This window comes from Ruegeria haliotis, from assembly GCF_013377785.1.
Taxonomy (GTDB): Bacteria; Pseudomonadota; Alphaproteobacteria; order Rhodobacterales; family Rhodobacteraceae; genus Ruegeria; species Ruegeria haliotis.
Window position 1 is genome coordinate 57,672 of sequence record NZ_JABXWT010000006.1, and the last position, 57,671, is coordinate 115,342.

Here is a 57,671-nt window from a genome sequence, read left to right on the forward strand (position 1 = left end):
AATCACCAACAGAGGATAACAATGAGACACGCAACATCACTTCTTACTGCTCTTGCCGTCGGCACGCTGACTGCGACGGTAGCAGCATCAGAAACAGAACTGACTGTTTACACCGCAGTCGAGGCGGAAGATCTGGCCCGATACGCCGAAACGTTCAACCAAAGCAACCCTGACATCAAGATTAACTGGGTTCGCGACTCGACCGGGATCATCACCGCCAAATTGCTGGCAGAACGGGACAACCCTCAGGCAGACGTCGTCTGGGGTCTGGCGGCCACGTCGCTGCTTTTGCTCAAGTCGGAGGGTATGCTGGAACCTTACGCGCCGGCTGGCGTTGAAGAACTGGATGTGAAGTTTGTTGATGGCGACAATCCTCCGGCCTGGGTTGGCATGGATGCCTGGGTTGCTTCGGTTTGCTACAACACAGTCGAGGCCGAAAAGGCCGGGCTGACACCGCCGACATCCTGGAAGGACCTCACCGACCCGATGTATAAGGATCAGGTCATCATGCCGAACCCGAATTCATCAGGGACCGGCTTCCTTGATGTTTCAAGCTGGCTTCAGATGTTCGGCGAAGATGGCGGTTGGGATTATATGGATGCACTGCATGAGAACATCGCGCGGTACACCCATTCAGGTTCTAAACCCTGCAAACTGGCGGCCGCAGGCGAGATTCCAATTGGCATTTCCTTTGCCTTCCGTGGGGCCAAGTCCAAAGCGGACGGAGCACCTCTTGAGGTCATCGTACCTTCTGAGGGCGTAGGGTGGGACATGGAAGCAACCGCAATTGTTGCTGGTACCGCAAATCTCGAGGCCGCGCAGAAGCTGGTTGATTTCACGGTCACCAAAGAGGCCAACGAAATGTATAATACCGGTTATGCAGTCGTGGCCTATCCGGGTGTTGCAAAACCAGTTGAGCACTTCCCCGAGGGTCTTCTGGATGCAATGATCGAAAATGACTTTGAGTTTGCTGCCAACAATCGCGCGGCAATATTGAAGGAATGGCAGTCTCGCTATGACGGAAAGTCGGAAGCGAAGTAATCCGATTAGCAGGAGGGGCTTTTGTGCCCCTCCTGCACACCATGCTCTTGTTCCCCAACAAACAACTTACTCACCCGGATCAGACTGGCCAGTTTCGGCCGTGCCCGAGGTGCAGATGTGAGGACCTCTCCCGTGCTTCAGAAAACACCACCCGGTGAACTGTATCTCAGCATCCAGAATTTGTGGAAAGCGTTCGGCAGCTTTCTAGCGCTCAAGGATATCTCCCTTGAAATCAACGAAGGCGAATTCATTTGTTTCCTCGGTCCGTCCGGCTGTGGGAAAACCACTCTTCTGCGTGCAATCGCCGGATTGGATTTGCAGACCAAAGGTACGGTCATGCAAGATGGCAAAGACGTCTCCAATCTGCCCCCGTCCGAGCGTGATTTCGGGATTGTGTTTCAATCCTATGCGCTGTTTCCAAATCTGACGATTGAAAAGAACATCGCCTTCGGCCTTGAAAACACGGGCCGCAGCAAGTCGGATATCGCGGTTCGTGTAAACGAACTCTTGAATCTGGTTGGACTGCCGGACCAGGGCAAGAAATACCCTGCGCAGTTGTCAGGAGGTCAGCAGCAAAGGATTGCATTGGCCCGTGCCATCGCAACCAACCCCGGCCTGTTGCTGCTGGACGAACCCCTGTCGGCACTGGACGCCAAAGTGCGTGTTCACCTGCGGCATGAGATCAAGGAGTTACAGCGCAAACTGGGCGTAACCACCGTGATGGTGACACATGATCAGGAAGAAGCTCTGGCCATGGCGGACCGGATCATTGTCATGAATCATGGGGTTATTGAACAAGTGGGATCACCCACAGAAATCTACCGCGAGCCTGCTAACTTGTTCGTGGCGGACTTCATCGGAGAAATGAACCAGATCCAATCACAGGTCACCAAAGGTGGTCGACTGAGCGTCGGCGAAAAGACCTTTGCGTGCCTTGGCCACAATTTCAACGACGGTATGCCGGCGATTGCAGCAATCCGGCCGGAAGATATCATTCCGCATGAGGCTGGTTATCTCGATACCGGCGGCAACAGGAATTGCATTGACGTCACTCTTGATGAAATGGAATTCCTCGGTTCGTTCTGGCGCTGCCGCTTAAGTAACGAGCGATTTGGATCTTCGGAGCTGATCGCGGATTTTTCGATCAATGCCGTGCGCCGTCTAGAACTGGAAGAGGGTCGGACCATGGTGATTGAGCTACCCGAAAACCGGCTGATGGCCTTTGATGTTCCGGAGACAGCAGCATGAGCGAGATTTCAATCAACCCGGGTACCCTTCCAGCCGGGCCTGACATCAAACCCAAGCTCAGCAGGGATGACATCCTGATGCGCGGCAGCATGATCGTGATCGCGCTCTATCTGGTCGCGACGTTGGTCCTGCCGCTTTACACGATGCTCTCTAAATCCTTCTCCACCTATCGGATGGAGTTGTCGCAATACGAGTTCCAAGTCAGTGATGACGCAGGCCAGTTCGACGGAACCATTCTGTCGGGCGACGCACTGAACGAACAAATCGGGGCTTTTTCCGGCACCGAACTGTCTACCGGCTCAGACGGGCGGCTATCAGTAACCGAGCTTTTTCCCGATTTCAGCTTTCGCAGTCCGGTCATGTACCAAATCCGTAACACGAGCGACACCGGGCGGTTTCTTGTCGGTTCTACGCTGCAGGACAATACGGATTGGGTCACGCTCGATTCCAATCAGTTCCGGCGGGTTCAACTGAGGCCAGTTCAATCGCGAGGCTTGGAAAATTTCGTCAACTACTTCTCAACCCCGGCACTGTTCAATTCTATCAAGAACTCCCTTTGGATTTCTGTAATTAGCACCATTGTCACAGTAACTTTGGCGTTCTGGTTCGCTTATGCGCTGAACCGGAGTTGCATGCGGTTCAAGGGTGTGTTTCGTCTGATTGCGATGGCTCCGATCCTGGTGCCTTCGCTGTTGCCCGGGATCGCGCTGGTCTATCTGTTCGGCAATCAGGGCATGATAAAAGAGTTGCTGTTCGGCGCCAGTATCTATGGTCCGATTGGCATCGTAATAGGCTCGGTGTTCTTCACCTTCCCGCACGCCTTCCTGATCATTTCAACGGCGCTGGCGATCTCTGATGCACGACTATACGAAGCTGCAGTCAGCCTGCGTTCGACGCCGTGGCGTACTTTTTGGACGGTCACCGTTCCTGGCGCGCGATATGGTCTGATCTCTGCCGCTTTCGTCGTATTTAATCTGGTCATAACTGATTTTGGTCTGCCAAAAGTTATTGGAGGTCAGTTCAACGTTCTGGCCGTTGATATCTACAAGCAGGTGATCGGCCAGCAGAACTTTGAAATGGGTGCCGTAGTCTCGGTCGTTCTGGTGATCCCGGCAATCCTGGCCTTCGCGATCGACCGCATGGTGCAATCAAAGCAGGTTGCCTTATTGTCGGCCCGGTCGGTCCCGTACCAGCCAACCCCAAATCGAAAGGCAGATCGGTTCTTTCTAGTCTATTGCTGTCTGATCGGTTTGTTCATCGTTGGGCTGCTGGCTGTGTGCCAATTCGCAGCGCTAATCAAGTTTTGGCCCTACGACCTGAGCCTGAGCCTGAAGAACTACGATTTCAACAAGATGGATGGTGGCGGTTGGGGCTCCTACATTAACTCGATCAAGCTGGCGCTTTTGACGGCGGTGATCGGTACTTCAGTCGTCTTCTTTGGTGCATATCTGGTTGAAAAGTCGAACGGGTTCAGAACAGGTCGATCAATCTTTCAGATGTTCGCGATGCTGCCTATGGCAATCCCGGGCATGGTGCTAGGCCTTTCCTACATCTTCTTTTTTAACAGCCCGTCCAATCCCCTGAACGGGATCTACGGAACGATGGCGATTTTGGTGATCTGTACGGTGACTCACTTTTATACGGTGTCACACCTAACGGCTGTGACCGCGTTAAAGCAGATGGACAGAGAATTTGAGTCGGTATCATCCTCGCTCAAGCAGCCAACAATGAAGCTATTTGCCCGAGTGACAGTTCCGGTATGTCTTCCAGCTGTTCTGGACATATCAATCTATTTGTTTGTCAATGCGATGACGACCGTTTCGGCGGTCGTGTTCCTCTACTCACCTAAAACGACGCTGGCATCTATCGCGGTGCTGAACATGGATGATGCCGGAGATATCGCACCGGCTGCGGCGATGGGCATGATGATCTTTTACACCAACGCAACGGCGCGGATTATTCACCTGATTGCGTCCAAAGGAATTCTAAAACGCACTCAAGGCTGGCGAAGTCGCTAGCTGCCACCATTGATACCAAGCCCCGCCAATCAATCGTTGGCGGGGTTTTCTTCCAAGGTACGCTGCGCAAAATCTGTGAAGGCGCGGATGATCTTCACTTCGCGCCTCTGCGACAGCGATATGATGCTCTCGCCCATCTGCAGGTTGATGCCTTTAAGCTTGATTTGCCGGAGACGGTCATCATGGCCATATTCCGCCTGCGAGACAAAACCGATACCTGCGCCGGAGGCCACAAGTTCCCTTATCGCCTCGCGCCCTTCCGCTACAATCGCTGGTTTCAGCGTGATCCCGTGTTTTTTGGCCTCATCTTCCAGTTTCTGGCGCGTTTTCGACCCTGTTTCGCGGAATATAAGCGGTAGATTTGACAACTCTTCTAGCGACAGCGTCGGTTTCGATGCCAAAAGAACACCCTGTGCGGCAAAGGCCACGATCTCAGTAGAACCAAGACTCAAGACATCCATATCCTTGCCCGGAGAAAGGCTGCCTACTACGCCAATTTCCGCGTTATACGCCCTGAGCTCTTCCAGAATCTCCTCGCTATTCCCCGAGCGCACGGTGATCGTGACATTTGGGTTTTTTTTCTGAAAGGGACCCAGAAAGGCCGTCATGTGGTGCGCGGAGTCGGCGATGATGCGTAACTCTCCATCGACCACAGCCTTGGTCTCAGAGAGGTAGTCCTCGATCTGACCTTCGATCTCAAAATATTGCTTGGTATATCGGTAAAGCTGCTCACCGTCGGGGGTCAAGGTCACACGTTTGCGCTCGCGCTGGAACAACAACAAATCGTGATCCTGTTCCAGTTTTCGCACCTGCTCCGAAATTGCAGGCTGCGTCAGAAAAAGAGCCTCTGCAGCACGCGAAAATCCCCCATGCTTGGCTACATAGTGAAAGGCTTTGAGCTGGCTGTGTCGCATGGCGCTCCTCCGAAGTCAGATCATAGGCTGTGCTTATAATTAGATTGATATTTGCAATTTCACATATAGCAACATTTGCTGCAATTGTGTTCTTGAAAATACTTTTCTGGAGCCTGGTTATGACGCCTTCCAATCCCAAAATCGAACAACCGCGCCTCGGTGAACCTTACCTTCTGACGCCCGGTCCTTTGACGACATCCTATGCCGTAAAAGAGGCCATGTTAAAGGATTGGGGCAGTTGGGATGACGATTTTCGCGCCATGACGCAAGAGGTGCGATCCAGCCTGCTGGCTTTGCTTGGCGAGGGAGCTGATGATTTCGACTGTGTCCCGATGCAGGGCAGTGGTTCGTTTTCGGTCGAAGCGATGCTTGCATCATTCATTCCGCGCGATGGCAGGGCGCTGGTATTAGCAAATGGTGCCTATGGGCAACGCTCCGCAAAGACCCTGGAATACCTGGATCGCGCGCATGTAGTTCTGGACAAGGGCGATTACCTGCCGCCGCGCGGCGACGAAGTTGCCCGCATTCTTGCCGATGACCCCGACATCACGCATGTGGTTGCGATTCACTGTGAAACCAGTTCGGGCATTCTGAACCCCGTCGAAGAGATTTCCGAGGTCACCTATGCCGCCGGGCGCAAGCTATTAGTCGACTCGATGTCGGCCTTCGGCGCCGTCGAGCTGAAACCGAGCGAGATCCGGTACGAGGCCATGGTATCCTCGGCCAATAAATGCATCGAGGGCGTGCCCGGTTTCGGTTTTATCGTCGCCCGAAAATCCGAGCTTGGGGCCGCGGAGGGCAACAGCCATTCGCTGAGCCTGGACGTGCACGCGCAATGGGCGCATATGAACAAGACCGGTCAATGGCGGTTCACCCCTCCCACCCATGTGGTGGCGGCATTCATCGAGGCACTCAGGGCGCATTCCGCCGAAGGAGGTGTTCCGGGCCGCGGCGGTAGGTACACCCGCAACCGTGATGTCATGGTTGAGGGAATGCGCGAGCTGGGCTTTGAGACATTGCTGGACAATCGCTGGCTCAGTCCAATTATTGTCACCTTTTTCTGCCCGGCGGACGAAAATTTCGTGTTCGACCAGTTCTATGCCCTGATGAAGTCCAAGGGTTTCATCATCTACCCGGGCAAGCTGACGGTGGTCGACAGTTTCCGTGTCGGATGTATCGGCCAAATGGACGAGCACGTCATGCGCAAAGTTGTAAACGCAGCAAAAGAATCATTGGAGGAGATGGGTGTCACAAGCGCTGCACCCCCCCTCCGGGCATTGAAAGAACGCGCCAAACTGGCAGCTTAACTACCAAGGAACATAATAAGATGACTATCCAAACTCCTGTTGAAGCAAACGAGCGCGTCTATCCGACGCCAAAAGTGCCCGCAATCGCCATCTGCCTGGATGGGTGCGAGCCGGAATATCTGGAAGTTGCAATTGCAAAGGGTCTGATGCCCAACCTTAAGCGGATGCGAGAAGAAGGCACTGATCGGCTGGCACATTCCGTGATCCCGTCCTTCACCAATCCCAACAACCTGTCGATCGCAACCGGCCGGCCGCCCATCGTGCATGGTATCTGCGGTAATTATCTGATCGACCCCGACAGCGGTGAAGAGGTCATGATGAACGACGTGCGCTTCTTGCGCGCGCCGACCATTTTCTCGCAGTTCTACGATGCTGGCTTCCGCGTTGCCATGGTTACCGCCAAGGACAAGCTGCGCGCCTTGCTCGGTGCCGGGTTGAAATTTGACGAAGGACGCGCCGTTGCCTTTTCTTCGGAACGCTCGGGCGAGACGACTATGGCCGAGCACGGCATCGACAATGCAAGCAAATGGCTGGGCATGGACGTCCCTGAGGTCTATTCGGCCGAACTGTCCGAGTTTGTATTCGCCGCCGGCGTCAAGCTGCTGAAAGAGTTCAAACCCGACGTGATGTATCTGTCGACCACCGACTATATTCAGCACAAGTTCGCCCCCGAACAGCAGGGTGCACTTGATTTCTATGCCATGTTTGACCGCTATCTGGGCGAGCTTGACGAGCTGGGTGCCGCCATCGTTGTGACCGCCGATCATGGCATGAAGCCGAAGCATCTGGCTGATGGGTCCCCCGCCGTTGTCTACGCACAGGATCTGATGGACGAATGGCTTGGTAAGGACGCAGCGCGGGTCATCTTGCCGATTACCGACCCATACGTGGTGCATCACGGCGCGTTGGGCTCGTTCGCCACTGCCTATCTGCCCGAAGGTTCGGATCAGGACGATATCATCGCCAAACTCAGAGCGACCGAGGGGATTACCCATGTTCTGACCAAGGCCGAAGCCATCGAGCAATTCGAACTGCCTGGCGACCGGATTGGCGACATCGTGATGGTCTCCGGCGAAAACATCTGCATCGGCACATCCGAGCATCGTCATGATCTGGCGGCCCTGAAAGAGCCACTGCGCAGCCATGGCGGTTTGACCGAGCAAGAGGTGCCCTTCATCGTAAACCGCGTCATCGATTTGCCGAACCAGCCGGTGTTGCGCAACTTCGATGCCTTTTTCTATGCAACCACAGCAGCGGCACAGTAAATCATGAAAGATCAAACCATGTCGAATACCGAAATACGAAACGAAGGGATGCGGATCGGAGGTGAAATTGTCTTTACCGACGAAACCGTTCCGGTGCTCTACCCCTATACCAACGAGGTAGTGGGTCATGTCCCGGCCGGAACTGCTGAACATGCACGCAAGGCCTTCGAGATTGCGGCGAACTACAAGCCGAAACTCACCCGGTATGAACGCAGCCAGATCCTGCAGCGCGCGGGTGAGCTGATCGGGGAAAAGCGTGATTACCTTGCCAAATGGCTGACGCTGGAACTGGGCATTTGCCATCAGCACGCAATCTATGAAACTAAACGCGCGCAGGATGTTTACCAGTTCGCCGCCGCCGAGGCGCTGAAGGATGATGGTGAGATTTTTTCTTGCGATCTGACCCATAACGGCAAGGCACGCAAAATTTTCACGACGCGAGAGCCGGTGAAGGCGATTAGTGCGATTACCCCGTTCAACCACCCACTGAACATGGTCAGCCACAAAATTGCTCCATCTATTGCGACTAACAACTGCATGGTCTGCAAACCGACAGAACTCACTCCACTGACGGCGCTGACCTTAGCCGACATTCTTTATGAAGCGGGATTGCCGCCCGAGATGTTCCAGGTTGTCACCGGCTGGCCTGGCGACATCGGCGATGAAATGATCACCAACGAGCATATTGACATCATCACCTTCACCGGCGGTGTGCCGGTCGGCAAGATGATTGCCGAAAAGGGAGTTTACAAACGCCAGGCGCTGGAACTCGGCGGCAACGACCCCCTAATTATTCTCAATGACCTCAGCGACTCTGATCTGGAGAAGGCGGCAACAATTGCGGTTGCGGGCGCGACCGGCAACTCAGGTCAACGCTGTACGGCGGTCAAGCGTATTCTGGTGCAGGAAAGCGTGGCGGATAAATTTGTGCCGCTGGTGCTGGAGAAGGCACAGAAGATCAAGTTTGGCGATCCGCAGGATCCTGAAACCGAACTTGGCTGTGTGATCCACGACAAGGCGGCGGAAGTTTTTGAAAACCGCGTCTATCAGGCCGAGAAGGAAGGTGCGGAAATCCTCTATCACCCTGGTCGTCAGGGCGCGCTGCTGCCACCCATCGTGATCGACAAAGTACCGCATAGCAGCGAACTGGTAATGGAAGAAACCTTTGGCCCGATCGTCCCCATCGTGCGTGTTCCCGACAATGATGAAGAGGTGATGGCCATTTCGAACTCGACGGAATTTGGCCTGTCCTCGGGTGTGTGTACAAACGATCTGAATCGCGCAATTTCCTATATCAACGGGTTGGATGTGGGCACCTGCAACATTTGGGAACAACCGGGTTACCGGATCGAAATGTCGCCCTTTGGCGGCATCAAGGACAGCGGCAACGGCGTTAAGGAAGGCGTCATCGAAGCGATGAAGTTCTTTACCAACGTCAAAACTTATTCACTGCCCTGGCCCGGCTGACATTCCTGCCCTTCCCGTTAGCGGGCGGGGCTTCAAAATTCCTCCCCCTACTGGCGGACCTTTCAGGGTCCGCATCTTTTACGAAGCGACAGCGAGGACCGGATATGCCACAGATTGTCCATACCGAAGGGGAATCGAATACTTCGGAAGCCCGCAGTACTTGGCTGAAGAAGTCTATCGGACCCAAATCGTCGCCACTGCTAAAACGCGACGCGGATGTGTTTCTGCATCAATCCTTGTCCAGCCCCTGCGTCAGCACGATTGCCAATGCAGAAGGGATCTGGATCGAGGATCTGGATGGCCGCCGCTATATGGATTTCCACGGAAATTCAGTCCATCACATCGGCTATGGCCATCCCCGGCTGGTGCAGGCGATCAAGGATCAACTGGACGACCTGCCCTTTGCTCCGCGCCGGTTCACCAATGACCCGGCTGTGGAACTGGCCGAAAAGCTGGTCGCCATCACCCCCGGCGATCTGGGCAAGGTGCTGTTCACAACCGGCGGTTCGGACGCCAACGAAGTGGCCTTGAAAATCGCCCGTGCCGCGACAGGCCGCTTCAAGACGCTCAGTTTTTGGGACGCCTTCCATGGTGCAGGTTTTGGCGCGGCGAGTATTGGCGGCGAGGCCACGTTCCGCAGCCATATCGCCGGTCCGCTTTTGCCGGGTACTGAACATGTGGCTCCGTTCCACCCCACCCGTTGCCCCTATGGGCACACAACGCTCGAAGCTAGCGCCGAAGCCTGCGCAAACATGATCGACTATGTTCTCGAACGAGAAGGCGACATCTGTGCCGTGGTGGCCGAGGCGATGCGTGCTGTGCCCATCGTGCCGCCGCCAGGTTTCTGGAATCGGGTGCGCGATATCTGCGACCGCCATGGAGCGTTGCTGATCCTGGACGAGATTCCGACCGGGCTGGGCAAGACTGGGCAAATGTTCTCGTTCCAGCATGACGAGATTGTTCCTGATATTGTCACCATCGGCAAATCACTGGGCGGAGGTATCCTCCCCATCGCCGCCTGTATCGCCCGCAAGAATCTGGATGTTTGCGGCGATTTTGCTATCGGACATTACACGCACGAAAAGAACCCCGTTACCGCTCGCGCTGCATTGACGACGCTGCAGATTATCGAGGATGAGGGATTGGTCGAGCGTGCGTCAAAATTGGGCGAACACGCGATGAGCCGCCTAATGGATGCGCTCCAGAATGTTCCGATCATCGGCGACATCCGCGGTCGTGGCCTTATGTTCGGGATCGAGATTGTCGAGGACCGCGTCACCAAGACACCGGGGAATGGCCGCGCGGAACGGATTTATTATGCCTGTCTCGAAGCGGGGCTGAGCTACAAGATCAGTCAGGGATGCGTGTTGACCCTGTCGCCACCGCTTACAATTTCCCAAGTGGAGTTGGACCGGGCCATCGACATCGTTGTTGCTGCAATCGAGGACGAAATTTGACCCGCCGAGCCGCATCCGCCGCGCAATGTCGGACAATGCGGAAATGCGCCGCCCTCACGGATCGGTGCCTTACTGAAAGGAGTGTTGCAAAATCGACTGGAAAACACGGTGAACTGAGCCAAGTTTGAAATTGGAGTGAAGTATGGCAATTGTCACCTTCCTGATCAGTCTGGCCGGAGCAACCATGCTGCTGCTGTACGCGGTCCGCATGGTGCGTACCGGGATAGAACGCAGCTACGGCGCGTCGTTCCAGCGGGTGATGACGCAGCAGCGCAGTTACTTGCATTCTTCGCTGGTGGGCGTGATGATGGCGATTGTGTTGCAAAGCTCGGCTGCGGTGGCACTGTTGACCTCGGGTTTTGCCGCCAGCGGGATACTGAATTTTTCGGTCGGTCTGGCGATTGTGCTGGGCGGCGATCTGGGCTCCGCGTTGATCATTCAGATCCTGTCCTTCCGGCTGGACTGGCTTGTGCCGCTGCTACTGGCAATTGGCGGCTATCTGTTCGTAAAAACCGAAGCCAAGAAAGCACGCCAGCTTGGGCGCATCCTGATGGGCGTGGCCTTTATCCTGATCTCGCTCAGGTTCCTACGCGAGGCGATGGACCCCATCCGCGACAGCGCATTTCTGCCCGCCGTAGCCGACTATCTGGCCCGCGACTATATAACCGCCTTCCTTGTCGGCGGTGCGCTGGCCTTTGTCATGCATTCTTCGGTCGCGGCCATCCTTATGTGCGTGACGCTTGTGCAGATTGGCGCAATCCCGTTTGCCGCCGGTATGTCATTGGTCTTTGGCGCGAATTTCGGCTCGGCCTTCATTCCGGTCTGGCTGACGCGAGGGATGCCCGTTACTGCGCGGCGCATACCATACGCCAATCTGGCGCTGCGTGGCAGTTGGGCTTTGATGACCCTGTTTGCAGCAAACCTTGCTTTACGGACCGGGCTATTGGGCGACCCGCAAGGAGGCCAGATGCTGGTTAATGTGCATCTTGCGTTCAACCTGTCACTGCTGGTTCTGGCCCTTCCATTTTGCGGGCGGTTGCAGGGAATTTTCGAAGGACTACTGCCGGATCAGAAGAAAGAACAGAACTCGCAGCCTGCGCGACCAGTCAGCGCACTGGACTTGGAAAATGTTTCAAACCCCAGCCAGGCCCTACCAAGCCTCAAGCGTGAGCTGCTGCGGATGAGCGACCTTATTGAGACCATGTTCCGCCCTGCCTTGGAACTGTACCGCAGCGGCGACAAGGATCAGATTCGCGCGATTCAGGCCATTGATGAGGACGTTAACCGATGCCTGTCGGGCATACGCGCATTTGTTGCTGCTATACCCACAGAACGATATGAAAAGCAGGATGCAAAGACCGCACGTGACCTTATGGAGTTTGCGATCCGGCTTGAAACGGCGGGCGATGTGGTCGCCAAACGCCTGGCTGTGTTGGCAGGTGAAATGCGCGCAAAGGGATCAAGTTTCTCTCAGGAAGGTTGGTCGGAACTTGTTCAGATGCACGAAGGTATTCTGGCTAACATGAAGCTGGCATCAAATGTGCTGATTTCAGACGACCTGGAAAGCGCGCGGCTTCTGAGTCTGGAAAAGACCGAAATCAAACGTGTGGAACGGGACAGCCGCAAGCGGCACCTGCGCCGTTTGCAACACGGGACAACGGAAAGCTTCGAGACCAGCGATATTCATCTGGAAACATTGCGGGCATTCCGGGAATTCAACAGTCACATTGCATCCATTGCCTACCCCGTCCTGTACAGGAACGGTCAGTTGCTTGAGACACGGTTGGTCAACGAAATCGCTGACTAACGAGCTGTCAAAAGAAGCACTTTTTAAGCACCAGAACAACGAAACGGTGTTACTATCGGGAAGGCGGTCTGACACAGGAGCCAGTCTCAATGAGAAAAATCAAAACAGAAGACGCAAAAGAGGACGTAAGCGCAAGTAACTACGTTCGTACGCACCAGTTTGTTTTAGGATTGTTTGGCTTTCTTAAAAACCTTGGTCACAGGCGGTCCCAGTCAAATAAATTCTATACAGAAAAACCTCTCAATCGCACCGTTGAACCCAGTTCTTCTGACGCTTCTTCAAAACATCCAAAGCAAAGTAAGCCAACTCTCAGCAATGAAGTTGGAACCGAAAGTCGAACGGCTGAAAGGGCCACAACATTTTATTTACCTTAGTAACGTTTTTGGCATTGCAGAATTGATGGCCAGGTATATTCAGGGCGATCTCGCTCACCGATGGCAACAGCGATAGGGTTTCCGACTGCGCCAAAGTCTTCCTTCCAGCAATCGTATTCGCAACAGCAGTCATTTACTGGCTGCGATTCCTGATTCTAATCTCTTCAATAGATCCCTCCATTCAGTTTGTTTGCAGATCCTTGTTGGCACACCGAGGCCAGCGGGAGTGTCTTCACCTTCATAACTGACCCGCGAAAATTACATTTCAGCACAGTGCTCGTCTGTTGGCATGAGAATAGTGCGCGTGCTTTCTGTGAATGCATCCATCGACAGGTCCCATAACGCGCCGGGCGGTTTTGTCGCAAACTCGTACTCAGCGCAAAAATATCCTAACGACTAGACACGGTTATCCAGCGAGAGCCGCAAACTGCGCGAAGCCGTCGCCCTCCAGTTCAAATTGTTTCTTCCGGATCATTTGAGCAACTTCGATGCCATCGAGCGTCGCTGCCGCTGACGTGAAGGATTTGAATCCAAGCATCGGACGCGTTCGCCGTTTGATAAAGCGATGGTCTTGCTCAATTCGATTGTTCAGGTACTTGGATCTCACTGTGGTGATCTTGGTTGGGCAACCAAATCGCTTGAGGATTTTGTTTACTTCATTGATTCCGGCAGCATTTGCTCCGCTCTTGTCGATCACGATCCGCAATGGAATGCCGTTGTTGGCCAATGCCTTCGAAAAAAACTTCTTGGCCGCTGCAGTGTCCCGACGTTCAGATAGCATGAAATCAAGGGTTTTCCCGTCACGATCAATCGCACGATAGAGATACATCCACTGGCCGCGCACTTTGAGATAGGTTTCATCCATGCGCCAGGAAGCGGCGCCGGACTTCTTTCGCTTATGCGCCTCGATCGCGACCAAGGGCGAGAATTTAACCACCCATCTGCTGAGCGTTGCATGATCAACAGTGACACCGCGCTCGGCCAGGATCTCCTCCAGATCTCGCAAGGACACCGAGTACCGCAGGTAGAAATCGACTGCATGAAGAATGGCCTGCTTGGGAAAATGGCAACCTTTGAACGAGATCATGTCGGGCACCTGCTCCACAAATTTGCCCGTACATTATGTCGGTTGGGGGAACTCCAAGCAATCATGCAAAAAGTTTGCGACAAAGCCGGGCTTTAAGCTCGTGCAATGGCGTTTCTGCATAGCCATCCCATTTTGTTATTTCCTGTATGGCGTTCTCAAAGTCCGCGCGCGACAAAGTTGTTAGATGAGCATCACCTGCTGCGGGTTGAAAGCTCGTGTGACTGAGATTGGCAGCGGTAAATGATTCAAACATTCGGAGTTTCCTTTAGTGGTAAACGCTCGGCTACCAGCCGTGCCCAGAAGGCGGCACCGATTGGCAGAGCCTCATCATTGAAATCATAATCAGAAGCATGAAGGGGCTGGGCGTGGGCTCCTTCGGTTCCATTGCCCATGAGGATGAAGCAGCCGGGAATTGCCGTGCTCAAACGCCCGAAATCCTCGGAAAAGGACATTGGTGCGCGGTTTGGTTCTGTCTCGCATCCCAGACCTGAAGCGACCTGGACTGCGGCCACTACCTGTTCAGAACTATTTATCGTCACGTCGAACTCGGTTCGAAAACTGACCTTGATTTCAACATCATGCGCAGCTGCAACTCCAGCCGCAATCTGACGCATAAGGGCTTCGATCCTCTGGGTGTCCTCTGGCGAGCGGGTTCTGGTATCGCCCGTGATCGTCGCGTGGCCCGGTAGAACGTTGCGACGTCCATCCGTGACAAAATCAGTGATCGAAACCACAGCGCCCGATGCAGGGGCAAGCTTCCGGGCGACAATCGTTTGCAGGCTTTGTACCAATTCTGCCCCGACCACTATGGCGTCGACTCCGGTGTGAGGCATGGCGGCATGGCCGCCCTGCGCCTTGATCTCGATCTCAAACAAGCTTTCGCTGGCGCAAATATTTCCAACCCGCGTCGAAAATCGCCCCAGGGGTTCGGCTGGCAGGTTGTGAATGGCGTAGGCCTCGTTGGGTTCAAACCGGGCAACCAGGCCATCGTCCAGCATCGCTTTTGCGCCACGGCCCTGCTCTTCATCCGGCTGGAACAGAAAAATGACAGTGCCGTCAAAGGGGCGCGTTTCGCTAAGGAATTTTGCCGCCCCCAGCAGCATGGACATATGGCCATCATGACCACAGGCATGCATCACACCATTGGAGAGCGAGGCGTATTCATGCGAAGACGTTTCCCAGATCGGTAACGCGTCCATATCTGCACGCAGCAAAACCGAACGATTGCTCGATCCGTTGCGCAAAAGGCCGACGATGCCGGTTTTTCCAATGCCTCCGTGCACTTCGATCCCCATCTGGCTCTGTCGCAAAGTTTTGCCTGATGGGCGTCATGGTCTTGTTGTGCTAGACGCGTGCCTCCGAGTTGAAGGTGAACAGCTAACCATGGCGATTGATTTCAAAGGGCACCAATATCCTAAAAGCGTGATTTTGTACGCGGTATTTTTCTACGTCCGCTACGGCGTCTCATACCGGGATTTGGAGGAAATCATGGCCGAACGTGGTGTTGAAGTTGACCACGCCACGCTGAACCGCTGGGTTGTGAAATTCTCGCTAGCGATCGCCGCCAGTGCTCAGGTTAGAAAGAAGCCGACAGCCATCTCCTGGCGGATGGACGAGACTTATATCAAAGTTCGGGGAAAGTGGACGTATTTGTACCGAGCGGTTGATCGGGATGGCCAAACCCTTGATTTTATGCTGTCAGAGCGGCGAGATACAGCCGCGGCGCGAAGGTTTTTCAAACGAGCGATTGGCACAAACGGTGTTCCGGAGCGTATTGCCATCGACAAAAGTGGTGCAAACCTAGCTGGCCTGCAGAGCCTAAACGCCAGCCTCAAATTCACGGGAACTGGTCGGATCATCAACATCGTTCAATCCAAATACCTCAACAATATTGTTGAGCAGGACCACCGTTTCATCAAGAAGATAACTCGGCCAATGCTCGGCTTCAAAGCCTTCTATTCAGCAGCCGCAACACTGGCTGGGATCGAAGTCGCGCACATGATCCGCAAGGGGCAGCTCAGTCAAAACGGTGTGTCGCCTTTCAAGTAATTCACGGCCCTCGCCGGATAACTGTGCCGAGCGTAAACTCTCACTCAGCCGCCGAAAAATTTTGCGACAGTGCCTTCTGCATCGATGGCGTCAGTCTTTCCGCGTTTGACGTAGGCTTTCACATACATCGCTGGCATTAGCCGAACTTCATGGCCCAGTTTTTGGAACTGACGCGCCCAATGGTGGCTCGATCCACAGGCTTCCATACCGATGAGACACGGATCAAGCTCTTCGAAGAACTGCAAGAGCTGTGGACGCCTGAGTGACTTTTTAAACGCAACGTTCCGTCCGCTGTGATCCCATGCACCTGAAAGATGTTCTTGGCCAGATCTAGGCCGACTGTTGTAACCTGCATTGGGTGGCTCCTTTCCTAGCAGTCGATAACAACTGCATTATGGCGCATTGCGACGCCGGTGGAGCAGGAGCCATCCACCCCATCCGCAATGCTGGCTGCGATTGCAGCATGGCCGAAGGTGGGTGAAGGTCCGGAAAGGGCCGCAGCGCGACAGTCAGGGTTTGTCTGAAAAAAGTGAAGTTGTACAGCCTGTCGATGACCGCTCTAAAGCCCAAAGCGGAACCCTTTTTTCTCGATGTCTTCACTTTAAGTTCTATTGTTCTCGATGCCCGCACAGGCTCCTTCGCCGTATCTTAGAACCGCTGACTCCCACGACCGTCAACCCGAGTGATTAGACGTTTTGCTCAGATAATCCCTGGTTACAGGCACAACCATCTGACCTCGGCTTAACTGAAACTGAAATACAACCAAGCCCTGTTCCGAAAAGGCCATCTCGGATACGATCAGATAGTATCGCCACATTCGCAGAAACCGATCATCGTAGAGGTCGCGGATCGATTTCAGATTGGCCTCGAACTTTTCCTGCCAACATTGAAGCGTTCGCGCGTAGTGCCCGCGCCAGACTTCAACATCTGTGGTCACCAAGTCCTGCTTTTCAATCTCCTTCATGGCTTCGGACATTGATGGTGCATATCCGCCGGGAAAAATGTATTTGTGAATCCATGGCGACGTTCGACCGGGTGGGGTGGATCGACCGATTGTATGCACCAATGCGACGCCATCCGGTTTCAGATTCTCACGCAGCTTGCGAAAAAAAGTTGGATATTGGGGCCGACCAACATGCTCCATCATTCCGACCACAACGATACGGTCAAATTCTTCGTTGACGTCCCGATAGTCGATCAGGCGGAATTCCACCATATTCCCGACACCTGCCGCTTCGGCTCTGCTTTTTGCATATTCCAACTGCACTTTGGACAAGGTCACACCAACCACCTTCGCTCCATAGTCTCGCGCCAAGGTAATTGACATGCCGCCCCAACCACAGCCGATATCCATCACTGTCATTCCTGGTTCGATTAAGAGCTTCTTGGCTATGTGCGCCTTCTTTGCTTCCTGTGCCTCTTCGATGCTTTGCCCCGGGTCTGAGAAATAGGCGCAGGTATATTGAAGGTCCTGGTCAAGAAAAAGTTCATAGAGATCAGCGGAAAGGTCATAATGATGTTCGACATTTCTGCGCGCGATATGAACGGGATTATACTGTGCGATACGTCTAAGTGACTTGCGCAGCCCTGTGACCGACGTGCCGTAACGCCCGCCACCATAGTTGTTTGCATTGCGCACAATTAGCGAAACAAAGCCGCGTAAATCGTTTTGCGAAACTGTGAGAGTTTCATCCATATAGGCTTCGCCCAAGGCGAGATCGCCGTTCATTACCAATTTGCGCGGAAGCGCTTTGTCGTGAAGAGTTATGGCCGAACTGGGCCCTTTTCCGCGGCCATAGGTGCTGCAACGCCCATCCGGCCAAGTCACCGCAAGCTCACCTTCTTGTATGATCTTGGTCAAAAGGCGGTCAAGCAATGACACCCACAATGTGACGTCCTCCAATGCTTCCACGATTAGACTACACTCCATGGCAATCGCACAAGTTGAAGAAGCATGTTATGTCCGCTTAAGCGCGCAGATCGGTCGGTCATGCGCGTAGATAATGCCACATTGAATAGGTAGGTTCTCAAATACTCGCCGATGATCGCCGCGCGAGCATAATTGAAAAGGCGCCCTGCGCTGAATTCCTGGCGCATGGACTGGACTTAATTGCGTGTTCGCGGCAATTGATTGCGCCTTTATCGAACTGTCGACAAAGCAGGGAACACCCATGATTTCGTGCTGCCTGAGCGATGGAACGGTCCCGCAGCAACCAAGTTCTTTGCCAAAGCGTTGTCGTCAATCGGAAGCCCAGGCAAATCGTAATCGATAAGAACGGAGCCTACGCAGCAGGTATTCAAGAAGTGAACAGGAACCTGAGGCGAATTGGTTGCCCGGCTAAAGTTCAGACAATAAAGCCGAAACTCCTGAATAACCTGATCGAGCAAGAACATCAGTTCATAATACAGCGTGTTCGGCGCATGAGTGTGTTCAAACCCTTCGCATCCGCGTCCGCTAAGCTGGATGGCATCGAAGTCGTCCATATGATCCGAATGAAGCAGTTCTCTAGCGCTACAACTTCGGGCTTTCGGTTGTTTGCTGTGATCGCTGGACAAATGTGTCCAGCATGTCGCTAACTCTGGCCGTTCTAAAAGTTTGCAACACAACCGTTCAGCACCCGAAAGAGCGACGGATGCAGATAGTTTTCGAGTGAGAGGACTGTTTTCGCTTGTTTTTATTGGGTACTCCAAGTGCGACGAAAATTTCATGAGAAAATTCGACGCGAAGCTGCTTTCAATCAGTCCAACATGCAGAAAATTCTGCAACGATGGTTGAATTCATCGGGCCCAATTTTGGTCCTGATGAATTCACGCAACAGGAACCGCCCATGATGTCTGACCCAACAGAGTTTGCAGGAATGGCGGCACTCTCGACCAGTGAGGCACCGTCGCTCTCCTTTAATAATCAAAAAATTGCTTCCGGAACGCCATGTCACGAGGGTATTACGCGCCGCGGCGACGGCTCACGAAAACGCTCCAACAATAGGATTGGAAACAAAACGCCATCAGGCCGTTGCTGATTTGATTAACGCGATCATAGTCACCAAAAACACGGTTCGATGTTTGTGACACCGCGAGGTAGTGGTTTGGCTCCCCGACCTTTGAAGTGGACCCGAAAAAGAAACCGCCGCCGCTCCCGCCTGAATGAAACTCGCCCGATCAGCACGCCTCCGTCCAGTGCTGTTCTGCTCGGCAAACCTTAAAAAGGATCGCTTCGAGGCCATTCACTCGACGTCGCCTTTTCGACGAAGACGAAAAGACCATGGACCAGTCGGTCTTTTCCGACGCTGCAGACCATCACCCAATTCTTGTCTCAGGGAGTTCCCGACATGTCCGCCAAAGACGTCAAATTCAGTGCTGATGCGCGCACCCGAATGCTAACAGGGATCAACATGCTGGCGAACACTGTCAGGATCACTCTTGGTCCCAAAGGTCGTAACGTCATTTTGGACAGATCCTACGGTGCCCCGCGTATCACCAAGGACGGCGTTACTGTTGCCAAAGAATTCGAGCTTCCGGATCACTTTGAAAACATGGGAGCCCAGATGGTGAAGGAAGTCGCGTCCCGCACCAACGACGAGGCTGGCGACGGAACAACCACTGCTACCGTTCTGGCTCAGGCGATCGTCAAGGAAGGGATGAAGGCCGTTGCCGCTGGCATGAACCCGATGGATCTGAAGCGAGGTATTGAACAAGCCGTCCGGGTCGTCGTCGCAAAGATCAAGGACCTGTCCCGACCGGTTGGCGACAGTGCTGAAATTGCGAAGGTAGGGGCTATCTCCGCCAACGGAGATGTAGCGATTGGCCGTCAGATCGCCCATGCGATGGCTGCGGTCGGAACTGAAGGCGTAATCACGGTTGAAGAGAGCAAGGGATTGGAGACCGAAACCGAAGTGGTCGAAGGCATGAATTTCGATCGCGGTTACCTTAGCCCATATTTCATAACAAATGTGGTCAAGATGAGCGTAGAGCTGGAAGACTGCGTTATCCTGTTCCACGAGAGCAAGTTGTCGTCTCTTGCCGACATGGTGCCGTTGCTCGAAGCAGTCATGGAAGCCGAAAAGCAGCTTCTGGTTGTTGCCGAGGACGTGGAGGGCGATGCGCTGGCCATGCTTGTGGTCAACAAGCTTCGTGGCGGATTGAAAGTTGCCGCCGTGAAGGCGCCTGGGTTTGGGGATAGCCGCAGGGAGATGCTGGAGGATCTCGCGATCCTGACGGGCGGTCAAGTGATCTCGACCGATTTGGGGACCAAACTTGAAACCGTCACGCTGGACATGCTCGGTGCCGCAAAGAAAGTCGTCGTCTCCAAGGACGATACGACCGTCATTGATGGCGCGGGCGACAAATCAGCAATCACTTCACGGGTCGCCCAGATTCGCTCCCAAATCGAAGATACGACGACCGGCTACGAACGGGAAAAGCTGCAGAGTCGTCTTGCTAAACTGACAGGCGGGGTCGCCATCATCCGGGTCGGAGGGGCCACGGAGATTGAGGTAACGGAACGCAAAGATCGGGTTGACGACGCGTTGAACGCCACTCGCGCGGCGGTTCAGGAAGGTGTTGTTCCAGGCGGTGGTGTTGCGCTGCTCCATTCAGACAAAGCGCTTGCGACCCTTGAAGGTGCCAACTCCGACCAGGATGCCGGCATCAGGATCGTCCGGCGATCAATCCAGGCACCGCTGCGTCAGATTGTCGAAAATGCCGGCGTGGACGGATCGGTCGTCGCGGCAAAGATCATCGAAAGCGAAAACCCATCCTTCGGGTTCGACGCTCAAACGGAAACTTATGTCGACATGCTGACAGCGGGGATCATTGACCCCACCAAAGTTGTCCGGGTTGCTCTGGAAGATGCGGCGTCGATTGCAAGCCTTCTGATCACAACCGAGGCGATGGTCGCACAAAAACCCTACAGGTCTGGAACTGCATCAGATTTGGGACCCTTGAGGGCGTGACGCAGGTCTTTTGACCCAACTACGGGACCACCTCAATGCAGTCGGTCGATCTGTAACATGCAAACGTATTGAGAGAAACCAACCTGAAAGGAACTCAGATGTCAAAAGGTGACAAGAGGCGCGGCAACCGCGAGGTTAAAAAGCCAAAGAAAGCAAAGGAAAAAATCGTGGCGACGGCCGATTTCTCAAAGGGTCAGAAGCCGGTCAAGATAGGGAGTAAGAAAAAGTAATTTTCATAGTCGCAAGACGAAGATTGCAACTAAGGCGGAGCGTGCAGGATTCGCGTCGTCAGGAAGGGATGGAGACATGGGTAATAGCCGCAACTCCGGCCCATGGTGTCCGAAGGCCATTGGAGCGCCGCTTTGGCATGCTTCGCAATTTGGTTTCCGAAGTTTCTGATCTATGCCCGGATTGATTCATAACTCACTATAACGATGCGTTAGGATTCGTCCCAGAGCGCGAGGCTTGTGAAGCGCAAGCTATCGCGGAGAGTGTTGCGCCGGGTGTTGGCAAGGACGTCATGACCTCGAAGGACCTCGGGAAGACGATAGAACGGGATACGGTTGGCCAGATTATGAACATGGTGAACTCCGATATTCCCGGTGATCCAGCGCAGCATTCCGGGCAGTGCATAGTGTGAACTGCCTTCAAGCGCCGCATCCTGAATGCTCCGATCAATTTCCCGCTGCCAACTGGTTTCCTCGAACTGGTGCTGCACGTAAAAGACCACATGCCAGCAATTGCAGCGAGGAGCATCGTCGGAAGAAACAGGAACAACAGGACGTCCAAGTACCCGGCCGCGTGATCTAAGATCGGCGCGAGAAGTTACCGCTGACAATAATCTTATTGATCAATTTGGCGACTGCCGAATGGGTTTCTTGCTCTAATTCCGAACCATTGGCACACTCGTGGGTCACAGCAGCATCGCGCAAAACCCCGACGATCTCACGTTCCTGAAGAAGATTGAGATCGTTTAAGGCAAGTAGAAGAGCCTCGCAGATCGAGAGTGCAGCCATGCCTGCGGGATCTTGGTGGTCTGACATTGGGGTCATTCCTTTTAAGGTCATTGGATTCGCGACCAGGCGAGGTGGTGATGGTTTTTCTATTGTCACATGAGTTTTGGTATTTTGGACTGATCGAAAGTAGCCTCAATACCAAATTCTTCGTAGAGTCTTTGCAGGCTCGGGGAAATCCAACGATGAACACCAACACCAGCCCGCTAACACAGAAACTCTCGGCATTTGTTGCCTTGGCAGAGGCGGAACTGGCCGTTTTGGAACAATTGCACCAGCGGAGGAGAACCTTTGAGGCTGGCCGAGATCTTGTTCATCAGGGACAATCGGAACAGGCTGCCTATATCCTCGCCGCTGGCTGGGTTGTTTCATATAAGCTTCAGCCTGACGGATCACGCCAAATCGTCGATTTCCAGATTCCAGGGGATTTCCTTGGGCTGCGCAGCGTTTTGTTGCACACGTCAGACCATGGCATTGAGCCGATTGTTGATATCGAAGCCGCCGAGGTTCTGGTGAGCGATCTTTTGCAAGCCTTCGCAGAGACACCTCGGCTGGCCACTGCAATTTTATGGGCCGTGTCACGCGACGAAGCGATGGTTGTCGAACATCTTGTCGGGCTTGGGCGGCGTGATGCGGATGCGCGCATGGCACATTTCCTACTGGAACTTGGAGTCAGGCTGTCGCTTGTGGGGATGGGCAGCAAGAAAGGCTATGCCTGCCCGCTCACACAGTACCATCTTGCCGATGCACTGGGATTGAGCGCCATTCACGTCAACCGCGTCCTGCGCAAACTCAGGGAGGACGAGTTGGTTACATTTCGGGATGGGTTTGTGACGTTCAATAACTATGAGGGTCTGGTTAAACTGGCGGATTTCGATCCAGCGTATCTGGATCAGAAGCGGCCGATTCTGGCCTGATTGGGTCCACAATCTGGTTTTGGACGATCCTGCTTACATCTCCAACGCGTGACGTTACATCAGCGCCCGACTGGCTTCCTTGAGTTCCTTGTGAGCCTCTTCGTCATTTTCTGCTTCGTGGGCACTTTCAGCGGCCTGATAGTGTTTCAATGCCGTCGCCTTTTTGGGGCCTTCAGGCGCTTTGTCCCAAGCGGCCTTGACGGAGGCCATGTGCTTGACGGTGTGGTTTTCCTGACTCTGGTCTTCATCATTCATTGGAATGTCCTTTCCTGGACGGTCCGAGAATAAGAAGCACGAGACTCATACAGCCCTTTTGGGGAGCTCCATGTTCCCCGCGCCCCTCAGGTACTCAAAAAAAATGCCAACCAAATACACAGCGGACACATGTCACCTAACGGGTTTCAGAGCGCCTTCGTACTGACGCAGGTTAGCCCGCTTGAGCCAGATAAAAGATCCGCGCAAGTATCAGAGCGCCCATGAGTGAAATCAGCATCCAATAGATCGGGATCCGGGGGCCGGTATACTTTATTGTCTCAGGCAATTTTGAAACGCGATGCGACACGCGCTCAGGTAACAAGGCCACCAACTTTGTCGCCACACTGCCGCTCGCATGATCAAGCGTGGGTACATCTCTGACTGTTGAAAGATGTGCTTTCAGCCGGGCATGCGCTGCATCTCGGCCCAGAAGTGTAAGCTCACGAGCCTCGGTCCAAGGCTCGAGCCCGAGACGCGCAAGGGCTGACAAAACCGTGACTGTTGCACCGGTTTTGTCTTCACCCACTTCTGCAAGCAGGAAAGGGTCGTAGTCGGAGCCATCCGGGCGAAGAACATCTGATACAGACATGATTTTTCCTTTCGGGCTGGGGGAGCGGCGCTCGACAAAAATCGTTGGGACAAAGATACCGACCAACGCGTTGGATACCGCATTCAATATTGCTCGATTGCTGCAAGGCGCACAGACTTGCATCTGCCTGGATGCGCCACCTTCAAGCCCCGGTTGTAGGGGGTGAGGCTGTTGCTCACATCCTGACAGTAAAGAACCTGATGGGTGCTAACTTCGATCAGCATAAAGCCCGTGGGTTGGAAATAATATAGTCCTAAGTGCTGTGACTTGACGGGGCATCTAGACTGATGCGGCCGACCATGGTCGGTACCGGAAAACCAGCGATCAATTCAACGGAGGCATGGGATGCTCACGCGTTCGATCAGGTCAAAGGTGACGTTCACCAATGCCTTCAGGTTGGGAAACAGCGACATCGTGTTTCCGGCTGGCGCGTATGAAATTCTCTTCGAGGAGGAGTTGCTGCAAGGCGTCAGCTTTGAGGCTTACCGACGTACCGTGACCTACCTGATGGTCAGGGGGCGAGGGAGTCATGTCGGTCAAACAACGATGCACATGACAACACAAAAGGATCTGGAGCACGCCATTGCCTGCGACTAGGCCCGTTGTGAAACAATTCAACATAGCGAAGCGGCGCTTTCTCCGCTGGAGGACTTGATATGACCAATCCTGAATGGCTGAAACCCGGTATGTATGGCGCGCTGCTCGGCGCGGTGTTTGTCGGCGTTGTTGGATTTTCTTGGGGCGGCTGGATGACCGGCGGAAGCGCGAACAAGTTGGCAAGCGAAATGGCGCGGGACCAGGTGATCGCAGCGCTCGTGCCAATTTGTCACGACATGTCCCGCACGGATAATCAGCGTTTAGCAAAGCTCGCGACGATCCAGGCTGCCACGTCGTACAAGCGACGCGACGCCGTGATGGATGCGGGTTGGGCGACCATGCCTGGTTCCGATTCCCCGAACCGCGATCTCGCCAAAGCGTGCATTGAAGGACTGAACCTTGATGCATCTTAGTATGATTGCGTTAATGCCGCCCTCGTCAATTCACACTGGTTTGCTACGGTCAGTGGGATGTTTAGATTGCAACTGGAAAGCGACCATGGAACCTGTTCGACCCTTGATGTTAGAAAGCGGAATATCGATGCAAGCAGTCTGAAATTTCCCTCAGGTACAATCTATCGCAGCGCAACAAGCGATCACACCGGCTCAGCCAAACCAACCGGGCCCGTCAGGTCCGAAATGAAAATAGGCATGAACTACAGCGCTCTTATTGGGGAAACAAATGCGCCGATGTCGCGAGAATTCGATTATGCAAGGAAAACTTGCCAAAACTAACGGGGATCGCGAAGCCTGCCTAAATTTGAAGTTGTTGTAACTTCTCAAATAGCGCTCCGTGGTCCGATACCGAGCCACATGTGTTGATTTGCTTGGCAACGCGCCGTAGTAAATCGGCCCTTCAAACCCCATATACTGATAGGCTACGTGCGAATTTTTGGGTCTGACCGACGCACCGAGGTCTCAGTGGAAAATCCGAAATCGATTGGGATCAAGTCTTTCAATGACCTGGCTATTAGGTCTGCCGTCCTGCTGAACCGTTGAATAAGGAAACCGACAATCAGGGCGGCAAAGGCCGGTTCAGCCAATCTCGAAAAATCCCGAGAGTCGCGCCGGAGCCGGCTGGCGAGCCCTACCTGGCCCTTAATCGAAAGGACCACCGCAATGGATGACCAATTCAGCAAGACCATCGCAGTTTTCGACTGGCCATTCACAGTGCCCGGTTTCGCAGAAACGCTCCCCGCCGGCGAGTATGAAATCGAGACCGAACTCGCCTCGCCTCCGGATCACCAAGACCCTGAAGCTTGGAAGGCCTCGGTTGTTGTCCACCTGCATCCACGCATTTCCCATCCGGGATTAACCCGGAGCCTAACCGTTTCATTGATTGATCTCGACAATGCCCGCGCGAAGGACAAGCTTTCAGGAAGAGAGCTGTCTGATGTTTTTCTGGAAGAAATGCTGGCAGACCCAATGGTGCAGCTTGTGATGCAGGCCGACGGGGTATCCGAGGCCCAATTGCGCCATCTTTACTCGGGATCGCGGACAACGCGGGAGAATATCGATCTCGTTGACCAAAGTCCCAAAGACGATACCCCGCAAGTTTTTTCGCAGGACAGCTCTGAAATTCAGAACCCCGAAAATGAAGGGATGCCATGCCAACAGTCCACTTCGCCTATACCCGAATGAAGTTGAAGAAGCGAATGCCTGAATCAACGAAACGCGAGGAACTGATGCAAAAGAAGAAGGAATTCATCGTCTCGGACCCGCCAGTTCCTTGAGCCTCTGGTGCGCTGGGAACTCGACTACAGCTTTGGCGGTGTATTGTTGGAAAGCTGGGAGGTCAGCGATGATGCTAAAACCTATACGCTAAACCTGCGACACGACGCGATCTGGAACAACGGCGACCCGTTCACTGCCGATGATGTTGTCTTCAACATCGAACGCTGGTGTGACAAGTCCGCCGAAGGCAACGCAATGGCATCCCGTTTTGCCAGCCTTATCGACGAAGAAACGCAAAGGGCGGGCACAGGTGCCATCGAGAAAGTTGATGAGTACACCGTGCGCCTTAATCTGCCCCGCCCCGATATTACGCTGATCGCGGCTATGGCTGATCATCCCGCGCTGTTGGTCCACCCAAGTTTCTCGGGCAGTATCGTGGATACACCCATCGGCACGGGACCGTTCGAATTAGTGTCCCACGTGGTTGGGGAAAAGGCTGTGTTCAAGCGGCGTGAAAGCGGATGGTGGGGCGGACAGGCCCATCTCGAAGGGATTGAATTCCTCGATTTTGGGACCGATCCGTCGACGATCGTCGCAGCGTTCGACGCCGGTGAAATTCATGTCAACGACAATACATCGGCTGATTTTGTCGAAGTTCTGGACGGGCTTGGCCTGGAGCGGAAGGAAAAGGCGACCGCCAACACCATCGTTGCCCGCATGCGCGCCGACAGCGCCCCGTATGACAACATCGATGTTCGGCGCGCCATTCAAATGGCAGTGGACAATGAAGTTGTGCTGGAACTTGGCATCAACGGCACCGGCGTTGTTGCAGAGAACCATCATTGTGCGCCATTTCACCCGGAATATGCGGAGATTGGAAATCCCGAGTTCAACCCGTCCAAGGCCAAGGAAATGCGGGACGCCGCAGGCCACGCCGATACGGAGTTTGAGCTGATCTCGTTGGATGGCGACTGGCGGCAAACAACCACAGATGCAATCGCGGCCCAGTTGCGGGATGCAGGTTTTAATGTGAAGCGAAAGATCATTCCGGGATCGACCTTCTGGAACGATTGGACAAAATATCCGTTTTCAACCACCAACTGGGGGGCCCGTCCGTTGGGTGTCCAGATCTATGGTCTGGCATACAAATCCGGTGAACCCTGGAACGAGTCCGGCTTCAGCAATGAAGATTTCGATGGCAAGTTGGAAGAGGCCGTCGGCATTGCTGATCCGGAAAAACGCCAGCCTCTGATGGCAGAACTGCAAAACATCCTGCGAGACAGTGGCGTCATCATTCAGCCGTTCTGGCAAAGCCAGTATCTGCACCATGTGCCAGCGCTGAAAGGCTATGAGCGGCACCAACAGTTCGAAGCCCGCTTTGACAATGTCTGGCTGGAACAATAGAACGCATCAGCCCCAAGCTCAGGTATTGAAGACCGCAGACCGGGTCGCAGGTTTTGCGCCCCGATCACTTCCGCGCATGGGCTTACGTCGACCATCACGTCTCCTGGCTCAGACACTCGCGCAACTTGCAGCATTTGTTACCTGGGCTCTGAGCTCAATATCGCAACCCGGCACGCCTGCGCCGCGCTCGTTTTTTGTTGCAAGTACCTCCAGAAAAACTTTCCACGATGGATAGCGGACATCCCATTAGTACCGAATGCCGCACAACTCATGAATGACGCTATTGTCGGGCATTGCGGCCATAGGCTTCTGGCCTATCTAAACGAAAGCGTCAGGTCAGAGATTGCCTCGATTGGCAAGGCCGGGTTTGAGATCGGCCTTACCTTTGGTCAAATCAAAAGGATCAGGCCATCCAGCATTTGATGGCCGCCTGGTCGTTCATCATGTCCGCGTTCGGGTTCATCTCCCAACCGGCGATCTTGTCGTTATGGGCGTCGATGAAATTGTTGAACATCGGCATGATGAGGCCGCCTTCATCGCGCACCAGCATGGCCATCTCGCGATACATCTCTTTACGCTTGGCCTGATCTGCCTCGCCACGGGCCGCCACGAGCAGTTCGTCGAAACGCGTATTGTTGAAGTTGGTTTCGTTCCAGCCGGCTTCGGACTGGAAGGCTAGCGAATAGATCAGATCCTGGGTTGGCTGCCCCGCCCAGTAAGAAGCAAAGAACGGCTTGTTGTCCCATACCTCGGACCAGTAACCATCATTGGGTTCGCGCTGAACCTCCAGCGGAATGCCCGCTTTCTGAGCCGATTGCTGAAACAGTTGAGCTGCATCGACGGCCCCGGCAAAAGCGTTGTCCGAGACATGCAGGATGATCGGGCTGCCATCATGACCGGACGCCTTGTAATGTTCCGCAGCTTTGTCGAGGTCAAACGCGCGGGCCGGAATTGTCTCGTCAAACAGCGGATAGGCGGGGTTGACGGGAATATCGTTGCCCACGGACCCATAACCGAACAGAATCTTCTCGACCAGCTCCTCACGGTTGATGGCATGTTTCAGGGCCAACCTCAGTTCATTGTTGTCAAAGGGCGCTGCATCGACATGCATCGAGAACACGTTCTGGCCGCGCCCAGGCGTCTGTTGAATGGTTACGTTGGGCGCGCGGCCAAGAAGATCGGCGATTTTGGGGGCGATATTATTGACCATGTGAACCTGGCCGGACTGCAGTGCAGAAATGCGCGCGGTCAGATCGTTGATCACGATGATTTCAGTACTGTCGAAATGGCCGATCCCATCGTCCCAGTAATTCTCGAACCGCTCAAACTGATACCGGATGCCCGGTTCCTCGACGGTGATGCGATACGGTCCAGATCCGATCCCGGAAGCCGGGTTACCCATGCCGCCGCCAGGCTGAATGACCAGCAAGCGGTTGGACATGAGATAGGGCAGATCATAGTTTGCCGAGGAAAGCGTGACTTCAAAAACATCGCCATCCGCGCGCATCGACGAAATGCCCTGCATCAGGGAAAAGGCCCCAGATCCGGTTGCCTCGGTCGCATGGCGCTGCATTGTCTTGAGAACATCGTCGGCTGTCAGGGCATGACCGTTGTGAAACTCCAGCCCCCGGCGGATTTTGAACTGCCAGACTGTTGCGTCTGCCGATGCGCTGAATTCCTCGGCGATCCGCATGTCAAGCGAGCCATCGGGTGCCACACGCACAAGGGTTTCCCCCAACTGGGCCAAAATGCTGAACGGCACCTGGCTGAGGGCCGTGGCGGGGTCGAGTGTGTTTGTCGTCTCACCGCCGCCAAGCCCCATGATCAGATGACCGCCCTTTTGGGGGCCGGTAGCGTGAACGGCTGTTGCCAGCATTGTGTTTGCAAAAGCGGCGCTGCAGCCCAACGCAGCCGAGCGGCCAAGAAAGTCGCGGCGGTTAAGAATGCCCTTCGCCGCACGTGTTGCCAGATATTTCAGTTCGTTCATGTCTTTTCCTCCTCATTGTCTGATCAGATTGCCCGCTCGGAAGGCCTGCCCGTTGTCAGTGCGCGGTGCAAAACCTCCTCGATATCCTCTTCAGTCAGGGGGCGTGGATTGGTTGTCGCAGCAATGTCGAGCCTGGCTCTGGCGGCGATAACTCCGGTTTTGTCGGTCGGCACATCTATTTCAGTCAGCCGGGTCGGGATGCCCAATTGATCCAGAAGTTCGCAAATGGCGCTGTGGAACGCGTCAAAGGATGTGTCCTCCAGCCCCATAGCCTGGGCCATGGGTTTGATCTTGTCCTGAATGTCCGGTGCGTTGAAGGACAGCGCGGCAGGCAGGATAATGGCGTTGGTCAACCCGTGCTGGGTGTTGTATTCGGCCCCCACCATGTGCGAAATCGCATGCACCAGCCCCAACCCCTTGAGGAACGCAATGCCGCCCAGACAAGAGGCGACAAGCATGGCACCGCGCGCCTCGGTGTTTTCGGGTTCGGCCACGGCGATGGGCAGCCAGCGATAGGCCAGCCGCAGCGATTCAAGGGCCGCGCCATCGCACAGCGGGTGGAACATTGGCACGCAATAGGCCTCGATCGCGTGGACCATGGCATCGGCGCCTGTCCAGGCGGTTAGATGCGGAGGCAGCCCCAGCGTCAGTTCCGGATCCAACAGGGCCAACGAAGGTTTCAGATCAGGGTGCCAGACACACAGCTTCATTTTGCGGGCTGTTTGAGTGATCATGGCGGTGCTTTCGGTTTCCGCACCGGTGCCGGCCGTGGTCGGGATACAGATCAGCGGCGGGAAAGAGGGGTGCCCGGTCATGTTGGGCGGGCTCTTGTCCAGATCGAATTCCCAGAGGTTGATCTCGTTATTCGCCACAAGGCATACCGCCTTGGCTCCATCCATGCCGCTTCCACCGCCAAGCGCGATGATCCCGTCATGGCCGTTATTACGGTATTGCGCGCGCCCGGCGGCGATTTCATCGTCGCGGGGGTTGGGCGAGATATCGAAATACAGACCCGCGCGCAGCCCGCCTTGTTTCAGGTATTTCCGCAGGTCCGCGACAAAGGGCAGGTCGGCGCTGCCCTTATCCGTGATAATCAGCGGACTGGTCATATTTGCGGATTTGCAGAACTCAGCGATTTCCATCAGGCGGCCAGGACCATAGGCAATGGGAACTGGAAAGGTCCAGTCTTGTGGGGCAAGCAAATTCACAGTGTCTCCTCCCCGAATTTCAGGTCATGGGTTGCAATGGGAAAGGCCGCCGGAAAGTCATCAAGCAGGGCCGACAGCCGCGACAGAATGGTCTCATCGCCGCTGACAAGAGACGCCGCACCAAGGGTGTCGCTGGCTGAAACCTGCATCAATGCAAACCCGGACAAGGCATCGCGGGGCAGGGTCAGGGACAGGTCAGCCTGATCCGCGCGGCCCTCAAGGGATTTCAGCACCGCGTTACCTAGCTCTGAAAAGCAGGTCTCGCCCGTGTCCTCAACCGTCCAGTTGATGGTGAACAGGTCATCCTTTGCCTTACTGGCATTCAACCGGATGCTGAGGGCATTCAGCAGCATGACCGGATCCATGCTTGCCAAGACATCACGCGGCAGGCGTTGGTTGATGCGACTTTCCGGCACACCCTCGCGCAGCTCCAGCGCAGCACTTAGATAGGCGTTACGCCAGGTGGCATTTTCCGCCGCATAGCCCAGTTGCGTGTGTGTCGCCGCGGCCAGATCACGCGCGCGCCTGTTGTCCGGTTCGGCCCAGATCACCTGATCCAGAATATGGGCAACCCAGCGGAATTCACCCGCTTCATAATCCGCCTTGGCGCGCTCAAGCACCGTCGCGACCCCGCCCATGTAGTCCAGCGTCCGCCGCGCCATATCGCGGGGTGGCAAGCGATCCAGATTGGCCGGGTTGCCATCGTACCAGCCCAGATAATAGGCATAGATCCCCTGCACGTTGTGCTTGAGCGATCCGTAATATCCCCGCAAATGCCAAAGCCGCTCTAGCGATGGGGGAAATTGGATTGCATCGGCGATTTCCGATGGAACATAGCCATGGTTCATCATCCGCAACGTCTGATCATGCATGAAACGGATGCCATCACGCTGCTGGCCCAGAAATTCGCGGATCTCTTCCTGCCCGAAGGTGGGCCAGTTATGACCCCCGATCAGAAATTCGGTATCCGAATAGGCCATGGAGCGGGCGATGGACTCGGCCCATTGCATCGCATCGCGCGGAAAGGCACCGCGGATTGTATAAACATTGTGCAGGCACATGTAACAGCTGTCGGCCACATGCAGCACACGCGACGCGGGGAAATAACAATGCATCCCGCTGGGCGCTTCGCCGGGGGCAAACATGCACTCCACCTCGATCCCGTCAATGACCAGCTTGCCGCCGTCTTTGCCGATCTCTTCGGTGGGCGGGATAAAGCTGACCTGACCGCCCTCGCACATCTGGCCCAGCCCAGTATCGACCAGACCATGCGACCCGATCGAAAGGCGTTCGCCGTACATGTAATCGTTGCGCGAGGGCATCCCTTCGGATGCCAGCCCCTGTTCGCGCAACACCCAATCGGCAAACCCTTCCGAGGCGATGATCCGCACCTTGCCTGCACGCACATCTTCTTCGCTGACCATGCCCTTGACGCCACCAAAGTGATCCGAATGGGAATGCGAATAGATCACCGCCACAATCGGGCGCTTGCCCACATGGGTGTACAGCAGGTCCAGTGCATAGGCCGCAGCCTCGACTGTAGTGAGCGGATCAATCACGATATAACCGCTGGCGCTCTCAACAAAGGTCACATTTGCCAGCGATTCCCCGCGCACCTGATAGACCCCATCGGTGACCCTGAAAATTCCCCGGTAATTGTTCAGGAGCGCATGGCGCCAAAGTGATGGATGCACTGTTTCGGGCGCATCACCATGCAGGAACTCCTCAAACTTCGCATGGTGCCAGATCAGGGTTCCGTCGGCCGCGTGAATACCTTCGTCATCAGGACGGTGGATCAAACCGCGAGATGCTGCCTCAAAATCCTGCCTGTCCGCCCAATCAAATGTCGGATCGCAACAGGCGGCCTTGTGGGCGCGTTGTGTCAAAGGATGCAGGGGGTGGTGTTTGCACATTCTCGTTCATTCCTTACCGGGTCGAGGATCGAGTATTCCGAAAACTTGTACCTCAACCGTTGTCAGCCCCAGCATGACCGCAGTATGTTTGAGTCTGAAGAAAAAAACGTGAGCTTAGAAATGCAGTTTGGTTATGTCTGAGTTTCGTAGGAACCTTCCCCCGATTGGCCAGTTGATTGCCTTTGAGGCAGCGGCGCGGCTGGGAAATTTCACCCGCGCCAGCGAAGAGCTGCACATGTCTCAGGCCGCAATCAGCCGTCAGATCCGCGAGCTGGAGAAACGACTGTCCGCGTCCTTGTTCCGCCGGGGCAGGCATGAAGTATCCCTGACCAGATCCGGCGAACTGTTCTTGAAGTCGGTTCGTCCCGCCCTGCAAATGATGCTGGGTGCGGTCGAAGAAACCCGCGCGCTGAGCCAGGCCAGGAATGAGTTTGTGGTCTATTCGGATCAGAGTATCGACAGTAGCTATCTGCTTCCCAGATTGCGCCGGTTTCTTGATCTGCACCCGGAAGTCGAACTGAAGCTGATATCAACCGGCAAACCGATCGAAGAGGTGCAATCCCGGTTCCATATCGCGTTTCAAGCTGGCCCGGTCTGGCCTACGAGCTATGAAACCCACGTGATTGCCGACGACGAAGTGTTCCCGGTTTGCAGCCCCGGTTTTCTGACACAGCACCCCAGCATCGTCGACCCTGACCATCTGGCGACTGTGTCTTTGCTGCATTTTGAGCAACCCGGCAGACACTGGACCAGTTGGGAAGATTACCTCGGCTGGCTGGGCTGCGACGTCAAACTACCCCGCAAGCAGATTAAATTCACACGCTACCCCACACTTCTGCACGCAGCCGAGAATGGCGATGGGATTGCCTTGGGGTGGCAGAACAGCGTCTCGTCGCGCCTGACCAGTGGTACTCTTGTCAGGGTGGGCACAACAGGGATGAAACTAAAAGACTACCTGCACTCTTATATCCGCAAGGATCAGCCCAGGACGTCTCTTGCAGTCGAGTTTCTGGAATGGCTCAGGCGGTCTGGGTAAGAAGCGGGACGTTTAGCTGATTTCTTTTGAGAAAAGGCTGCGAAGCATCAATACCTGCCACTGCCTGGTGCGTGATCAACGGCAAGTTTGTCCCGCAGCCTGTAAATTCCCACTTCAAAAAATGCTGCGCGATGCGCGAATGGCCGGAATCACCGCCGCGCTGCAACACAAGAATTTGCGCGTGTGCAGAAAAACCTTAGCTGCGAGCGCACGCAGCACAAAATAGCAATGACCTCTGTGGGTGGCTCCTGCATTGCAAGGGTTTTTTGGTGATATTTGCGGGTATTTTCGCCAGCACCTTCGTCTGTCCGGCCTGTTTGTGTGGCGGCATTGTCGCCACTGGCCTTGATGAATCCCGCGAGCGAGGTTCCAATCGGGTTATCGACCTCTGAGGGTCGCTGCCATTCCCGGAGTGTCCTTGCTCTTGGTTGACTTAATTCCGCATCATCACGTCAACGTCTTGCATCTCGTGGGCAGTCGGCGCGGTTAGAACGCAGGCTGCCGATATTCTTGCTTCTTCGTGAGCATCGCCCAGATGGCCCGAGCGGCCTTGTTGGCCATGGCGGTTGTTGCCAATCGGAATGGTTTGTCTGCGATGATCTTCGCCGTCCACAGATCGACCTTCTCTGGCGAACGTTTCGCCATGACAGCGCGCGATGTCATGCCTACGACCAACAGCTTGCGAATGTAGCGATCACCCTGCTTCGTGATCTTGCCCAGACGTTCCTTGCCACCGCTGGACTTGTTGAGTGGGGTCAGTCCGAGCCAGGCCGCCAGATCGCGCCCGGTCCGGAACTGTTTTGCATCACCGATCGTTGCGACAATCGCTGACGCCGTGATCGGCCCGATGATGAGCCATTTGTGCGCCATTGGTTCAAGCACAATGGCGAATGCATGCGCGTTAATCGGCGTGCGTCCGCATTCAGCAGGACATGTTGCTCAATCATCTTCGAATAGCCGTAGATGCGCGCGTTCAAGCCGATGAACTGGTAGCATTGTATGCCTAGCATGCCATTCGCGATCTCCGGCATCTCTGGTTGGTCACCATCAAGGTGACGCTTTGCAAAAGCCGTCACTGCTTCGATCCCAATGGGCAAAATGTACCCAAACTCGCGCAAAAGACTGCGGATCATATTGGCCAGTTGGGTGCGCTGCCGGACGGCCAGATCTCGAGTCCGGTGGATTGAGAGAATGGCTTGCTGCTTTTCCGTCTTGATCTCGACAAACCGCATAGTTGGTCGACGGACCGCTTCACAGATTGCCTCGGCATCAACAGCGTCGCTCTTGCCGCGCTTCACGTAGGGTTTGAAGTATCCGGCGGGCATGAGCTTCACGTCGTGCCACAATTTGCGCAGCTGCCGACCCCAGTGATGGGACGAGCCGCAGGCTTCCATGCCAACCCTGCACGGTGGAAGCGTCTCAAAGAAGCTAGGTTCTGGACCTATTAATTTGGTTGCCGTCATCTCGGCTGCGTGATTCATACCCGTGAGTTTCTGGGGTATAACATGAGCAATCTATTCTGGCTGACCGACGAGCAGATGGCGCGGCTTCAGCCTTATTTTCCAAAGAGCCATGGCAAGCCGAGAGTTGATGATCGTCGAGTGCTGAGTGGAATTATTTTCATCAACCGCAATGGGTTACGTTGGTCCGATGCGCTGCGTGAATATGGGCCGTCAAAGACGCTGTACAATCGCTGGAAACGATGGAGCGATATGGGTGTATTCGCTCGGATCATGACCGGGCTGGCTGCGGAAGGAACTGAGCATAAGACCATCATGATCGATGCAACCTACCTCAAAGCGCACCGTACGGCCTCCAGCCTCCGGTTGAAAAAGGGGGGCGTGGCAGGCTGATCACTGCCCGCAGTTGCTGCTAGCAGCGATGAGAGGGAGGGCGCACCAAGGGTGGCATGAATACGAAACTGCACGCCGTTACTGACAGTCTGGGACGCCCCATCCACTTCTTCATTTCCGCTGGGCAGGTGAGCGATTACACGGGCGCCAGGGCTCTGGTGAACAGTCTGCCACCGGCTGACTGGCTGCTGGGAGATCGAGGTTATGACGCAGGTTGGTTCCGCGAAGCCCTTAATGACAGGGGAATAAAGCCCTGTACCCCAGGTCGAAAGTCACGCGACAAGCCTGTCCGATACGACAAGCGCCGCTACAAACGACGCAACCGCATTGAGATCATGTTCGGACGCCTGAAGGATTGGCGGCGCGTCGCCACCCGATATGACAGATGCCCAAAGGTATTCCTCTCGGCCATCGCTCTCGCTGCAACGGTCCTATTCTGGCTGTAAATCAATGAGTCTGGAACCTAACTCCGAAGCGATCACTGAAATAGCTCGTCGCCCTCTAAACTCTGCAACAGAACCTTTCAAACTCTGCTTTCTTTGCTGGAAGGGGTCGAGGTTCCAGAACTTGAGCCATTGGCACAAAGCCTTCGATGGCGCATATGGCACGGGCAAGCGGATCGGGCACTTGATACGATTGAAACCCTGTTCAGATTTGGTATGCGCGTGCGCCGCGAAACAATTGGCCGAACGAATGAAGCGGCCTTTTCAGCGGTTGCACGAGCAATGGAGCTGCGCACCTACCTGGAGTACAATCGTGCTGCACTCGTCGATTATGGTCGCCGGCGTCGTAACGAGAAGGCAATCTCGACATCACGAGCAGAAGGGCTGGTCAATGATGTCGCGAACGCCCGGATGGGCAAGAAGCGCCGGATGCGTTGGTCCCCGCAAGGCGCGCATCGGGTGGCAACGGTAAGGGCCGCAGTTTTGGATGGAAGGCTTGGCGAAGGTCTACTCCGAGCGGCTTGATCCCCAGGTTCTTTCCACTCCCCAGACGCAAGTTCCTGCATCTTGGCGACGCTGCAAGAATCGTTGGCGATCGTAAAGCCATTTCAATGTGGGCCAAGCCAGCCCATCTGCACTCCTATTTATTCAGGAAGAATAATGTCTGAGAACGTTGTGGGTGATCTGCTGAGTTGTACGATCCTTCCATTTGAGGCCTAAGAACCAATAGATAGTGCCGGCACAGAAGACCTCGCCCTTGCCTTTCGGGGCGACAACGATCTGGGATGAGCCATAGCGGTATTTTTTCACCGTATCCTCGTCATCCTTGCCCTCAATCAGCTGCGCCCATTTCGTGGCAAAGGCGTCTTTGGCCAGAAATTGCGAGACCAGTGCGCTGCCGGGGCCGCCTTCGGTGATCTGATCGACGGCGCCGGGGGTCAGGGCCAGAATTTCGGTGCCATCCAGCGGTGAATGCAGGTCCGTGGGATAGGGCAGACCATGTTCGGTGATATAGCCGACCGAGTCGGTCTCGTATCCCACGATGCCTTCTTCATCCCCGAAAGAGTCGCCATACATCAGGCCGGTATCTTCGAAAATCCAATGCCCCGGGCGATAGACCATGAACCCGCCATTCGAGCGCGGCGAGCCACCGTCATAGGTTGCATAGATACCCTGCAACCCCGTAACGCCAAAGGTCTGGGCGGCGGGTCGGGATACGCTCTTATGCTCCCATATATTGGTCAGCAAGTGCTTTTTGGCGGGGTCATTGCGCACCGGATCATTGTCGTCTGAGCCAAATTTGTAACACACTTGCGTGCGCCCCTGATCCTCGACCCGCACCTGCCAGAGCATGTTGGCGGCAAATCGCGCCAGCTTGCCACCCTGTTCGACCCACGTGTCGACGGCGTCGCGCTGATCCCAGGACCAGTATTCGTCGTGACCCGAGATAACCAGGCAATCATACCCGTCCAATACGCCTGGTATGTTCCCCAGATCGTACTGGTCAATATATTCGACCTCATACCCGTTTTCTTCCATCCAGACGGCAAAGGGCTTGTTGTCGACCGCCCAACCGGCCGAGTTCGCGCCCCATCCATATCCCATCATCAGCGCATAGCCGCCTGTCGGCTGCGCCGTGTAGTGGCGTTCGTGCTTGTACCGGTACTGCTCGGGCTTGGTGCTCAGATAGTTGAAATTGTCCGGTGCTGCCCAGAAGCCGCGCTCAAATGGGCGGTTTAGCGACAGGCGGGGGCTGGGGCCAACACCGTCATCGCCGTGGATGCCCATATAGTGGTTCGCACCGCCCCAGGCGTTATAGGAAGTCGCTGTACATGTGGTCAGCATATAGGCGATCTTGGTCTTTTTGGCGCCGCGCAGAACGAACCCAGCCTCGCTGATCTGTTCCTGGTCGCCATTGCGGGTGCGGAATTCGATGATGTAAACACCTGAACGCCATTCGTCCTCGATCGGGATTTCTGCCAGCACCGGCCAGCCACAGCCGACCTCATAGGCATTCAGAGGGGTTTCCGTGAACACGCCCTTGACGCCGGTTTTTTCAACGACGACCTCTCGGGTCGGGCCATCGCGCCAAACGGTATAGTCAAAGGTCTCGCCGGTGGTGGTCAAATGCAGTTTGACCGTGTCGCCGGACGCATAGCTTTGGGTGTCGCAATAGCCGTAGATTTCCAGAAACCCCGGATCATTGGCCGACATCTCGTAATACGCCAGTTCGAACGCCCGCCAGCCCTGTGGCAGACGCATGGTCGAGGGGCCTGAAGACAAGGGCGCAGGATCGGTCAACCCGACATTCTGTGCTGCATGGGCGGCCAGCGGCAACGCAGCCCCTGCAGCGATACCCGTGGCCAATACATTGCGGCGGGTGGGGTTTTCGAGCGCGTCCGGACGGGCTTTGTGTTCTGGCTGGTCGTGGTTTGGCTTGTCGCTCATACTCAAACTCTTTCCTTTGGCGCAAATGGCAAGTGGGCGGACCGTACGGATCACACCATCCCCAAAAAAAGCCGGTTTCTGCCAAAAGGTGCAGAACCGCGTCAAAAAGTTGAGCTATTTAGAACCGTTGACCGACATAGATGTAGAGTTGATCTTCGCTGTCATTATTGCGTGCCCAGTCGACAGACAGATCAACCGGGAATTTCTTGGACACCCGATAGCGCGCACCCAAACCGGCCGCAGAATGGGTGCCGCCTGTTGACAAGTTTGAAAAGCTGTCCCCGGACTGGCCCGCTCCGGCAAACGCGACGGCTCCGAAGCGGTTGGTCAGACGGTGCCGGTATTCCACCTGCAACGAGACCGAGCGCAAGTTCAGGAACTGCGTGACCGGAAAGCCTCGGAACGCGTCCGTTGCGCCCAGTGAACATTGGTCAAAGAAGGGGGTATCATCGCTGGCCACGCAGGTCGAAGCGCGTGCAGCAATGACCCCGTTTGTGATCGGGTTGAAGTAGTGGCTATAGTTCACGAACCCCTTGGAGTAGTCGCCGGTCAGGCCCTCAAGCGTATAACTGTGCGAAACCTGCGCCTTGAGGTTGAAGCCCTTGGTTGGATAGATCGTATCGTCACGCCGGTCCCAATCCGCGACCAACGCAGGCGAGATGATCTTCATGTTCAGGAACTGATCGAAGGGGGGTGGGATCTGAAATCCCGACCCGCCAGGAGAGATGGACGTATCCAGATAGCGTGTTGCAAAACCGATCGAAAAATCCGGGGTAATGCCATAGGACAGCTCGGCGCGGATGATGCGACCGTCCTGTCGAACCGGCAATTCCCCCAAGGTCGTGAACAGGTCATAGTTGATGTTGGCATCCGCAAACAACGTCTCGATCTGCCAACGGTTATTGTTGAAGGCAAAATTTGCGGCCAACCCATAGGCTTCGCTACCGTTGCTGGTGCGCAAGGCCGCCACGCCGATGCCCGAGGGCTTGGATCCTGCGTCCAATGTAAACAGGTACCCGGCGACAACAGTCAGGCCCGACCCGAGCGTCGGGTCCGAGGTTGGGATTGGAACCGCAACCAGCGATCCGTTGCGAAAACCGACGGCCTCTTCTTCCTGCGCCGTATCGAACGGCTCGACGCCCGGTTCGATGGTCACCGAACCCGCCATTGCAGTGCCCGGCAGCACAGACAGAAAGGTCAGGGCACAGAGCGATGTTGAGAACGGAGCCATTTTCTTAAGCTTTGTCATGTTGCCCCCTGCATCTGCGCTGCGCGATCCGTTTGCGTCACAACCAGACACAATTCGGCCCCTGTCAGGATGACCGCAACATCTGCGTTCAGCGTTTTGGTCAATTGATCCATTTCTTTGGCGCGAACAGGCCGCGCCGGACCGTAATATGCAATGGCCAGATAGGACCGACCGGTTTTGGTGAGTGTCAGGTCGCGTAGAATCCCACCGTCCTTTTGCAGTGAACCGCGAATAGCGCGCCGCGCGCTGGCAAGATCTTGCGGTTGTGCCGTGACACCGGCGAGTTCGGCCAGCCCGGCCAGAAAATCCCGGAAATACTGCGCGAGAACTGTGATGCAAAGGATCAGAACAACCAATGAATCTCCGATAGGGGCGATGGGCGCCAAAACCCCGTCGCTTAAGTAGCCGATCCCCAGAAGGCCAACCCCAGCGGCCGCGGTGACCAACCCGTCAAATGCGGCGGCCTGTGCCTCGAGCTTCAACAAGCCACTTTTACGGCCCGTCCGCACCCAACTCCACCAGTGGAACCCCGAAAGGGCCAGACAAAGCACTCCAACCGCAACAAAATATGGCAGCATAGGTCCAAAGTTCAGCTCGGGTTGCGGCTCCCCGCCGAGATACCCGAGGATGCTCAGAACGGCGTTTACCATTGCGAAAAGCACCAGCCCGAACAGGGTCAGCGCCCGAAAGGTAACAAAGATCGCCTCATCTGCGGCATAGCCATAGGGGCGGAACTTGTCAGGCTGGCGCGCAATCCGTTGCACAACGCGCAGACCCAGAAAAGCCGCCGCGAAACCAATCAGGGAAAACAACCCGTCCAGTTGGATGGCCTGCGACTGCGACAGATACCCAGCATAAATACCCATGCCGCACATGATCAGGTTGCCAGCCATTCCCATGATCATCGCGCGACGTTCCAGGATCCGGGTTTTGTCCGGCGACATTAGAGGTATCGGGGAAGGCATTGGGTTCGGGTCCTGCATTTATTGTCTTGGTTGCGGAGAGACAATATCAGCTAATGCGGAACCTATTCGATCTGAAAAAGCCATTTTCTGCCAACTCTGGAAATCCCGGGGCGTTGCGCACGGGTTGCACATATATCAATCGAAGAGAAAGGCGCTCGGACCTGTCCTTGGTCTCTTGGATTGGCAGGAATCGGCTTTTTTGTGCGTTTCGGTCGGACGTAAGGTCCGGCGGATCGTCCCCGGCCCTGCGGTTTTTAAGGGACCCCCATGGAAACCGGTTTGTACTGAATATGCGCAACTACATTCTTGGCCCTCTGCTGTCTGTTGCGGCCTTGGGTATGACAAACGGGGCCGCGGCTCAAAACAGCCCGGATCGCACGACGTCGACCGCGATTGGCGCGTCGGTCCAGTTCGGCAATGTCGAACAGAATGTCGCCCTACTTGACGCCACCCGTGAGGGCGGGTTCCGGACCCGCTTCGGCGTCGGGCCGATTCAAAAACTGCTACAGCCCTTCAACGATACCCGCACCCGGTGGGAGGACCAATATGGCCTCAGCTTCGGCCTGCAATATTCCCCGATCCTACATCAGAGCAGCCGGGGCGGTACAAATGGGCGGACCTTGAATGATGCTGTCGATGTGTTCCTGCGCTGGGACGGAGCGGTCGAGACCGTTGCATACAAAGGGTCGCTGGACTTTTTCGCTTATCGCCGACGGGATAACTTTCTGTCGACCAATACGACCCAGTTCAACTCCGCACGCGGCACTTTGCTGGGGCCCAGCGATGCCAATGTCGAAGGAGCGTTTACCTCGGTGTCGCAACTGTCGTGGGAGTCGCTGTTCTTTGACGACGCGTTGGACATTACAGTTGGCCAGCTATTCCTGCCAGCGCTCGTCGATGAAAACGATACGCTGGGCAATGATCGCCTATCATTTATGGCTGAACCGCTATCCAACAATCCCGCGCATGTCCTGCCCGAGGGGGATGCCGGTCTTGGTATCGGAATATGGGTGACGCCATCCGCCCAGTTTTATGTCGGCGGAGTCGTGACACAGGCAAATGCAAAAGGCGAATATCCCGATTTTGGCGCGTTTGACGGAGATTGGCTGACTGTGGCCGAGCTGGGATGGACGCCGGATATCCCTACGCTTGGTCAAGGGCACTACCGGTTGACCTATACGCATATCGACCTGCCGGGCACCGGCCCATCCCGCAGCGAAAGTTGGTCTTTCAGCGCGGAACAGGCAATGGGCGAAGGAAAAACGCTTGCCCTGCGTGCGGGCACGAATGACGGCAACCGAAATGACATTCGCCGTATTGTCAGTGGCGGTTTGGTTTTTGACAATGTGTATGGATATGAGACGGATGCCATCGGTATCGGCGCGTTTTGGGCGAAACCCAACGACAGCAACAGGCGCGACGAATACGGGACCGAGCTGTTCTGGCGTCTTCAGCTGACCAATAGCGTACAATTCACCCCGGATATCCAGCTTTGGCGGCACTCGGATCGCAATGAGGATGGGATAGAAGCCGTTGTCAGTTTTCGCCTGACGATTTCTATCTGAGTATCACCGCTCGGCGGGCCGAAGCGTCTGTAAATTCGCTTGTTGACTGTGACCTGACGTAACGTCGGCGCAATCACGACATTGTAAACTGATCATTAACATAGATTGAAATTAATGTTACGAGGACCGCTAAGGTACTCAAACGAAAACCAATTTGGTACGCAACTTTGGACATTCACTGGCAATATACAGTCAATGAAGTTGAAGCCGTCTTTGATCCGACTCCGGATTGGGACTTCGAGCTTATTCAACTGGACGTCGGATCGTTGGGGTATCGCGCCACTGAAGCGATCTATCCAGGTTTGGCCATTCGGTATGAGACAATGGCAAAACCGTTGCGCAGTTTTCAGCAGCTTAGAAAAAAGGGCTTTTTCGCCGGTGTTGTTCTGAGTTCATCCAGTCCGGTGCTTTGGAAGGGATGTGAGGTCAACGGTGACCTTGCGCTTGTATTCGGGGATGCTGATCATGACATGGTTCTTCCGGCGCGATGTGTTGTACTGACAATCGAAATTGACTGGCATCCGGCCCACGCGGCCGGCTTGATCGGGTTGGAACCCGGCTTGTGGCAGTGTGACCCGTCCGAACTCCGCGCCTTTGTTGACCTGTGCGGTGCCCTGACCAAACGACAGGAGCAGGCAAATCTCTGCCAATCGGAGCAACGAGCAGCGTGCATACAGGTTATGTCCAGGTTTCTGGCAATGCTGATGCGGCCGACACATACCCGCCCCTCGCGCCAATATGGTATCATGAGCAAAGCCGAGGAATTCGCCGCCCGACAGGGGTGGTGTGAAAGTGTTGCCATCGATAATCTGGCAGACGCCATCGACGTGCCCCGCCGTACATTGCACCGATCCTTCAAGGAACTTTATGGGATGGGACCGCAAGGTTACCTGCGGCTGGTCCGGCTGCATATGTTCCGCGAGGCCTTGCTGACCGGCGATCATACAGGCATCGCCGATGCAGCGTTGGGTGCCGGGTTTCAGCATTTCGGGCGCGCGGCGCAGTATTATCACAAGCAGTTTGGCGAGTTACCCAAACAGACTTTGAGACGATCGATCAGCAGCTAAGGTCGTCATGACCTCCTAGGGCCATATGAGCGTGACAGCAAATTTGAACTGGCTTTCAAGACCGCCCTCTGGCCGCTCTACCATTTTGTAGTAGCCCATGCTCAGATCAATGGCAGATCCATTGTCACGGGGAAAGGTCTTGCCAGCTGTCAGTCCCAGAGGGATCTGCCAACGATTGCCGGATGAAGCCTCCCAGTCATACGTGAGGGAGTTCGAATAGCCAAAATAGCTGCCGCCCAGCAGGTCGCTATTGTAGATCATTACCGGATTGATGGTGGCAACGCTGTAATCGTCCTGCCCCCAATGCTGACCGACAATCGTGGCATAGCTCCATCGCCCGGAAAAGCCGGTCGCCACGGCACTTATACCGCCGCCCCAGCCCGGCCCCGCCAAATCGTCGCGCGTTCTGGTACGGAGAGAGACTTGCGGGCCGATGCCGAATTTCAGATCGCGATCTGATTTCGGAGAGAAAAAGGCCTGAACGATGCTGTCGCTGAGACCAGTGCTGTAACTTGACTGCCCCCGAGGCTCGGGCCCTAAAGGCGGAAGGACGACTCCGTCCCGGACCCCGACAACAGGTACGATTCCGCGCAGTATGACGTTAAAGCGCCCTTCTGTAGGCACCGAGTAGACCGGCTGAATCTGTGCCGCATAACTCTGCGGGTCTCGGTCATTGTCAAAACCTACGGTATTATCCAACACCACTGCCCGAATGCTGGCCAGCGGGTCCTGTGCCTTGCGCGCAAGCTGGCATTGTTGGTCACAGCCACCGTCGGCAAAAGCGATTGAGGGCACGATGCCCAAAGCGCAAAGCGCAGCCAAGGGAAGGGTTAGAAGTTTAGACAGTTTCATGAATTGAGCTCGGTATTTGAGAAAATGGTTGAAGGCGTCAACGAGCCCACGCTTTGCGCAGGAACCCGGCCATATCCGCCCAGGCAACACCGGATTCAGGTAAAGCCGTTGAGGTCTGGAACACGTGCCACATGCCTTCATAGACGATCAGGTCAACCGGGACCTGCGCGTCCAGCAGCCTGCGCTGCAGCCTTGCCGCATCGCTCAGAAACAGGTCGCGCGTTCCGGTGGTCAGAAGGATGGGTGGCAGACCGGGCTTGATGGGCCCGTAAATCGGAGACGGTCCGGGGTCATTCAAAGTCAGATCGCCCACATACTCTCTGGCAGCTGCCGCAAGGCTGATCGGATAGTCGATGATCGGATCCTGTCCGGACATCACCGTGTAACTGTCCCCGGCCCCGGACACATCGGTCCAGGGCGACAACAGCGCTGCGGCTGCGGGCATGTCGAGCCCCTCTGCCTGAAGCTGTTGTAGGGTCGACAGGATCAGACCACCCCCCGCGCTGTCACCGTAAAAGGCCAACTGGTCCGAGGGGTATTCGGTCAGCAGCTCTCGGTAAACGGCCATCACACGGTCACGCGACGCGGGAAACGGGGCCTGCCACGCAAGGGGATAGCGCACCGAGAGGATACGCACCCCAACCGCCTGTGCTGCTGCCAGAGAGCTGGTTTGCGCAGATTCGGGCGAGAAAAACACATGCGCGCCGCCATGCACGTGGATTAACAAGTGATCCTTCAGCGCAGGGTTCAGATCGGCCGGTGTGATCAGCAGATGATCCGCCCCATCGATTGTGCTTGTTTCAACCGTGGCCGGGAATTGCTGAAGTGCCGCGGCGACGGCCTCTGCGGTGCCTTCGGATAAAGCTTGAAACGCGTCCGCATAGCTCAGCCCGCCCAACGTCGGATCGCGACTTGGGTCAAGCGCCTGCAATTCCGCTGCCGCCTGCGCGCTGATCGTCGTCGGCGGCGTGACATCCAGCGCGGCAACCGATGTTGCCGCCCCCAATGCCATCACCAGTGACACCGCGGTATGACCAACCCTTCGCATCAGATTTTCGACAACATGCCCGCGGGCGTGTTGACCACCATGTCGGAAATCGCGTCCTCGCCGACACCGACGTTGCGCAAGAGCGGCACGACGTAGTTGGAAATCCGAGTATAGCCGACCCCGCCAAAGGTGCGCAGGTGGTTCTTGGCATAACAATCCTGGCTCAGGACGATCTGCTTGGAATAGCCCTGCTGGACCAGGAAATAGACCATCGCCATGACCTCGACATCGCTTTGACCGCCATTGCCCTCGAACGCGTTGGGCACGTCACCGTCCAGCAGGAATTCGAAAATCTCGAAGCCCACCCAGGTGCCGAATGTATCAAAGCTGAGCGTATAGCCCTGATCCAGAATACCCTTGAAGAAATCCAGATCGACGACAAAGCGACCCTCGGGGTTTGTCACCTGATTGCGCAGGTTGTCGTTGGTGACGAAGGACTGCATGTGAGCAAAGACAGTGCGTTCTGGCGTGGCCCCCATTGTCTTGAGATCACGATGGACCTCTTCGGCCTTGGGCTGATCGAATTTCGACCCGTGGTGGATCGTGTAAGGCAGCCCGCATTCCTTTTGCGCGTTGATGATCGCCTGCGCGGCACGCTGTTCGTTTTCGTCCCAGTAGTTCGGAGCGGTTTTCAGATGTCCCGCCTTCACCCCCGACGTGCCGAACCCTTCGTTCACATGGCCCAGAAACGTCTTGGTCAACTCATCGGTACTCATCTCAAGGGCTTCGTCATACCAGAATGTGCCGTCACCGCCATAAAGCCCGGTCGAACAGATCAGGTTCACGCCGGTCTGTTCGCTGAGGTCTTTCAGAACCAGATGATATTCCGGCCCCTGGTTCTTGCCCCAGGGCGAAACCTCAAGGATCGTCTGACCGCCCACCTGTTTGTAATAGTTCAGCTCGTCGATCATCACCTGCCGGTCGCGCAGGGACCAGGCATCGCGCATGAAGGCGTAGCCGCCCATATTCATATAGCCCAGATGCTTCATCTGCACCGGCTCTTCCGGGTCGGCGGCGAAATACTTGACCTTGTCGATTTTGTCGAAATCGGGCTTGGTCTCGTAGTAGTAGCCGGTGAAATCCGAATAGATATGCTCGTGCATGAGCGTAAAGCCCAGATCTTTGGCGGGCACGGGCCCGCGCACGGTCATCACAGTGCCGTTTGCAGGATCGCCTGCAGCCAGAACCGGGGTTGCGCTGGCGGTCAGGGCGGCAGCGCCGACACCTGCGGCAAGTTCCAGAAATTCACGGCGAGATTTGTTGTAAGTGGTCATCGTCAGATCCTTTGTTTCATGAATGCGCGGCCCCGGAAGGGACCGCAAAACAGGCCGAACAGATCAGGTGTCGCGGTTGATCAGTTCCTGGTACCAGTCGCTGGGCAACCGCTCGACCGGCTTGACGCTGTCGTCTGGCAGGGCTGGGAACGGCGTTGGATCAAGGAAGCGGCGGATCACGTTTCCGGTGATGCTCGCCACATCATTCTGGCGGTCATTTTCATGCAGCGAGCCGCACCACGAGATAGACGAGGACGAGAAGACCGCCCCGCCGTTGGGGCCTTCGAAAAAGACGATATCGGCGCGGGTGGTCGTTTCCCGTTCAGGGGCCGGGCTATGCGACAGGTTCAGCGCCATGGTGCCCATCTGGGTCTCTTCAATCAGACCTGGGATCGCGTTCGAGCTGCCAATGACAAGCGCATGCCGGGGCGTGCCAAGGTCAAAATCGGCCTTGTCGAATTCGTACCCGCAAGCGCCGGGCTGATTGTTGTCGACGCCGTAGGCACCAAAGTTCTCGCCCTCGGTGCAGCCGTCAAAGATCCAAGACGCGCGCGGGTTCTCGGCATCGGCGGTTTTGTGGAAATCGGTGCAACCGGTAAAGACCATGCCCGACATGTTGACGCCAAAGACACTCTCAAGCCGCCGGTCGCTTTCCCAGAAACCACCGCCGCGCAACCCGTTCTCCATCACGCGTTCAGACCAGAGCGTGTTTTTGCGGTACTCGATCGCGCCCTGCGCGCTAGGATGCGGGCTGACCGACCAGAACCAGCCATTGCCGCCCAGATACATCATGCGCCCGCCCTGCGCCTGATATTCGACCACGGCATCCCATTCCGCGTGGCTGACATATTCGGGATGCGCCCCGGTGATCACGCAATCATAACCTTCCAGCAGCGAGACGCCCTCCTGATGCAGCAGTTCGTCGGTCAGGATGTCGACCGCGATCCCTTCCTTGTCGAGGAAATCGATCAGATGCGTATCAAGCGTGAAGTTATACGCATTCCAGCCGGGCTTGAGGTTCAGCATCGGCCGCAGATACGAGGCATAGTTGCACGAGGTGCCGTCCAGATGGGTGTTGTAGAACCCATAGACATACTCGCGGTTGTTGATGATGAAATTCAGGTCATCCTGATTGGCCGGAATGCCTGAAAACGCATCGGGCTGCAGCACCGCGTACAGCATGTTGGTATAGGCCAGCATGTTGTATTCGGCGATATGCAACGCCAGCTTCGCGGTCCGCTTACCCTTGGGCGGGCTGACGAAAAAGGTGATGTATTCGACAAAGTCACCCTGTGTCAGCCGCGCCGCATAACAGCCCGATGGCAGATCGGACGGAATGGTATAGGCAAAGCTGGTCTGCCACTCGGCATCGTGCAGGTCGTCGGCGTGAAAGTGCATCGCATCAAAGGGCGTCGCGTCCTTGGTCCAGTCCTGCGATTTGAAATCCGAGAACGGGCCGAACACCGCGCGCAACGGGGTGTTGATCACCTCGGCTTCCAAGCGGTTTTGCGAAAGATCAGCAGTGGCCAGCATGCCGATGCCCTGGCTGAAATCCAGATCCAGCATCGCACGCGCGGCCAGATCGCCGGGCAATTCCTCGGCCCGCATCCGGTCGATATCCGCACCCCAAAGCGCGCCGCTGATCACGCGCGGGTCGGCGATGCGTCCGGTAAAGGCCCCTGCGGCCACGTTATGCCGCCCTGTGCCGGGACCGCCGTCCGCAGCAGCCACGCGCAGCAGTCCTGTCTGCGGCACAGGGCCGGAAAACGCGGTCTCGCCCACCTGACGGCGGGCCGAGAACCGATCACCGGCGCTGATCGGCATATCCTGCAAAATGACCCGCAGCAGCCCCGCCTGCGCATCATACATCCCGGCCACATAGGCAAAATCCCACTGGCGCACCGCGCCCTGCGTGGTGGCTTTGGTCATGTTCCCCTTGTCGGCCACGAGAAAGCTGACGCGCCCGTCGTCTTCCAACAGCAGCGCCCAACCGGTTTGCGAAACCGCATCATAGCGCGACACCATGTACTGCTCGGCCACCGTGCCGCCAATGCTGGGCGAGGTGATATAGGCTGCGTTCGGATCGATCTCTTCGCTGAAATCGCCGGGCAGGAAGGTGGGCAGGACATAGGCGCCTACGGTAAAGCTGTTCAGCCCGTCCAGCGCACTTGCGTCAAGAACTTCGACATAGGACCCGTTGTTAAGGGGTTGTGCGATGCCATCATAGGTGCCTGCAAAATCGGCCTCAACCGGGCGCAGATCGAAACGGTCCTTGTAAACGGACAGATTGTCGGCGTTGAAAATGCGAACCAGATCAGCCTCGAAACTGTCATTGTTGAAAGCGCTGACCTTGAACTCGACCCGATCCCCGGGGCGGCAACTGAGGCGCGAAGGATACCCGATCAGAGTTCTTTCAAGCCCCGGTTCGGCCTGTTGGGCCGCAGCTTTTGTTGCGACCGTGGTTGCAGCAGCGCCCAACATTGCAGGAGACGCGGCCATACTCATGGACGCTTTCAAAAAGCCACGGCGGCTCAGTTGGTCGGAATTCAAAGCAGAAGTCTTTTGGGTCACGGCGATTTGTCCAGATGGATTGCAGTACGATTGGCGTAGGCCAATCGCCTGGCAAAAATCACATCAGGCCAAGGCTTTAAAAGCCAGTTTCTGCCAAAATGAAGAGTACCGGAACAAACACCGGCCTCGATTTACCAAAAGTCTGTTGTCAAACATCAGCACCCTCGCCAATCTGTTGCCGCCATTCGCTACAACCGCTGCTCTAGATGTTGGGCGAACAAGTAGCTTTCAGGGTTCTGTTGCGAAGTTTTAAATGGCCACGTTGATAGCTCTATACCGGCGGGCTAAGCAGCCAGTTCTGCAAATTGCCGAAATGGACAGATTCCCGGCGTGAGTTGCCCTATGCGGATCATGTTGGCAAATTCGACTCCGTCCAGCGTCACTGCTGCTGATGCGAGTACTTTGACCCCCAACATCGGTCACGTCCGCCGCTTGATAAAACGGTGGTCCTGTTCCACGATATTGTTGAGATACTTGCGCCTCACCATTTCGATTGGAATTGGGCAGCCAAAGCCTCTCAGCATTTTGTTACTAACCATAATGCCGCCGGCGTTGGCGCCGCTTCTATAGACAACGGTCTTTCGAGGAAGTCCACCGCCCCCAACATGTTGTGCGAAAAATTTCAAAGCGGCTGACTTATTTCGACGTCGCGAAGGTGTGAACTCAATTGGCTGGCCGTTGACAAGAGAAACGATCCCTCGGATCATTTTCCGATCTTCTTGACTGTCCACGGTTCGACAAAGGCGGAGAGATGCGCCTGGAGCTTTGATACAAGTCTCCTCCATTCTTCAGGAGCGGTCACGTCGTGCCTTTTGACGACGCGCTTCTTGAGCAATGGCGTACGAGTTTGCCCGACCCACGATTGAGCGCCAAGTGATCAACCTATACGCCGCGCTTCGCCATGAGTTGTTGAAGATCCCGATCAAAACACTGTTGCCGACTGAAAAGAAAGCGGCGAACAGGGTCAGATCCTTCAGATACGACACACCGTTGAAAGAAGTTACAGACCAACCTCCGATCAGACAAACCGGTTCGGCGCACTGGTCCTGGCACTACAAAGGCCAAAGCTCGAACATGTGAGAAAGATCGCTTCGAATATATCGAGGTAGGTCTGCAAACCAATGGCGGGTTTTCTATCTAAAACTAATCCCACTAGGTTCATGGAGCGCATTATTTAATGCTTTTGCGCATTAGGTAAGAGAAATAGGTGTTTTCTAATTATATCTGATAAGTATCGCTTATCATGTATGATTGATTTTGCGAGGAAAGTGATCCAGACTGCGGGTCATGACAGCCAAAGAACACACACCAGCACGCTATCTACCAGCGACCTCCCCTGCCCTCTCGACTGCAGATCAGGAGGCGCTCACCGATCTCTACGTGCGGGGCACGCCCACTAACACATTGCGGGCTTATGAGCGCGATCTGCTCTATATCACCGCTTGGAAGACTGCGCGCTTCGGCAGCGCATTGGACTGGCCAGAATCCGAACCCACCGCCCTCGCCTTCCTGCTTGATCACGCGCGGGATCTCAGTGACGCGCCAGAGGAGGGCATCGCGCGTCAAACAGCAGAAGCGCTCATTATGCAAGGGTTGCGTAAATCCCTCACCTGCCCGGCGCCGTCCACGCTGGACCGCCGTATCGCCTCCTGGCTGGCCTTTCACCGGATGAAAAACCTCACCTCCCCCTTTGGCACGCCACAGGTAAAACAGGCCCGCGCCAAGGCGCGCCGGGCGGCTGCAAGGCCCCCTGCCCCGAAATCGACCCATCCGATCACCCGCGATATTCTGGAGCAGCTGCTGGCCACCTGTACTGGCAGCCGCCGCGATTGCCGCGACCGGGCCCTCTTGATGCTGGGTTGGGCCTCTGGCGGCCGACGGCGGTCGGAACTCACTGGGTTGCGGCGCGCGGATGTGTCCTGCAGGGAGTTTGACAAGAAAGGCCTGATCTGGATCTCACTGCTGGAGACCAAGACGACAGCCAAAGGTGAAACGCCGCGGCTGGTGCTGAAGGGGCGCGCGGCGCAGGCATTGGTGTTTTGGATCGAGGTTGGAGAGATCGAGGATGGGCCTCTGTTCCGCCCCATCTCCAAGGCCGACCACGTGCTGAAACGCCGCCTGTCTCCGGATGCAATCTATCAGATCGTCAAACACCGGCTAAAACTGGCCGGGCTGCCGGAAGACTACGCCTCACCGCACGGGCTGCGCTCGGGGTTTCTGACCCAGGCCGCGCTCGATGGCGCTCCGATCCAGGCCGCCATGCGCCTGTCCCTGCACCGCTCTTTGGCTCAGGCGCAGAAATATTACGATGACGTCGATATTGCGGAGAACCCTGCAACGGACTTGTTGGGGTAATCGTGCAAGAAAACCGCCACACTTTTGTTTGGCGGTTTTCTTGAGATAGTCGGTTTTAAAGAATCTTACCCGTGGGTAAGAGCGTCCTCTTCCTGCAGGTCTTCGATCAAAGTTGCGATGGCTTGTTCCAATTTTGCCCGGTCCACTCGGGTGAAATCCAGATCGTAGCGCAATTCGATCCGTCCACTGGAGGCAGAGCATTTCGCGACCCCTGCCCGCCCCGAGACCTGAAACGTTGTCTTCGCGCGGCGTGTCTTGCTTGATGGGGTTGCTATCGGTTTCTTCGCTGCACCCGCCCCGGACGTCACAAAGGTCCGCAAGATTGCCACTTCATGCGCACCGTCCCGATCCGGTTCGGCCATCAGCGCGTTGCTGACCTGACGGATCAAACCCGGATTGGCGTCGAGTTTGCGTTTTAGCTCGACCCCCAAATTACGCGGGATATCGTTGGGGTGCATTAAAACTTTGTCCAACATCATCAGCAAGCTGGCGAAGGCGCGGATGTAGCTCCGTTTGGTGTAACTGGCAGACTTGAACAGGATCGCAACCGCCTTGTCCACATCCGAGCAGTCATTCGCAGGATCTTCAGTAAAGGCCCTAGCCAGCGCACCCATTTCGGCAAAAGAGATATCCTTACGGATCAAGTTTTCATCGACCATACGTCGGTAGCTGTCATTCAGAACAGTCGCATCCGAAATACCTGCCGGAATTTTGGCGTAGATGCTCTCACCTGTTTCCTCGTGCAAAGCGCGATACGCAGACAGTCGGCGCATGCCCTGGATCAAATCAAAGCGGCCATCGGATCGGCGTTCAAGCTGGATCGGATTCGACAACCCGATATCCCGTATGGAATCCTTCAACTCCTCCAGTTCCGGATCCGGTCCGACCTTGCGATCACGTGTCAGTTTTTCGGTGACAACATCCGCCAGTGCCACATGCTCGGTCACCAACCCTTCGGATCGCAAGCGCACCAACTCATGCGCAAGACGATCATTTTCGGCACGGATGGTTTCCTCAGTCGATTGTTGGTCACGCAGTGCATTCGCGTTTTCCGAGATAGCGGTCGCCATCGGGCCGCGCCGCTTTTCCAGCGCTTTGTCAGGGACCTTGCCGACCGGGATATCGTCCATGGGTGGGATGTCGATATCAAACATTCTGCGTTTACGGCTCATGCGTCATCCTCCAGTTTATCCCAGGCCGACAACATCACGCCCCGAAATTCCTCATAGACGTTATCAAAAGTCGAGCGAGCGCGGCGCCAGGTTTCTCGTGTCATCTCCCGGTAATCCATCTCGTAGACCGAACTCAGAAAGCGCCCCGATTGCTCGACGGCGCGGGTCATTTCCACGGGATGTTCTGCGACGTGTTCGCCAAAGACTTTGCGGAAGGCATCAAACATGGCCAAATGCAAGGCGTTGCCCGGTTCATAGCGCGTCAACAAAAACCGCAGTTCGCAGAAGGTTTTCGGCAGGCCGATCTTACCCGTGGGTAAGGTCTGGTCAAACCCATAGGCCAAATCCTCGAGCGCCTCAGCCAGCTGACCGATGAAAGATGTGGTCGAGTCATATTCCCAGTAGCCTGGTCCCGAAGGGACATAGAGCATATCGGCCGCGAACACCGCGTTCATCGACTGGTACCCAATCGCTGGGGGGCAATCAAACAGGATCAGGTCATAAGCATCATCGGGGATCTGATCCAAATATCGCGACACCGCCGCAAAGAAGGACCATTCGGGGTTCAGGTGCCGGTATTGTGCTGAGGCAAATTCGACAAAGGCCGCGTTGGCACAGGAGGGAACCGCATCGATAGTGGACCAGGAGGTCTGCTTGATGAAGTCGCCAATACGCAGATCGCCAAGGCCCATATCGGTGATTGAAGGTGGCAATTCGCGGCGGGGCAGGGCGGTTCCGGATTCAGCCGCAGCAGAGCGGCTGTTCATTCTTTCCGTCTCGCGAATCAGATCCCGCGCCATGATGCCCCAGACGGTAAAGTCCTCGGTAACATCTGTCAGGCCCATCGAATGGCTCAGCGTCGCTTGTGGATCGAAATCCACCACCAACACGCGGTACCCATCCAGAGCGGCCGCATGGGCCAGATGCAGCGCGACAGTGGATTTGCCCGCACCACCTTTGAAATTGGCGACCGCCGCCCGAATGGCGCGCTTGCCCGTGGGGCGGGGCGGCATCAAGGATTTGCGGTTCACCTTCAGCCGGCGACGCAGCTCATTCACTTCCTCCAGACTGAACCAACGTTGACGCCCATCAGGCTCAACTTCCCCACCGGGCAGCGACGGGTCGGCGGCCAGCTTGCCGCGAAAGGTCGATTGGTTGACCTTAAAGATCAGTTCGGACACCTCCCAACTTGAAAACCGCCGGAGGGTCTTTTCCATTTCAGGACTGAAGGTCTGCTGGCGAATCCAACCCTGTAGTTTGAGGGACTGGTTGCGCAATGCGTTCAGGTCTTCGTGCGTGTACATGCCTCGTATCTCATCCTTTGGGACGCTAATTTTTATATTTTTCCTATTTACGCCGGATTTGCGATTTAGGCAAAAGAAATTATGATAAGAGTGAAGTCTTACCCACGGGTAAGAATACAAGGCCGATCGGCGCTCTGATTGATTCGAAAGGCATACCGGCCGTAAACGCGGGAACTCATGGTTGACCGCGCAAGATTTAGGGGGGCACGAGTCTCGGTAATGCCCCATATAGGGGGGCAAAAGAGGCCAATAGGGGGGCAGCATGGGTGTCCCCCATCACCATTACTTCACCATATTTCTTTTTGTAATTTGAATTGGAATTGCCCGTAAAACGGACTCCGCTCAGACTCAGCTTGACAGAATCGTTGGATTGGACGCTAATTAGGGCAACACGATGAAAAGCGTTGGGAAACGGCGCAAGACTGGCGGTGAAACACCGCATGAGGTGGACAGAGCGGTGAAAACGAGCATGCAGGTTGCAAAACCGGTCGGGCGAAATGCGCCTGCCCTGAAATATGACATTCTATCAGCGCTGGCTGTTCACGCGTTATCGGGTGACAAGCATCGTCAGCGCAGCATTCTGCGTATAATTGCCCTGATCACAACCCGCTACAACTGGCGCAACAATGAGTTGTCGATCGGACGGGAAGAAATCGCCAGGCTCTGGTCGGTGAATGAACGCACTGTAAAGCGCGAGATGGCAAAGTTCCGTGCCACGGGATGGGTGACTGTCAAACGCCCTGCTGCCCGCGGGCGCGTTGCTGTATACGAGCTTGATCTGAAGCAGATCATGATCGACACCGCCGAGATCTGGCCGGTGATCGGGACGGATTTCCAGGCTCGAATGATCGAGGAACCGGAAGCTGAGACCAACATAGTTCCGTTCAAGGTTAAACTCACACCGCCAGATGCAACAGAAACCGATGTTTGGACACAGGTTCAGTCGATCTTGCACGGTCGTGATCCTGAGCTTTGGGCCAGTTGGTTCCAGCATCTGTCCGAGGCTGACAGGGCAGGGGGGATGGTAACGCTGATTGCGCCCTCGCGGTTCATGGCCGACTATATTGCTCAAAAATGGTCAGGACGTCTATTGGCCGCCTATTCCCGGGTAGACCCCGAGATACGCAACCTGCGGTTTGAAGCAGCGGAGTAGGTGTGGTTCCGTTGCGCGTTTTGACATAACGCTGGTTGGGTTTGCGCGCTGCGCCCATCAATAGCACTGGCTGCAGAAAAATTTCAGAAAGATTGGGAACATCCTTCGCTTTGACCTACCCGTCCAGCGATCTCTGCAAAAAACTGAATGCCTGAAGTCGCCTTAGGGAATTGCTGTTCTCGGATCGAGTTCGAGACTTGAAGCCACACATATACAGAAAACACCGCTTTACGAACTGATGATCCTGCTCTCTTCCGCAATGTCGGCCGCGTCGGCTTTCAGCAGGTTTGCACCCGAATCTCCATTCAAACCAAGATCAACAACATAACAAAGCCATTCCGAGAGCCGAGCTGTCCGTAGCGCGACCACGCCTGCATGCCCGTCCGGAATTGGTAACATTGTCGATACCACCGCGGGCCATGTTAACTTTTGCCAATGTGGACCTCTTTCGACACGCGCGCTACGTTTCGGTGACAAGGGGATGCTCATGTGGCTCGTATTTTTTCAGATGTTGGTGGTTGTTGCTTTGGCAACGGCGGTTCATGCTGAAAAACGCGACTATGTCGATCTCGCTCAACGTGGCTGGGGGTATGAGCTGCGGTCCACTATGTTGGGCCGGGACCTTGCGATACCAGTTCACATCAATGGCCGAAATCTGGCCGGGGCTTCGTTATGTCTGGTGGGTGAGCCGCCTCATCCTCAGACTCTGGCGACCCTGAAGGCCTTTAACGCCTTGCTGAAGCACAGTTTTGGACACCCCGCGCCCATGCGGTACGCTGGCCTGTCAGCGAGAAATTGCGGAACGGGCCGAACAGTGGTTTTGCGACTGTATTCCGGATACCCGCCAAACCGCGAGCTGTCGTCGGATCTGGACTGGCTCAGTGAAATTCATCAGCTCGGGTTGCCTGTCGGACGCAGATATGTGGTGACGTCGCCGGCAATGGCGCAGACCTTCTTTGGCCGTCGGGGGCAGGGGACGCATATTATGGTCAAGCAACCTGCCCACCGTCGACCCGACCTGCTGGAGACGGCCTTTCACAAGTCGATCCTGATTGAAGAATTGTTCCAGTCCTACACGTTCGGGATGGATATTCTTTTGTACGACAAAGCGTCGGGGTTTTTGTCTAAACTACAGGAAACACCGGTGAATCTACAAAGGCTACCGTGGAGCTCGCATGATTTCATGCGCGCTTTGCTAAGCTCAAATCCTGAAGGTCTGTGCGCCTTTGACGTTTTCATGATGCACGCCATTGCGCAGGCGCCTGTCGATCAAACAATTGATCCGGGTTTCATCGATTACATCACCAGCCAATATGACAATCTGTGGGCGCAGGCCGATGCCACGCTGGCAGATCCGCAGTTTTCGGTTTTGTTTGATGAAGGCTGTACCACGGCCGTTCAGGTTCAAAGGTAATACCATCGGGTATATTTTGCTGGATGGGGGACTCCGGTTAGCTTGTTTGGGGGCAACGCGACCCAATACAGGCCGCAGGGAGGACCTATGGACACCAGATCTGAAAACCGGCCGCATACGGTCGCGGAGCTGTCCGGGTACTTGTCGCGGGGGCTTGTCGGGCATGAACATCTGGTTGAATGCCTGTTGATCGCGCTATTGGAAGGCGGGCATCTGCTGGTCGAAGGCTCGCCAGGTTTGGCCAAAACCCGCGCGGTGAAGTGGTTGTCAAACGCGGTGGAAGGAAGCTTTGCCCGCATTCAATGCACCCCTGATCTGATGCCTTCGGACGTAACCGGCACACCTGTGTATCAGCCGCAGGATGGTCGGTTTGAATTTGTTCCGGGGCCGGTCTTTCATACTCTGGTTCTGGTCGACGAAATCAACCGGGCACCTCCCAAGGTTCAATCGGCGCTGCTTGAGGCAATGGCCGAGCAACAGGTTACTGTTGGCAATGAGACCCACCCATTGCCCGATCCGTTTTTGGTCATAGCCACGCAGAACCCTATTGAACACGATGGGACCTTTCCGCTGCCCGAGGCGCAGTTGGATCGGTTCCTTCTGCATGTCGTCCTGACCATGCCGGATCTGGAAACGGAGCGTCAGATTCTGGATCTGGTGATCGCCGAAACTCAGGACGGTCCCCCCGATGTTGTGCGAATGACCCTTGAAGCACTGCGATTGGCGCGTGCTGAAACCCGCGCCGTATATCTGGCACCGGAATTGCGGGATTACATCGTGCGGCTGGTTTCGGCGACACGCGAAGGGCAATTCGCCGAGCATGTCGAACATGCGGTTTCTCCACGCGGATCGCTTGCGTTGGCCTCTGCCGCGCGCGCGCGCGCATATCTGCGGGGCCGGGACTTTGCCTTGCCCGAGGATGTCGCGGCGGTGGCCCCGGACGCGCTGGCGCATCGGATGGTTCTGACATGGCGGGCCGTCGCGGATGGACGAAAGCCGCGCGAACTGGTCGCGGATATCCTGAACGCGGTCGAACCGCTGTGACGGGCGCGCTGTCACATGCAGGCGTCAGCCTTTCCACCAAAGCCTTAATTGCGCTGAGGCGCGTTGCGTTGTCAGACAGTGCCACCCCCCCTGTTGCAGCTTTGCCCGGCGGTTTCCTGACCCGTAAACGCGGGCAGGGTATCGAGGTTGCAGATGTGCGGGAATATGTGGCTGGCGACGATATCCGTCACCTTGACCGGGGTACTACGGCGCGGACCGGGCGTATGCATATCCGCCAGTTTCAGGAAGAACGTGACAGGGTGTCCTTGCTGATTGCCGATTTTCGCGCGCCCATGTTCTGGGGTTTGCAACGCGC

At 55.6% G+C, this 57,671-nt stretch carries 48 protein-coding genes and 5 pseudogenes (1 of these 53 only partly in view); 29 read left to right on the forward strand and 24 right to left on the reverse strand.

All coding sequences use genetic code 11. The annotated features are described in order from the left end of the window. Positions 1 to 21: 21 nt before the first annotated feature. The 3 genes from HW561_RS12655 (at position 22) to HW561_RS12665 (ending at position 4,307) form a co-directional block, all read left to right on the forward strand. Positions 22 to 1,041: a putative 2-aminoethylphosphonate ABC transporter substrate-binding protein gene (locus tag HW561_RS12655; RefSeq protein WP_176865287.1), complete on the forward strand. Its 1,020-nt coding sequence runs from the start codon at positions 22 to 24 to the stop codon at positions 1,039 to 1,041. A 132-nt stretch (positions 1,042 to 1,173) separates the two neighbouring features. Then, positions 1,174 to 2,289, forward strand: a complete 1,116-nt coding sequence (locus tag HW561_RS12660; protein WP_328803279.1) for a putative 2-aminoethylphosphonate ABC transporter ATP-binding protein — start codon at positions 1,174 to 1,176, stop codon at positions 2,287 to 2,289. Next, positions 2,286 to 4,307, forward strand: a complete 2,022-nt coding sequence (locus HW561_RS12665) for a putative 2-aminoethylphosphonate ABC transporter permease subunit (protein ID WP_176865291.1) — start codon at positions 2,286 to 2,288, stop codon at positions 4,305 to 4,307. The genes HW561_RS12660 and HW561_RS12665 overlap by 4 nt, the downstream gene beginning before the upstream one ends. A gap of 29 nt (positions 4,308 to 4,336) precedes the next feature. Here the strand turns inward: HW561_RS12665 and HW561_RS12670 are convergent, their stop codons facing one another. Beyond that, the gene (locus HW561_RS12670) at positions 4,337 to 5,221 is read right to left on the reverse strand and encodes a LysR substrate-binding domain-containing protein (RefSeq protein ID WP_176865293.1); all 885 of its coding nucleotides are present in this window, start codon (positions 5,219 to 5,221) and stop codon (positions 4,337 to 4,339) included. A 119-nt stretch (positions 5,222 to 5,340) separates the two neighbouring features. On the opposite strand from HW561_RS12670, the gene HW561_RS12675 reads away from it, so the two are divergent. The 6 genes from HW561_RS12675 (at position 5,341) to HW561_RS12700 (ending at position 12,898) form a co-directional block, all read left to right on the forward strand. After that, a complete protein-coding gene (locus HW561_RS12675; protein ID WP_176865295.1) occupies positions 5,341 to 6,528 on the forward strand; it encodes a 2-aminoethylphosphonate--pyruvate transaminase in 1,188 nt (395 codons plus the stop codon). A 20-nt stretch (positions 6,529 to 6,548) separates the two neighbouring features. Continuing rightward, a complete protein-coding gene (gene phnA, locus HW561_RS12680; protein WP_176865297.1) occupies positions 6,549 to 7,793 on the forward strand; it encodes a phosphonoacetate hydrolase in 1,245 nt (414 codons plus the stop codon). A 3-nt stretch (positions 7,794 to 7,796) separates the two neighbouring features. Then, the gene (gene phnY, locus HW561_RS12685) at positions 7,797 to 9,260 is read left to right on the forward strand and encodes a phosphonoacetaldehyde dehydrogenase (protein ID WP_235962887.1); all 1,464 of its coding nucleotides are present in this window, start codon (positions 7,797 to 7,799) and stop codon (positions 9,258 to 9,260) included. A 104-nt stretch (positions 9,261 to 9,364) separates the two neighbouring features. Beyond that, positions 9,365 to 10,717, forward strand: a complete 1,353-nt coding sequence (gene pbfA / locus HW561_RS12690) for a (R)-1-hydroxy-2-aminoethylphosphonate ammonia-lyase (protein ID WP_176865302.1) — start codon at positions 9,365 to 9,367, stop codon at positions 10,715 to 10,717. A 142-nt stretch (positions 10,718 to 10,859) separates the two neighbouring features. Then, complete coding sequence (locus HW561_RS12695) at positions 10,860 to 12,524, forward strand: Na/Pi cotransporter family protein (RefSeq protein ID WP_176865304.1); 1,665 nt, start codon at positions 10,860 to 10,862, stop codon at positions 12,522 to 12,524. Between the two features lie 89 nt (positions 12,525 to 12,613). After that, positions 12,614 to 12,898, forward strand: coding sequence for a hypothetical protein (locus tag HW561_RS12700; protein WP_176865306.1), 285 nt, complete (start codon positions 12,614 to 12,616; stop codon positions 12,896 to 12,898). A 406-nt stretch (positions 12,899 to 13,304) separates the two neighbouring features. On the opposite strand, the gene HW561_RS12705 is transcribed toward HW561_RS12700, so the two are convergent. From HW561_RS12705 to HW561_RS12715, 3 genes are all read right to left on the reverse strand, one after another. Continuing rightward, positions 13,305 to 13,985: an IS6 family transposase gene (locus HW561_RS12705; protein WP_176865308.1), complete on the reverse strand. Its 681-nt coding sequence runs from the start codon at positions 13,983 to 13,985 to the stop codon at positions 13,305 to 13,307. Positions 13,986 to 14,046: 61 nt separating this feature from the next. Then, positions 14,047 to 14,238 (reverse strand): hypothetical protein, encoded by a 192-nt coding sequence (locus HW561_RS12710; RefSeq protein ID WP_176865310.1) that lies wholly within the window; start codon positions 14,236 to 14,238, stop codon positions 14,047 to 14,049. After that, positions 14,231 to 15,280: an amidohydrolase gene (locus tag HW561_RS12715; protein WP_176865312.1), complete on the reverse strand. Its 1,050-nt coding sequence runs from the start codon at positions 15,278 to 15,280 to the stop codon at positions 14,231 to 14,233. The genes HW561_RS12710 and HW561_RS12715 overlap by 8 nt, the downstream gene beginning before the upstream one ends. 88 nt (positions 15,281 to 15,368) lie before the next feature. On the opposite strand from HW561_RS12715, the gene HW561_RS12720 reads away from it, so the two are divergent. Continuing rightward, positions 15,369 to 16,034 carry an IS6 family transposase gene (locus tag HW561_RS12720; protein WP_176865314.1) on the forward strand — a complete coding sequence of 222 codons (666 nt, stop codon included), beginning with the start codon at positions 15,369 to 15,371 and terminating at the stop codon, positions 16,032 to 16,034. A 74-nt stretch (positions 16,035 to 16,108) separates the two neighbouring features. Here the strand turns inward: HW561_RS12720 and HW561_RS23935 are convergent. Then, positions 16,109 to 16,389, reverse strand: a pseudogene (locus tag HW561_RS23935) (IS110 family transposase); the annotation flags it as partial. Between the two features lie 318 nt (positions 16,390 to 16,707). Then, positions 16,708 to 17,964, reverse strand: coding sequence for a class I SAM-dependent methyltransferase (locus tag HW561_RS12725; RefSeq protein ID WP_456239026.1), 1,257 nt, complete (start codon positions 17,962 to 17,964; stop codon positions 16,708 to 16,710). A gap of 263 nt (positions 17,965 to 18,227) precedes the next feature. Here HW561_RS12725 and HW561_RS24295 point away from each other — a divergent pair, with 263 nt between their 5' ends. The 3 genes from HW561_RS24295 (at position 18,228) to HW561_RS24135 (ending at position 21,216) form a co-directional block, all read left to right on the forward strand. Further along, a complete protein-coding gene (locus HW561_RS24295; protein ID WP_176865316.1) occupies positions 18,228 to 18,611 on the forward strand; it encodes a DDE-type integrase/transposase/recombinase in 384 nt (127 codons plus the stop codon). A 752-nt stretch (positions 18,612 to 19,363) separates the two neighbouring features. Continuing rightward, entirely contained in the window at positions 19,364 to 20,986 is a 1,623-nt protein-coding gene (gene groL / locus HW561_RS12735) for a chaperonin GroEL (protein WP_176865317.1), read from the forward strand. A gap of 98 nt (positions 20,987 to 21,084) precedes the next feature. Next, on the forward strand, positions 21,085 to 21,216 hold the full coding sequence (locus HW561_RS24135) for a hypothetical protein (RefSeq protein WP_268952749.1): 132 nt from the start codon (positions 21,085 to 21,087) through the stop codon (positions 21,214 to 21,216). Between the two features lie 209 nt (positions 21,217 to 21,425). Here the strand turns inward: HW561_RS24135 and HW561_RS12740 are convergent, their stop codons facing one another. Both HW561_RS12740 and HW561_RS12745 read right to left on the reverse strand, forming a co-directional pair. After that, positions 21,426 to 21,704 carry a fatty acid desaturase family protein gene (locus tag HW561_RS12740; RefSeq protein ID WP_176865319.1) on the reverse strand — a complete coding sequence of 93 codons (279 nt, stop codon included), beginning with the start codon at positions 21,702 to 21,704 and terminating at the stop codon, positions 21,426 to 21,428. 88 nt (positions 21,705 to 21,792) lie between these two features. After that, positions 21,793 to 22,029, reverse strand: coding sequence for a hypothetical protein (locus tag HW561_RS12745; RefSeq protein ID WP_176865321.1), 237 nt, complete (start codon positions 22,027 to 22,029; stop codon positions 21,793 to 21,795). Positions 22,030 to 22,184: 155 nt separating this feature from the next. Between HW561_RS12745 and HW561_RS12750 the strand changes: the two genes are divergently transcribed. Next, positions 22,185 to 22,916 carry a Crp/Fnr family transcriptional regulator gene (locus HW561_RS12750; protein ID WP_176865322.1) on the forward strand — a complete coding sequence of 244 codons (732 nt, stop codon included), beginning with the start codon at positions 22,185 to 22,187 and terminating at the stop codon, positions 22,914 to 22,916. A 54-nt stretch (positions 22,917 to 22,970) separates the two neighbouring features. Here HW561_RS12750 and HW561_RS12755 read toward each other — a convergent pair whose 3' ends face one another. After that, entirely contained in the window at positions 22,971 to 23,171 is a 201-nt protein-coding gene (locus HW561_RS12755) for a hypothetical protein (RefSeq protein ID WP_113789405.1), read from the reverse strand. A gap of 172 nt (positions 23,172 to 23,343) precedes the next feature. Further along, complete coding sequence (locus HW561_RS12760) at positions 23,344 to 23,760, reverse strand: hypothetical protein (RefSeq protein WP_176865324.1); 417 nt, start codon at positions 23,758 to 23,760, stop codon at positions 23,344 to 23,346. A gap of 345 nt (positions 23,761 to 24,105) precedes the next feature. Between HW561_RS12760 and HW561_RS12765 the strand changes: the two genes are divergently transcribed. The 4 genes from HW561_RS12765 (at position 24,106) to HW561_RS12780 (ending at position 27,434) form a co-directional block, all read left to right on the forward strand. Continuing rightward, on the forward strand, positions 24,106 to 24,357 hold the full coding sequence (locus tag HW561_RS12765) for a hypothetical protein (protein WP_176865326.1): 252 nt from the start codon (positions 24,106 to 24,108) through the stop codon (positions 24,355 to 24,357). Between the two features lie 59 nt (positions 24,358 to 24,416). Continuing rightward, positions 24,417 to 24,770, forward strand: coding sequence for a hypothetical protein (locus HW561_RS12770; protein WP_176865328.1), 354 nt, complete (start codon positions 24,417 to 24,419; stop codon positions 24,768 to 24,770). Positions 24,771 to 25,475: 705 nt separating this feature from the next. After that, on the forward strand, positions 25,476 to 25,997 hold the full coding sequence (locus tag HW561_RS12775; protein WP_176865330.1) for a hypothetical protein: 522 nt from the start codon (positions 25,476 to 25,478) through the stop codon (positions 25,995 to 25,997). A 99-nt stretch (positions 25,998 to 26,096) separates the two neighbouring features. Further along, positions 26,097 to 27,434, forward strand: coding sequence for an ABC transporter substrate-binding protein (locus tag HW561_RS12780; RefSeq protein ID WP_328803281.1), 1,338 nt, complete (start codon positions 26,097 to 26,099; stop codon positions 27,432 to 27,434). Between the two features lie 403 nt (positions 27,435 to 27,837). Here the strand turns inward: HW561_RS12780 and HW561_RS12785 are convergent, their stop codons facing one another. The 3 genes from HW561_RS12785 to HW561_RS12795 are packed head-to-tail and all read right to left on the reverse strand — an operon-like array spanning position 27,838 to position 32,542. Further along, positions 27,838 to 29,421, reverse strand: coding sequence for an ABC transporter substrate-binding protein (locus tag HW561_RS12785; protein ID WP_176865332.1), 1,584 nt, complete (start codon positions 29,419 to 29,421; stop codon positions 27,838 to 27,840). Between the two features lie 23 nt (positions 29,422 to 29,444). Then, the gene (locus tag HW561_RS12790) at positions 29,445 to 30,629 is read right to left on the reverse strand and encodes an iron-containing alcohol dehydrogenase (RefSeq protein WP_176865334.1); all 1,185 of its coding nucleotides are present in this window, start codon (positions 30,627 to 30,629) and stop codon (positions 29,445 to 29,447) included. After that, positions 30,626 to 32,542 carry an alkyl/aryl-sulfatase gene (locus tag HW561_RS12795; protein ID WP_176865336.1) on the reverse strand — a complete coding sequence of 639 codons (1,917 nt, stop codon included), beginning with the start codon at positions 32,540 to 32,542 and terminating at the stop codon, positions 30,626 to 30,628. The genes HW561_RS12790 and HW561_RS12795 overlap by 4 nt, the downstream gene beginning before the upstream one ends. A gap of 133 nt (positions 32,543 to 32,675) precedes the next feature. On the opposite strand from HW561_RS12795, the gene HW561_RS12800 reads away from it, so the two are divergent. Next, a complete protein-coding gene (locus HW561_RS12800; RefSeq protein WP_176865338.1) occupies positions 32,676 to 33,578 on the forward strand; it encodes a LysR family transcriptional regulator in 903 nt (300 codons plus the stop codon). Positions 33,579 to 34,064: 486 nt separating this feature from the next. Here HW561_RS12800 and HW561_RS24380 read toward each other — a convergent pair. Beyond that, a pseudogene (locus HW561_RS24380) lies at positions 34,065 to 35,005 on the reverse strand (IS110 family RNA-guided transposase); the annotation flags it as partial. A gap of 78 nt (positions 35,006 to 35,083) precedes the next feature. Here HW561_RS24380 and HW561_RS12810 point away from each other — a divergent pair. After that, a pseudogene (locus tag HW561_RS12810) lies at positions 35,084 to 35,877 on the forward strand (IS5 family transposase). Positions 35,878 to 35,949: 72 nt separating this feature from the next. Next, a pseudogene (locus tag HW561_RS12815) lies at positions 35,950 to 36,399 on the forward strand (ISKra4 family transposase); the annotation flags it as partial. Positions 36,400 to 36,522: 123 nt separating this feature from the next. On the opposite strand, the gene HW561_RS12820 reads toward HW561_RS12815, so the two are convergent. The 3 genes from HW561_RS12820 to HW561_RS12830 form a co-directional block, all read right to left on the reverse strand. After that, a complete protein-coding gene (locus HW561_RS12820) occupies positions 36,523 to 38,322 on the reverse strand; it encodes a N,N-dimethylformamidase beta subunit family domain-containing protein (RefSeq protein WP_176865340.1) in 1,800 nt (599 codons plus the stop codon). 118 nt (positions 38,323 to 38,440) lie between these two features. After that, positions 38,441 to 39,571 carry a BamA/TamA family outer membrane protein gene (locus HW561_RS12825; protein ID WP_176865342.1) on the reverse strand — a complete coding sequence of 377 codons (1,131 nt, stop codon included), beginning with the start codon at positions 39,569 to 39,571 and terminating at the stop codon, positions 38,441 to 38,443. Then, positions 39,568 to 40,515 carry a cation transporter gene (locus HW561_RS12830; protein WP_176865344.1) on the reverse strand — a complete coding sequence of 316 codons (948 nt, stop codon included), beginning with the start codon at positions 40,513 to 40,515 and terminating at the stop codon, positions 39,568 to 39,570. The genes HW561_RS12825 and HW561_RS12830 overlap by 4 nt, the downstream gene beginning before the upstream one ends. 311 nt (positions 40,516 to 40,826) lie before the next feature. Here HW561_RS12830 and HW561_RS12835 point away from each other — a divergent pair, with 311 nt between their 5' ends. After that, complete coding sequence (locus tag HW561_RS12835; protein ID WP_176865346.1) at positions 40,827 to 42,101, forward strand: carbohydrate porin; 1,275 nt, start codon at positions 40,827 to 40,829, stop codon at positions 42,099 to 42,101. A gap of 167 nt (positions 42,102 to 42,268) precedes the next feature. Beyond that, positions 42,269 to 43,168: an AraC family transcriptional regulator gene (locus tag HW561_RS12840; RefSeq protein ID WP_176865348.1), complete on the forward strand. Its 900-nt coding sequence runs from the start codon at positions 42,269 to 42,271 to the stop codon at positions 43,166 to 43,168. Between the two features lie 15 nt (positions 43,169 to 43,183). Here HW561_RS12840 and HW561_RS12845 read toward each other — a convergent pair whose 3' ends face one another. The 4 genes from HW561_RS12845 to HW561_RS12860 all read right to left on the reverse strand — a co-directional run bounded on the left by HW561_RS12845 (position 43,184) and on the right by HW561_RS12860 (position 48,847). Further along, positions 43,184 to 44,020 (reverse strand): hypothetical protein, encoded by an 837-nt coding sequence (locus HW561_RS12845; protein WP_176865350.1) that lies wholly within the window; start codon positions 44,018 to 44,020, stop codon positions 43,184 to 43,186. A 37-nt stretch (positions 44,021 to 44,057) separates the two neighbouring features. Then, the gene (locus HW561_RS12850; RefSeq protein ID WP_176865352.1) at positions 44,058 to 45,068 is read right to left on the reverse strand and encodes an alpha/beta hydrolase fold domain-containing protein; all 1,011 of its coding nucleotides are present in this window, start codon (positions 45,066 to 45,068) and stop codon (positions 44,058 to 44,060) included. Continuing rightward, on the reverse strand, positions 45,068 to 46,342 hold the full coding sequence (locus HW561_RS12855) for a phosphotriesterase family protein (protein WP_176865354.1): 1,275 nt from the start codon (positions 46,340 to 46,342) through the stop codon (positions 45,068 to 45,070). The genes HW561_RS12850 and HW561_RS12855 overlap by 1 nt, the downstream gene beginning before the upstream one ends. A 63-nt stretch (positions 46,343 to 46,405) precedes the next feature. After that, positions 46,406 to 48,847, reverse strand: coding sequence for a N,N-dimethylformamidase beta subunit family domain-containing protein (locus HW561_RS12860; protein ID WP_176865356.1), 2,442 nt, complete (start codon positions 48,845 to 48,847; stop codon positions 46,406 to 46,408). Between HW561_RS12860 and HW561_RS12865 the strand changes: the two genes are divergently transcribed. Further along, positions 48,846 to 49,166: a hypothetical protein gene (locus tag HW561_RS12865; RefSeq protein ID WP_176865358.1), complete on the forward strand. Its 321-nt coding sequence runs from the start codon at positions 48,846 to 48,848 to the stop codon at positions 49,164 to 49,166. The genes HW561_RS12860 and HW561_RS12865 overlap by 2 nt on opposite strands. 31 nt (positions 49,167 to 49,197) lie before the next feature. On the opposite strand, the pseudogene HW561_RS12870 reads toward HW561_RS12865, so the two are convergent. Beyond that, a pseudogene (locus HW561_RS12870) lies at positions 49,198 to 49,932 on the reverse strand (DDE-type integrase/transposase/recombinase). Between the two features lie 268 nt (positions 49,933 to 50,200). Here HW561_RS12870 and HW561_RS12875 point away from each other — a divergent pair. Further along, positions 50,201 to 51,268 (forward strand): tyrosine-type recombinase/integrase, encoded by a 1,068-nt coding sequence (locus HW561_RS12875; protein WP_176865360.1) that lies wholly within the window; start codon positions 50,201 to 50,203, stop codon positions 51,266 to 51,268. Between the two features lie 65 nt (positions 51,269 to 51,333). On the opposite strand, the gene HW561_RS12880 is transcribed toward HW561_RS12875, so the two are convergent. After that, complete coding sequence (locus tag HW561_RS12880) at positions 51,334 to 52,440, reverse strand: ParB N-terminal domain-containing protein (RefSeq protein ID WP_176865361.1); 1,107 nt, start codon at positions 52,438 to 52,440, stop codon at positions 51,334 to 51,336. Further along, a complete protein-coding gene (locus HW561_RS12885) occupies positions 52,437 to 53,744 on the reverse strand; it encodes an AAA family ATPase (RefSeq protein WP_176865363.1) in 1,308 nt (435 codons plus the stop codon). Before HW561_RS12885 ends, HW561_RS12880 begins: the two co-directional genes overlap by 4 nt. Before the next feature lie 394 nt (positions 53,745 to 54,138). Between HW561_RS12885 and HW561_RS12890 the strand changes: the two genes are divergently transcribed. The 4 genes from HW561_RS12890 to HW561_RS12905 all read left to right on the forward strand — a co-directional run. Further along, the gene (locus HW561_RS12890) at positions 54,139 to 54,897 is read left to right on the forward strand and encodes a DnaA N-terminal domain-containing protein (protein WP_235962889.1); all 759 of its coding nucleotides are present in this window, start codon (positions 54,139 to 54,141) and stop codon (positions 54,895 to 54,897) included. Positions 54,898 to 55,384: 487 nt separating this feature from the next. After that, positions 55,385 to 56,311: a hypothetical protein gene (locus tag HW561_RS12895; protein ID WP_176865365.1), complete on the forward strand. Its 927-nt coding sequence runs from the start codon at positions 55,385 to 55,387 to the stop codon at positions 56,309 to 56,311. A gap of 87 nt (positions 56,312 to 56,398) precedes the next feature. Then, positions 56,399 to 57,355, forward strand: a complete 957-nt coding sequence (locus tag HW561_RS12900) for an AAA family ATPase (protein WP_176865367.1) — start codon at positions 56,399 to 56,401, stop codon at positions 57,353 to 57,355. Continuing rightward, on the forward strand, positions 57,280 to 57,671 hold the start of the coding sequence (locus HW561_RS12905) for a DUF58 domain-containing protein (protein WP_176865369.1). The gene runs 586 nt beyond the window's last position; 392 of the gene's 978 nt are visible here — the first part of the coding sequence; it begins with the start codon at positions 57,280 to 57,282; its stop codon lies off the right edge, out of view. Before HW561_RS12900 ends, HW561_RS12905 begins: the two co-directional genes overlap by 76 nt.

What these genes read in the sequence shown, in the direction of transcription:
- HW561_RS12885 (WP_176865363.1), bottom strand. Translation starts at nt 53,744, where the DNA reads ATGTACACGCACGAAGACCTGAACGCATTGCGCAACCAGTCCCTCAAA.
- HW561_RS12900 (WP_176865367.1), top strand. Translation starts at nt 56,399, where the DNA reads ATGGACACCAGATCTGAAAACCGGCCGCATACGGTCGCGGAGCTGTCC.
- HW561_RS12820 (WP_176865340.1), bottom strand. Translation starts at nt 38,322, where the DNA reads ATGAGCGACAAGCCAAACCACGACCAGCCAGAACACAAAGCCCGTCCG.
- HW561_RS12745 (WP_176865321.1), bottom strand. Translation starts at nt 22,029, where the DNA reads ATGTCAGACCACCAAGATCCCGCAGGCATGGCTGCACTCTCGATCTGC.
- HW561_RS12860 (WP_176865356.1), bottom strand. Translation starts at nt 48,847, where the DNA reads ATGAGTATGGCCGCGTCTCCTGCAATGTTGGGCGCTGCTGCAACCACG.
- HW561_RS12890 (WP_235962889.1), top strand. Translation starts at nt 54,139, where the DNA reads ATGAAAAGCGTTGGGAAACGGCGCAAGACTGGCGGTGAAACACCGCAT.
- groL (WP_176865317.1), top strand. Translation starts at nt 19,364, where the DNA reads ATGTCCGCCAAAGACGTCAAATTCAGTGCTGATGCGCGCACCCGAATG.
- HW561_RS12710 (WP_176865310.1), bottom strand. Translation starts at nt 14,238, where the DNA reads ATGTTTGAATCATTTACCGCTGCCAATCTCAGTCACACGAGCTTTCAA.
- HW561_RS12720 (WP_176865314.1), top strand. Translation starts at nt 15,369, where the DNA reads ATGGCGATTGATTTCAAAGGGCACCAATATCCTAAAAGCGTGATTTTG.
- HW561_RS12715 (WP_176865312.1), bottom strand. Translation starts at nt 15,280, where the DNA reads ATGGGGATCGAAGTGCACGGAGGCATTGGAAAAACCGGCATCGTCGGC.
- HW561_RS12705 (WP_176865308.1), bottom strand. Translation starts at nt 13,985, where the DNA reads ATGATCTCGTTCAAAGGTTGCCATTTTCCCAAGCAGGCCATTCTTCAT.
- HW561_RS12695 (WP_176865304.1), top strand. Translation starts at nt 10,860, where the DNA reads ATGGCAATTGTCACCTTCCTGATCAGTCTGGCCGGAGCAACCATGCTG.
- HW561_RS12865 (WP_176865358.1), top strand. Translation starts at nt 48,846, where the DNA reads ATGGACGCTTTCAAAAAGCCACGGCGGCTCAGTTGGTCGGAATTCAAA.
- HW561_RS12880 (WP_176865361.1), bottom strand. Translation starts at nt 52,440, where the DNA reads ATGAGCCGTAAACGCAGAATGTTTGATATCGACATCCCACCCATGGAC.
- HW561_RS12785 (WP_176865332.1), bottom strand. Translation starts at nt 29,421, where the DNA reads ATGAACGAACTGAAATATCTGGCAACACGTGCGGCGAAGGGCATTCTT.
- HW561_RS12825 (WP_176865342.1), bottom strand. Translation starts at nt 39,571, where the DNA reads ATGACAAAGCTTAAGAAAATGGCTCCGTTCTCAACATCGCTCTGTGCC.
- HW561_RS12845 (WP_176865350.1), bottom strand. Translation starts at nt 44,020, where the DNA reads ATGAAACTGTCTAAACTTCTAACCCTTCCCTTGGCTGCGCTTTGCGCT.
- HW561_RS12775 (WP_176865330.1), top strand. Translation starts at nt 25,476, where the DNA reads ATGGATGACCAATTCAGCAAGACCATCGCAGTTTTCGACTGGCCATTC.
- HW561_RS12765 (WP_176865326.1), top strand. Translation starts at nt 24,106, where the DNA reads ATGCTCACGCGTTCGATCAGGTCAAAGGTGACGTTCACCAATGCCTTC.
- HW561_RS24295 (WP_176865316.1), top strand. Translation starts at nt 18,228, where the DNA reads ATGGAACGGTCCCGCAGCAACCAAGTTCTTTGCCAAAGCGTTGTCGTC.
- HW561_RS12675 (WP_176865295.1), top strand. Translation starts at nt 5,341, where the DNA reads ATGACGCCTTCCAATCCCAAAATCGAACAACCGCGCCTCGGTGAACCT.
- pbfA (WP_176865302.1), top strand. Translation starts at nt 9,365, where the DNA reads ATGCCACAGATTGTCCATACCGAAGGGGAATCGAATACTTCGGAAGCC.
- HW561_RS12855 (WP_176865354.1), bottom strand. Translation starts at nt 46,342, where the DNA reads ATGACCACTTACAACAAATCTCGCCGTGAATTTCTGGAACTTGCCGCA.
- HW561_RS12795 (WP_176865336.1), bottom strand. Translation starts at nt 32,542, where the DNA reads ATGTGCAAACACCACCCCCTGCATCCTTTGACACAACGCGCCCACAAG.
- phnA (WP_176865297.1), top strand. Translation starts at nt 6,549, where the DNA reads ATGACTATCCAAACTCCTGTTGAAGCAAACGAGCGCGTCTATCCGACG.
- HW561_RS12755 (WP_113789405.1), bottom strand. Translation starts at nt 23,171, where the DNA reads ATGAATGATGAAGACCAGAGTCAGGAAAACCACACCGTCAAGCACATG.
- HW561_RS24135 (WP_268952749.1), top strand. Translation starts at nt 21,085, where the DNA reads ATGTCAAAAGGTGACAAGAGGCGCGGCAACCGCGAGGTTAAAAAGCCA.
- HW561_RS12665 (WP_176865291.1), top strand. Translation starts at nt 2,286, where the DNA reads ATGAGCGAGATTTCAATCAACCCGGGTACCCTTCCAGCCGGGCCTGAC.
- phnY (WP_235962887.1), top strand. Translation starts at nt 7,797, where the DNA reads ATGAAAGATCAAACCATGTCGAATACCGAAATACGAAACGAAGGGATG.
- HW561_RS12725 (WP_456239026.1), bottom strand. Translation starts at nt 17,964, where the DNA reads ATGGAGTGTAGTCTAATCGTGGAAGCATTGGAGGACGTCACATTGTGG.
- HW561_RS12700 (WP_176865306.1), top strand. Translation starts at nt 12,614, where the DNA reads ATGAGAAAAATCAAAACAGAAGACGCAAAAGAGGACGTAAGCGCAAGT.
- HW561_RS12800 (WP_176865338.1), top strand. Translation starts at nt 32,676, where the DNA reads ATGTCTGAGTTTCGTAGGAACCTTCCCCCGATTGGCCAGTTGATTGCC.
- HW561_RS12770 (WP_176865328.1), top strand. Translation starts at nt 24,417, where the DNA reads ATGACCAATCCTGAATGGCTGAAACCCGGTATGTATGGCGCGCTGCTC.
- HW561_RS12835 (WP_176865346.1), top strand. Translation starts at nt 40,827, where the DNA reads ATGCGCAACTACATTCTTGGCCCTCTGCTGTCTGTTGCGGCCTTGGGT.
- HW561_RS12750 (WP_176865322.1), top strand. Translation starts at nt 22,185, where the DNA reads ATGAACACCAACACCAGCCCGCTAACACAGAAACTCTCGGCATTTGTT.
- HW561_RS12875 (WP_176865360.1), top strand. Translation starts at nt 50,201, where the DNA reads ATGACAGCCAAAGAACACACACCAGCACGCTATCTACCAGCGACCTCC.
- HW561_RS12760 (WP_176865324.1), bottom strand. Translation starts at nt 23,760, where the DNA reads ATGTCTGTATCAGATGTTCTTCGCCCGGATGGCTCCGACTACGACCCT.
- HW561_RS12895 (WP_176865365.1), top strand. Translation starts at nt 55,385, where the DNA reads ATGTGGCTCGTATTTTTTCAGATGTTGGTGGTTGTTGCTTTGGCAACG.
- HW561_RS12850 (WP_176865352.1), bottom strand. Translation starts at nt 45,068, where the DNA reads ATGCGAAGGGTTGGTCATACCGCGGTGTCACTGGTGATGGCATTGGGG.
- HW561_RS12830 (WP_176865344.1), bottom strand. Translation starts at nt 40,515, where the DNA reads ATGTCGCCGGACAAAACCCGGATCCTGGAACGTCGCGCGATGATCATG.
- HW561_RS12670 (WP_176865293.1), bottom strand. Translation starts at nt 5,221, where the DNA reads ATGCGACACAGCCAGCTCAAAGCCTTTCACTATGTAGCCAAGCATGGG.
- HW561_RS12655 (WP_176865287.1), top strand. Translation starts at nt 22, where the DNA reads ATGAGACACGCAACATCACTTCTTACTGCTCTTGCCGTCGGCACGCTG.